Source organism: Serinicoccus sp. JS2-9, assembly GCF_059025165.1.
The window spans coordinates 54,751-110,005 of sequence record NZ_CM180091.1; the positions used below are offsets into that span (position 1 = coordinate 54,751).

Genomic DNA, 55,255 nt, shown 5'->3' on the forward strand with positions numbered 1-55,255 from the left:
CGCGCCAGCCGCCGACGAGGGCGCGCAGCCCAAGCCGCATGATCGTGGGGTTCATGACTGCACCAGGTAGGTGAACACCGACTCCAGGCTCTCGTCCGAGGGCGCGAGCTCGCGCACCGTGATCTGCGCCACGGCGGCCAACCGCGGCAGGGCTCGGGTGAAGTCACCCATGTCGGTGACCTCGACCGTCACCGCGTCGCCGGTGCCGACCCGACCGAGCGCCACGCTGCGCACGCTGGGCTGCCCCATCAGGGCCGCGGCGAGGGCACGGTCATCGGTGGAGCGGATGACGTAGTGGCTGGGCCGGTCGGTCATGAGCCGGCGGATCGCGCCGAAGTCACCGCTGGCGGCGTGCCGCCCGGCGACGACCACCTCGATCTGCCGGGCGATCTGCTCGACCTCCTCGAGGATGTGGCTGGAGAAGAGCACCGTGCGCCCCTGCTCCCCCATCCGGGTCAGCAGCTCCATGAGGTGCATGCGCTGCCGCGGATCGACGCCGTTGAAGGGCTCGTCGAGCAGGAGCACCCCCGGCTCGTGGACCAGGGCCGAGGCCAGCTTGGCCCGTTGCCGCATGCCCTTGCTGTAGGTGCTGATCGCCCGGTCCGCGGCGTCGCCGAGGTCGACCTCCTCCAACGCCCGGCTGGTGGCCGCGCGGGCGTCGCCGAGCTTGTGCAGCTCCGCGGAAGCCTGCACGAACTGCCGCCCGGTGAGATAGGCGAAGCTCACCTCGCGCTCGGGGACCAACCCCAGGTCGCTGTATGCCGCCACGTTGCGCCAGACCGGACGCTCACCCAGGAGCACCTCCCCGGACGAGGGCGCCAGGAATCCGGCCATCATGGCGATGAGCGTGGACTTGCCGGCGCCGTTGGGGCCGAGCAGTCCGGTCACCCCGGGGCCGATGGTCATGGTGACGTCGTTGACGGCTACGACGTTGCCGTACCAGCGCGACACGTCCCGCAGGTTGAGGTCGGTCATCACGCCCCCTTGCTGCGGTAGCGGTGGACGAGGAGGCCGAGGCCGCCGGCCATCATGGCCAGCGCCGTGGCCAGCAGGGCCCAGCCGGTGGCGTCCGACTCGGGGGCCCGCGTGACCTGCCCGTCGGTGTCACCCAGGACCGCGGTGACCGCATCGACGAGGGCGAAGGGCGAGAGCAACGACAGCCAGTGGGCCGCGGTGTCCAGGCCCTCGTAGAGCAGCGTCTCCTTGAGGGCCACGGTGATGCCCAGCCCGACGAGCAGCACCATGATCGTGCCGGCGATCGCGAGCCCGCGACGCAACGTCCACGACGCGACGAGGGCGGACACGGTGGCGACGAGGAGCGCGAGGACGACCGCACCCGCCAGCGCCACGCTCACCCGTGGCAGCTCCTCGCTGAAGGACGCGCCCGCCGAGAGCCCACCGATGAAGAGCAGGAGCAGCGGGGTGAGTACGAAGGCGAGGATCGCCAGCACCAGCGACGCCCACCGGATGAGCGCGAAGGCCGTGGCACCCAGCGGGCGGGCCAGATAGAGACTGATGACGCCCGAGCGGAGGTCGCGGCTGAAGAGCACCGGCGCCTGGGCCGCGACGAAGAGCACGACGAGGAAGGAGCTGCTGGAGTTGTAGGCGGCGTAGTTGAGCAGACTCGCGTCGAGCCCGATGAAACTCATGATCCCGACCTGGATGAGAGCGGGGACGAGCGTCATACCGAGCAGCACGAAGGGCAGGATCTTGGCCTTGCCGGACCGGCCGAAGCCGAAGACGGCGAGGAGCCCGGAGAGCAGCAGCGCCCGGGCGATCCCTGCGCGGCTGGTGCGCGGTCCGGAGTAGCGGCGGTAGCCGATGTCGTGGATGACACCGGTGCGCTCCGTGGGAGCCGTCACGCCGGCACCTCCTCGCGGAAGACGTCCTCAAGCCGGCCGGTCTGCGGTTGCAGCCGCACCAGGCCGAGGTCGAGCTCGGCGGCCGTGTCGCGCACCAGGTCGCGCAGATGGTCGTGCGCGGCGGCGTGGGCCGCGGCATCCGGCGTGCTCGTCGATCCGTCGCCACCCTCCGGTGCCTCGCGAGGTGGCACCGCCACCGGGTCGACCTCGATGAGCGTGCCGCGCGGGCGGCAGGTGAGACCGCGCGCGGCGAGCGCCTCGCCCATCCGCCGCTGCGCGTCGTCGTCGCCGAGCACCTCCACGAGGACGACGCCGGTGTCGGCGAGGAAGGCCTGGGTCGCCTCCGAGCGCAGCAGCTGCCCGGCGTCGAGCACGACCACGTGGTCGCTGATCCGCTCGAGCTCGCCGAGCAGGTGCGAGGTCACGAGCACGGGTATGCCGAAGTCGTGGCCGATCCGCTGCACGAGCGCGAGCATGTCGTCGCGGGCGGCGGGATCCAGGCCGTTGGTCGGCTCGTCCAGCATGACCAGCTGGGGGTCGTGGACCAGGGCCTGCGCGAGCTTGGCGCGCTGCTTCATCCCGGTGGAGTAGCCGCCCATGAGCCGGTAGCGCTCCTCGGCGAGGCCGACGTGACGCAGCACGTCGGCGGCGCGCTCCCGGGCCGCGGCTGCCGGGAGCCCGGAGACGCGGCCCATGTGGACGACGAAGTCGATGCAGCGCATGTCCGGGGGCAGGCACTCGTGCTCGGGCATGTAGCCCACGGCCTGGCGGATCGCCTCCCCCTCGCGGGCGATGTCGTGGCCGAGCACGGACGCCGTGCCGGAGGACGGCGCGAGCAGGCCGAGCAGGATCTTGATGAGGGTCGACTTGCCTGCGCCGTTGGCACCGACGAGTCCGGTGACCCCGTCACCGACGTCGACGGTGAGGTCGGCGAGCGCCGCGACCTGGCTGGAGCCGTAGCGCTTGGTGAGCGCATCGGTGTGGATGACTGTCACGGCTCCGACCCTAGAGAACGCGACCGACATCACCCCAGGGGGTTAGCCCCCGGACCCGTGTCGGGCGATCCCCCAGAGGCATCTCCGGGCTGCGGACCTGAAGCGTCCTCGCTTCGCGCGGCGGCGTCAGCCCGAGCCGCGGCGAGGACCGCCGGGTCGGAGCAGGCCCGCGCCCATGCGGCGATCCGGGCCCGGATCTCGCGGTCCAGCAGCCAGGACCCGAGCCGGTCCGCGACCGGCCGCAACCAGGCCGGGCGGGTGCTGAAGGTGTACTTCCACACGGCGCGGGTCCCCGCCACGCCGTCCTGCTCCTGCGGGGTGAACCGCCAGCCCGCGCCGAAGGTGTCGAAGAACCACGGCCCGGAGTCCATGGTCATCCCGGTCTGCCGTGGCGGCCGATAGCTGACGTAGCGGCTCACCATGGCCGGCCCGACACGGGCCCCTGGTGAAGGTCCGCACCCCGACGCCGGGCGCCGTGGCGCCGTCGAGGAAGTGCTGTCGCCGGATGAAGGGGTCCCACCCGCGCCGCACCTCACCGGTCGTCTGGGCCACGGCGAACGCGTCCTCCGGCCCCACCGGGACCCAGATCTCGGCGCTGACCTGCGGCATACGCGAAGTCTATCGGCGGTGGTCGGACCGGGCGTCTACGCTGAGCAGATGCCTGACGGGACGCGCTCGCTGCTCGCGCTGCCGAAGGCGCACCTGCACCTGCACTTCACCGGCTCGATGCGGGTGGACACGGTGCGCGAGCTGGCCGAGAAGCACGACCTGCGGCTCCCGCACGCCTTCACCACCCAGTGGCCGCCCGAGCTGTCCGGCAGGGACGAGCGCGGGTGGTTCCGGTTCCAGCGCCTGTATGACGCGGCGCGCGCCTGCGTGCGCGACGAGGAGGACATGCGTCGGATCGTGCGGGAGGCGGCTCTGGACGACGCCGCGGAAGGATCCCGATGGCTGGAGATCCAGGTCGACCCCACGTCATACGCACCCTTTCTCGGAGGGCTCACCCCGGCCCTGGAGATCGTGCTGGACGAGGCGCGGTCGGCGAGTGAGGAGACCGGCGCCCAGGTCGCCGTCGTCGTCGCCGCCTCCCGGATGAAGCACCCGCTGGACGCGCGGGCGCTGGCGCGCCTGGCCGCCAGGCACGCGGGCGAGGGCGCGGGCACGGTCGTGGGCTTCGGGCTGTCCAACGACGAGCGGCGAGGGTGGACCGGTGACTTCGAGCCGGCTTTCCGGATCGCCGCGAAGGCGGGCCTGGCCAGCGTGCCGCACGCGGGAGAGCTGCTCGGCGCCGACCACGTGCAGGTGGCGCTGGACCACCTGCTGCCGGACCGCCTCGGTCACGGGATCCGCGCGGTCGAGGATCCCGTGGTGCTCGACCGTGTCGTCGAGGAAGAGGTGACGCTCGAGGTCTGCCCGACCAGCAACGTCGCGCTCGGCGTCTACGACTCGCTGGCCGCGGTGCCGTTGCCCCGGCTGCTGGACGCCGGGGTCCGGGTGGCCCTGGGCGCCGACGACCCGTTGCTGTTCGGGAGCCGCCTGGCCGACCAGTACGTCTCGGCCCGGGTCGACCAGGGGCTGTCCGACGAGGCACTGGCCGCCCTGGCCCGCGGGTCGATCGAGGGATCGGTCGCCCCGCAGGCGACCAAGCGGGAGCTGCTCGCCGAGGTGGACGCCTGGCTGGCCGCTCCCCCCGCTCCCTGACCTGCTGCGGGCACGCGTGCGCGCGCAGGTGACCCAGGCGTGCGCCGGCGCCTCCCTCGCCCCTTCGATCTCGACCACCGGATCTCGTGCCATGGCAGCAGATCCCGTGGTCGAATTCCACGGTTGCCGTGACCGGCAGTTCATCAACCACGAGCGGCGCACGCCTGTGTCACCGGCGGGTGCACAGCCATACCTCTGCGTGGGGATCCTGCCCCTCGCGTCCCGGGACGGCCCATGCGTGGGTGATCTGCCTCTCGAGTCTGAGGGGTGAGCCCCAGGACGCCGGTGGTGATCTATCCGCGCCCGCCACGGGCCCAGCCGGGCGTGGATCTTCGACCGGCTCTCCCCGCTGGGTTTCACGCTCGCACTCCTCATGCTGTGGGTGTCGCTGAGCCCGAGCCTGCGACCGGTGGCTGAGGCTCGGCCGGGACGTCCTGCTCGTCGGCGTGAGCGTCCGGGCCTGGTGGTGGAGCGTGCGCCAGCAACGGGCCAACGCCGAGCTGGTCGGGCTGACCAGCGGTGGCAACGCGGGGATGGCGGTCGACGGCGTGCTGCGCGAGATGGAGCGCACGGACGCGTTGAACCGGCAGGTCGTGCACGTCATCACCTCGACCGGCACCGGATGCTGGAGTCAGTCGACGGGGCGGTGTGGTCCGGCACCCCGAGTTTCACACCGTTGTGGGAGGAGCTGACCTCGAGCCGGCAGCCGGGATCTCCGGAGCTGGCGCCGGTCATCGACAACGGGCGTCTCATCCGCTTCGTCACCCGGCCACGCGAGCTGACCGAGGACTTCTACGGCGGGCCCTACGCGCCGTGGAAGGAGCCCCGGGTCGTCTATGCCCAGCACGCCTCCGACCCGATCGTCTGGTGGGACGTCTCGTTGCTGTGGTCGGAGCCCGACTGGATGCGCGAGCGCGCCGGTCGGGACGTGCCACCCGCCCTGACCTGGCACCCGTGGGTGTCGTTCTGGCAGATCGGGACGGACATGCCGCTGTCGGTCTCGACTCCGGGCGGGCACGGCCACCACTACGTCGGCGAGATGGTGCCCTACTGGGCCGCGGTGCTGGATCTGGACCCCGGACCAGGCGAGGTGAGCGCCATACAGGAGGCGATCGCCGCCGCCGACCGACCGCGCTGAGGCTTTCGGAGCGAGCACCCGAGGCTCTCGGACCGAGCAGACCGGGCTCTCGGTCGGGGGTGCGGGTGAGTGGGGGCGTGGGTCAGAGGGTGAGGCCGACGAGGACGGGCTCGTTGACCAGCCGCACCCCGAAGGCCTCCTCGACCCCGTCGCGGACCTCGCGCGCGACCTCGACGACGTCGCTGGCCCGGGCCCGGCCGCGGTTGGTCAGCGCCAGGGTGTGCTTGGTCGAGAGCCCGGCGGGCCGGCCGTCGTGGGTGGCATACCCCTTGCTGAAGCCGGCCTGGTCGATCAGCCAGGCGGCCGAGGTCTTGACCTTGTCAGGCCGGTCGGTGGGGTACTCCGGCGGCGTCGGACAGTCCGGACCGAGCCTGGCCTGCGCCCGCTCCCGCAGCGCCTCGAGCTGCTCGGCCGTGAGGAAGGGGTTGGTGAAGAACGACCCGCACGACCAGGTGTCGTGGTCGCCGGTCTCCAGCACCATGCCCCGCCGGTGCCGCTGGTCGAGCACCGCCGCGCGCGCCTCGCCCAGGGGCACCCGCGCCCCCAGCTCGACGCCCAGACCGTCGGCGAGCGCGGCATACCCGATCGGCTGCGACAGCTCGGTCGGGCGCAGCGAGAAGGTCACCGTCAGCACGACGTACCGGGGCGTGACCGCCCCTGCCGCCGCCTCCGGGCCGAGCATCGACTCCTTGAGCAGCGAGTGGCGGTAGGAGAACTCGAGATCGGCGGCGAAGAGGGTGCGCACCCGGCTCTCGGCGCGGTCCCAGACCCGCACGGAGGCGATGGTCTGCGCGACCTCCTGGCCGTAGGCGCCGACGTTCTGCACCGGGGTCGCGCCGGTGGCGCCCGGGATGCCGGAGAGCGCCTCGATGCCGGACCAGCCCTGCGCGCAGGCGTGCGCGACGAGCTCGTCCCAGTTCTCCCCGGCCGCGACCGTCGCGCTCACGCCGCCGCAGGCGGACTCGTGCGACACCTCGATCCCGCTCGTGCGCACCAGCACGACGGTGCCGGGGAAGCCCTCGTCGGCGACGACGAGGTTGGAGCCGCCACCCACGACGAGGAGCGGCTCGGCTGCGGCATCGACCGCGCGCACCGCCTCGATGAGCTCGGCCTCGGTGGTCGCGGTGACCAGCTGTCGCGGCGCTCCCCCGACCCGCATGGTCGTGAGCTCGGCGAGCGGGGTCGCCTCCGACGACACGCCGGAGGAGGAGGTATGCGGTGCCGCTGCGCTCACGCGCCGGTCCCGGCGGTGGCGTCGGTGCCGGTGCGAACGACCGCCTGGCAGCGGCCGAGCACCTTGTCCCCGGCGCAGGTGGCGGTGAGCTCGAGGGTCTGCGTGCCGGCCTCCTCGTCGGTCTTCTTCACCACACCCTCGACGAGCACCTCGACGGTCTCCCCCTCGGGGACGACGACCATGCCGGTGAAGCGGGTCTGACAGGACAGGATCCGACCGGGATCGCCGCCGACGTGGTCGGTGACGGCCTCCAGCGCCGCACCCATCGTCCACATGCCGTGAGCGATGACGTCGGGCAGGCCGACCGAGCGCGCGACCTCGGCGTCCTGGTGGATGGGGTTCTGGTCGCCGGAGGCGTCGGCATACGCGACGAGCAGGGCCCGGTCGACGGTCACGGTGCGGGTCAGGTCGCTCATCAGGCCTCCCCCCGCACGACGATCGTCGAGGTCACGGTGGTGACGGGCGCCCCGCTGGCGTCGGTCAGCTCGACCCGGGTGCCGACCATGCCGTGCCCCCCGGCCTCGCGCATCGTGTCCACGTGGAGGGTGCCGGTCAGGGTGTCGCCCGCGACGATCGGCCGGTGGTGCACGAAGCCCTCCTGGCCGTGCACGACCCGGGAGAAGTCGATCCCGGCGTCCGGGTCCTGCACGAGCTGGGCCTCGCACTGCTGGGCCAGGCGCACGGCGAAGGTCGGGGGCGCGACGACGTCGGCATACCCCAGCTGCTGCGCTGCGGCGCGGTCGCGGTGCGCGGCGCCGGTCGCACCGACCGCGTCGGCGAAGACGGTGATCTGGTCGGCGGTCACCTCGAAGGGGCCGGCGGGTGGGTACTCCCGCCCGGCGAAGTCTGGGTTGACGGGCATGGTGAGCAGCCTAACCACTCGCCTCCCGCTACCGGCCCCCTCATGCCGGAGTGTGGTCGGGATAGCACGACCTCCATCGGCATACATCCCGATGAGGGTCGTGCTATCCCGTGGTCACTCCTGGGAGGGACTCCGGGTATGACGAAGGCCGCCACCCTGCGCGGGTGACGGCCTGGCGTCGGTGGCTGACGGCGGAGCGTCAGCGGGTCTCGCGGTGCGCGGTGTGCTTGCCGCAGCGCGGGCAGAACTTCGCCATGTCGAGCCGGTCGGGGTTGTTGCGCCGGTTCTTCTTGGTGATGTAGTTGCGCTCCTTGCACTCCGTGCACGCCATGGTGATCTTGGGGCGGACGTCGGTGGACTTAGCCACGGTGCAACCTGCTCTCGAAGGTGGTGAATCAGTTCTTGCGGTCTGTAGCGCGAGCTACGTGGTAGCGGAGGCGGGACTCGATCCCGCGACCTCACGATTATGAGTCGTGCGCTCTAACCAGCTGAGCTACTCCGCCTCGCGGCGGCCGGGTGACCGGCCGGCCAGAGCCCCCAAACGGAATCGAACCGTTGACCTTTTCCTTACCATGGAAACGCTCTACCGACTGAGCTATAGGGGCGGGCTGTGGGTCCTGCCGGGCTGTGGCCCCGCAGGCAGCGAGAAACAACTTTACACGAGGGCGCCGGGCGACACCAAAACGAGTCGCCCGGCGTCCGAGGTATGCCGTGACCCTCATCTCGCGCGGGTCAGGACAGGGCGCTGACCTGCATCGACAGGTGCACCTTCGCTCCCTCGCGGTCGGTGACGGACAGCTCTCCGCCCGCGGGCTGCATACCCCCGCGGAGCACGACCGTGGAGGGCAGCAGCACCGGCTTGCGGAAGTCCGCCGACACCGTCAAGGCACCGGGGAGGCGCGCGTCGACGGCGGCCAGCGCCCGGGCATGGGTCCACATGCCGTGCGCGATGGCGCGGGGGAAGCCGAGCGCCTTGGCGGTGGGTGCCGACAGGTGGATCGGGTTGACGTCGCCGGCGACCCGGGCGTAGCTGCGTCCCAGGTCGGCGGGCAGTCGCCACACGGAGAGCTGGCGCTGCGGCTCGCCCACGGCCGGCGGCTCGGTCGTCACCGGAGCTGGGTCGGCCGGCCCGGAGCCCTGCTGCGGCGCCGGCGTGGCACCGTCCGCACTCCCGCTGGCCCCGTCGTCACCGGTGGCACCGCGGACGAGGTAGGTGCTGCGGCCGGACCAGACCACCTCGTCGCCGACCCGCGCCTCACCGACGAGGTCGACGGTCCGGCCCTTGCGGTGGGGTGCGACGTTGTCGGCCCAGGACGAGAGCGTGAGAGTCTCCCGCACCCGGATGGGCCGGTGCTGGGTCATCTCGTTGGCCACGTGCACCATGCCCATCATCGGGAAGGGGAAGTCGCCGGAGGCCATCAACCTCACCTGCAGCGGGAAGGTGAGGACGTGCACCCAGGTCGTCGGGAGCGTGTCGGCCAGGACGCCGCCGGTGACCGCGCAGAAGTCCGCCAGCCGGCGGACGTCCTGCTCGACATCGGGGAGCACGATGCGGCGCTCGGGTAGCTGCCCGTGGGCGGTGCCGCGGCCGATCCCTGTGGCGAAGCCCTTGGCGAGCAGCGGACCGACCGCCGGAGCTTCGGTGAGCAGGTCGACCTCGAGGTCACCGGTCGTTTCTCCGACAGGGCGCGCGGCCAGTCCATCGTCCGCAGCAGTTCGCGCGGCCAGTCCAACGTCCACGGCAGATCGCGCGGCCAGTCCATCGTCCGCAGCAGATCGCGCGGCCAGTCCGTCATCCTGGTGGTCGGGGCTCTGGCTCACGTCAGGCCCCGATCTGGCTCTGGCCGCAGACCCGGAGCACGTCTCCGGTGACGGCGGCGGAGGCCGGGTCCGCGAAGTAGCCGATGGTCTCGGCGACGTCGACCGGCAGGCCGCCCTGCTGCAGGCTGTTGATCCGTCGCGCGACCTCACGGGTGGCCAGCGGCATCTTGCCGGTCATCTCGGTCTCGATGAAGCCCGGCGCCACGGCGTTGACCGTGATGCCGCGCCCGGCGAGCCGCTCGTCGGAGCCCATCGCCCGGACCAGCCCGATCACGCCCGCCTTCGACGCGGCGTAGTTGGCCTGACCGCGGTTGCCGGCGATCCCGGACGTCGAGGCGACTCCGATGATCCGACCGTCGTCGTCGATCCCGCCGGGCAGCTCCGGGTCGAGCAGCACCGCGTTGATCCGGATCTGCGCGGCCAGGTTGACCTCGAGCACGCTGCCCCACCGCTGCTCGTCGGTGTTGGCGAGCAGCTTGTCCCGGGTGATGCCGGCGTTGTGCACGATCGCGTGGATGCGGGCGGCGTCACCGAAGCGCTGGGCCACGTGCGCCGCGATCCGCTGGCCCGCGTCCTCGGCGGTGATGTCGAGCTGCAGCGCGGTGCCGCCGATCGAGTTGGCCACCTCGGCCAGGCCCTGGCCGCCAGCGGGCACGTCGACGGCGACGACGAGAGCGCCGTCGCGGGCGAAGGTCCGGGCGATCCCGGCCCCGATCCCGCGCCCCGCACCCGTCACCACGACGATGCGGCCCTCGAACGGCCGGTCGCTCGGGGCGTCGGAGGGGCGATCGCTGTGGCCCACGTGCAGCACCTGGCCGGAGACGTAGGCCGAGCGCCCCTGCAGCAGGAAGGACATCGTCGACGCGAGATCGTCGGCGGTGGTGGGCTCGGCGGTGAGCAGGTCGACGCGGACCAGGTTGGCCGTGGCGCCCTTGCGCAGCTCCTTGCCGACGCTGCGCACGATGCCCTCGAGCGCCTGCTGGGTCGCGACGGCCATCGGGGCACCGGCCGTCTCCGGCTCGACGCCGAGCACGATGACCCGACCGGAGGCCTCCAGGCCCTTCATCGCCGGGCGCAGCAGCCCGCGCACGGTCTCCAGATCCGCGATCGAGGTGGCGCCCGTGGCGTCGACGACGAGGGCACCGATCCGGGAGGCGTAGGGCTCGGGGACCTCCCGCGTCCGCCCGTCGTCGGTGGTCTCGGTCACCCGCGTCTGCGGGGTGTCGACCAGCGCCTGGGTGTGGGGCGTCCCGAGCGCCTCCAGGGTCGCAGCACCCAGCGAGCCGCCGCCCACGACCCCGAGCGCCACCGGGCCGGAGGGCAGGTCCCGGCCCCGTCGCAGGCGGGTCGGCTGCGGCACCCCGAGCTGCTTGGCCAGCGGGTTGGACGTGAGGATCTGCATCAGGTCAGCCATGTCAGCACCCTTCCAGGATCGCGACGACGCCCTGCCCGCCGGCGGCGCAGATGGAGATGAGGCCGCGCGAGCCCGGTCCCTTCTCATGCAGCATCTTGGCCAGCGAGGCGACGATGCGGCCGCCGGTGGCGGCGAACGGGTGGCCGGCGGCGAGCGAGGAGCCGTTGACGTTGAGCTTGCTGCGGTCCACCGACCCCAGCGGCGCGTCCAGACCGAGCCGGTCGCGGCAGAACTCCTCGGACTCCCAGGCTGCCATGGTGGACAGCACCGTGGAGGCGAAGGCCTCGTGGATCTCGATGAGGTCGAAGTCGTCGAGCGTGAGGCCCTGGCGCGCGAGCAGGCGCGGCACGGCATACGCCGGAGCCATGAGCAGCCCCTCCTCGCCGGAGACGTAGTCGACCGCGGCGGTCTCGGCGTCGACGAACCGTGCGAGCGCCGGGAGCCGGTGCTCGGTGGCCCAGTCCTCGCTGCCGAGCAGCACCAGCGCCGCCCCGTCCGACAACGGCGTCGAGTTGCCGGCCGTCATGGTGGCGCCCTCACCCTTGCCGAAGACCGGCGACAGCTTCGCGAGCTTCTCCACCGAGGTGTCCGGGCGCAGGCCCTCGTCGCGCGAGAGCCGCAGGAAGCCGGTGACGAGGTCGTCGAAGAAGCCGGACTCCCAGGCCTGGGCCATGTGGTGGTGGCTCGCGACGGCCAGCTCGTCCTGGGCCTCGCGGGTGATGCCCCACTCCTTGGCGGTGATCGCCATGTGGTCACCCATCGAGAGCCCCGTGCGCGGCTCGGCGTTGCGCGGGGTCTCCGGGGCGAGGTCGCGGGGGCGGACCCCGGCGAGCGCCTTGGCGCGGGCCATCGGCGTCTTGGCGTGGTTGGCCTTGAGCAGCGCCTTGCGCAGCCCCTCACCGACGGCGATCGGCGCATCGCTGGCGGAGTCCACACCCCCGGCGATGCCCGAGTCGATCTGACCGAGGCGGATCTTGTTGGCGACGAGCACGACGGCCTCGAGGCCGGTGCCGCAGGCCTGCTGCAGGTCGTAGGCGGGCGTCGTGGCCGACAGCGCCGAGCCCAGCACCGACTCCCGGGCCAGGTTGAAGTCGCGGGCGTGCTTGAGCACGGCGCCTGCGGCGACCTCTCCCACCGGCTGTCCTGCGAGCCCGAACCGGGCGACCAGCCCGTCGAGCGCGGAGGTGAGCATGGCCTGGTTGGAAGCGGCGGCATACGCGCCACCGGCCTTGCCGAAGGGGATCCGGTTGCCGCCGACGATGACGGCATCTCTGAGCTGGTCGGGCATGTGTGCTCCTCGGGCGTCGCGGGGTGCATGCGAGATGATTATCCGGTACCGACTGTAGCCGATACGTCGAGTACGCGATACTCTGAGTGCTATGAGGTCCGATCCAGGAGCACAGACGGTGCTGCGCAGCGGCGCCCGCGACGGTCGGGACGTGCGCTGGGAGGCGCACCGTGCCGAGCGGCGACAGCAGCTCGTCGAGGCCGCGCTCAAGGCGATCCGCAAGCACGGCGCCGGAGTCGGCATGGACGAGATCGCCGCCCAGGCCGGCACGAGCAAGACCGTGCTCTACCGACACCTGGGCGACAAGGCGGGCCTCTACGGCGCCGTCGTCACCGCCGTCGACGACACGATCCTGGCCGACCTGCGCGCGGCCCAGGAAGGCGGCGGTGACATCGTCACGCGGATCGCGGCGATGGTGCGGTCCTATCTGTCGCTGGTGGAGCGCGACCCCGACATCTACCGCTTCGTGATGACGCGCCCGCTGGAGACGACCGAGGGCGACGCCCAGGACCCGGTCCGGCAGATCACCAGCCAGGTGAGCGAGCAGCTCACCGACGCGCTGCACGCCCACCTCGTCTCGGTGGGCCGTGGCGACGACGCGGACCTGCTGGCCCCTGCCTGGGGCACCGGCATCGTCGGCCTCGTGCGCGCCGCCGCCGACCACTGGCTCACGACCGCGAGCGCGGCCGACCCGACCTCACCGCATACCGACCTGTCCGTCGACGACGTCACGCACGCCGTCATGGAGCTCATCCGACCCGCCATCCGAGGAGCCGCCCGATGACCACCTCCACCCAGACCCAGCCCACCCACACCCCCGAGCCGGACACCGGCATCAGCATGCCGGCGAGCGCCGGCGAGCCGGCCACCCGCCCGCACTCCGACGAGCAGCTCACCGAACTCGGGGAGGGCCTGCGCGCCGCGACCGGGGGCGCCTACGGTCCGGTCCGGGAGCTGGCCCGCGCGACCGTGCCCGCCGAGTTCATGGTGCGCGACCCGGCGCTCACGATGCCCGAGGCCCGGGCCTGGACCAACGAGGCGCTGCGCGGGCTCGTGCACTACGGCATGGCCGGCAGCGGCTTCCCCACCGCGGTCGGGGGCCTGGACGACGTCGGCCGGTCCTGCATCGACTTCGAGATGACCGCCCACGGCGACCTGTCGCTCACGGTGAAGTCGGGGGTGCACTTCGGGCTCTACGGGGGCGCGGTCACCGCGCTCGGCAACGAGTGGCACCACGAGACCTTCCTCGGACCGAACCTCGCGCTGGAGCAGATCGGCTGCTACGCCATGACCGAGTTCGGCCACGGGTCCGACGTCGCGTCACTGGAGACCACGCATACCTATGACGCGCAGACCGACGAGATCGTCGTGCACTCCCCCACGCCGTCCTCCACCAAGACCTACATCGGGGCTGCCGCGCAGGACGCGCACGTCGCCGCGGTCTACGGCCAGCTGATCGTCGACGGCGAATCGCACGGGGTGCACGTCGTCGTCGTGCCGATCCGCGACGAGGCGGGCGAGCCGCTGCCCGGCGTGACGCTCGGCGACAACGGCGCCAAGGGTGGTCTCGCGGGCGTCGACAACGGCACCATCACCTTCGACCAGGTGCGGGTGCCGCGCGCGCACCTGCTCAACCGCTACGGCGGCATCGACGACGAGGGGCGCTACGTCTCCGACATCGAGTCCGACAGCAAGCGCTTCTTCACCATGCTCGGCACGCTGGTGCGCGGCCGGATCTGCGTGGCGGCCGGGGCCGCGACCGCGTCCCGCAAGGCGCTGTCGATCGCGACGCGGTATGCCGTGCGCCGGCGCCAGTTCAGCGCGCCGGGGCACGACGGCGAGGTCGTGCTGCTCGACTACCTCGCGCACCAGCGCAAGCTCCTCCCGGCGATCGCCACGGCCTACGCGCACATGTTCGCCATCAACGAGGTCGTGGAGCGGCTGCAGGAGCTGCACGAGATGCCGGAGAAGGACCAGGTCGCCCAGCGCGAGCTGGAGACCCGGGCGGCCGGGCTCAAGGCGATCGTGACGCGCTTCGGCAACGACACGATCCAGATGTGCCGCGAGGCCTGCGGTGGCGCCGGCTATCTCGCCGAGAACGGCCTGACCGTGCTGCGCGGCGACGCCGACGTCTTCGCCACCTTCGAGGGCGACAACACGGTGCTGCTGCAGCTGGTCGCCAAGGGCCTGCTCTCGGGCTACAAGGAGATGTGGGGCGACCTGGACATGCGCGGCATGGTGCAGTTCGCCGCGCGGGCCTTCGGCGGGCAGTTCGTCGAGGCGACCGCGGCGCGTCCGCTGGTGGAGCGGCTGCGCTCTGCCGCGGCCCGCAAGGGCGAGGACGACACCCTGCTCGACCGGGGCTGGCACCTGGCGATGTTCGCCGACCGCGAGCGCCACGTGCTCGAGACGCTGGCCACCCGGCTGCGTCGGCACGCGGACGACAAGGACGCCTTCGAGGCCTTCAACTCGGCCCAGGACCACGTGCTGCTGGCGGCGAGGACGCACATGGACCGCGTCGTGCTGGAGGCCTTCGTCGCGGGGATCGACGCCTGCGAGGACGAGGCGGTGCGCGAGGTGCTGGAGCAGCTGTGCACGCTCTACGCGCTGAGCTCGATCGACGCCGACGCCGGCTGGTTTCAGGCGCACAACCGCATGTCCGCCGGCCGGGCCAAGGCGGTGGTCGCTCAGATCAACCAGCTCTGCACCGACCTGCGACCGCAGGCGATCGAGCTGGTCGAGGGCCTCGGCATACCGGAGCAGTGGCTCAACGCGCAGATGCTCGAGGACGACACCGCGGCCCGCTGGACCCCCGGCGCGACCGCCGCCACCGACTGACCTCCTCCCCCTATCCCGACCGAGAGCCGGCGAGGCTCTCGGTCAGGTGAGGGACAGTGCGGTGGAGACGCCGGTGTAGGCCGCCACCAGGACCAGCATGACCGCGAAGGCGCGCTGCAGGACCGAGGGATCGAGCCGTCGCCCGACGCGCCCGCCGACGACCGTGCCGACGATCGCGGCAGTCGTGAAGACGGCGATGAGGTCCCAGGGCAGGTCGAGCCCACCGCCGAGGCGACCCAGCACACCAGTCGCCGAGTTGACCGTGATGACGAGCAGCGAGGTGCCGACGGCCAGGCTCATCGGCAGCCCCAGCATGAGGATGAGCGCCGGCACGATCGCGAAGCCGCCGCCGACACCGAAGAAGCCGGTCATCACGCCCGACCCCGACGCCACCGCCAGCACGACGACGGCCCGGCGCAGGTCGATCGAGAACGGCCGCCACGTGAGCCATCCGCGTCCGACATCCTCGGGGTCGGCGCGGTGCTGGACCCTCGCCCGGTGCCACATGACCGAGGCCACGACGAGCAGCAGCGCCGTGAACAGCCACATCGTCAGACTCGGGTCGGCCAGCGCCGCGACCCTCGACCCGAGGAGCGCACCCCCGGCGCCGAGGATCCCGAAGGCGAGGCCGTCGGCCCAGCGCACCCGCCCGGCCCGGGACTGCCCGACGAGCGCCACGATGCTGGTGATCCCCACGATGACGAGGGAGGCGGTGGTCGCGACGGCGGGCGGCTGGTCGAGCAGGTAGACCAGCGCCGGCACGGTGATGATACCGCCGCCGGCCCCCAGGGCCCCCAGCACGACGCCCACGACCAGCCCGACGACGACCTCGACCACGACCTCCACGCCGACAGTCTGGACGTCAGGAGCACCGCAGGTCAAATACCCCCCAGGGTATGCATCCAACCCATGAGAGCGGCAGTGGTCGACGTCGGCACCGGGCCGACTCTCCTAGCGCACCCCGTGCGCCCAGAGGTCGCGCAGCAGGGCCACCTCGGCGAGGTGGTGGATCGTCTCGCGGTTGATGTGGAGCACGAGCGTGAGCATCGGTGACTCGGCCCAGGGCCCCTCCGCCGGACCCACCGGTCGACGCAACCCCTCGTCGTCGAGCTGACGCACCCCGCCGGTCCAGGCGGCATACGCCGCGTCGAGCTGGTCGAGCGCCTCGGCGGCGGTGTCGGCGTAGTCCCAGCCGAGGATGTCCGCCTCGGGCCCGTCGACATGACTGTGCGCCCGCGCGCCCAGGACCCCGACGATGACGTGCCCCAGCCGCCACGCGATCGAGGTCACCGGCGCCGGCTGCGGCTCGGGGTGGGCCCAGTCGAGCTGCCACTCCCCGCCCCCCGCCCGCGCTGTCACCGTCGCCGGGACGTCGGCATCTCGATGCCGCAGGTTCCACGTGCCCGGCGCCGGCTCCCAGAGGTACTCCTCGTCGCTCAGCCCTTCCAACCGCGGTCGCGCGTGGTGTCGCCAGTGGAAGTCGAGCTGGTCGAGCAGGTCGGCGGTGAGGTCGCTCATGGCCTCACCTCACCACATCCGGCGGACAGATCCCGTCCGGCATCCGTGGAAGAGTGTCGGCCATGACGGATCCGACGACCCGGGTGCTGCGCCTCCTCGGCCTGTTCCAGACCCGCGCGCTGTGGACCTCGGAGGAGCTCGCCGACCGGCTCGGTGTCACGACCCGCAGCATCCGCCGGGACATCGACCGGCTGCGCGACCTGGGCTACCCGGTGCGCGCCAGCAGCGGGGTGGGCGGTGGCTACCAGCTCGGGGCGGGCGGAGCACTCCCTCCGCTCCTGCTGGCCGAGGACGAGGCCGTGGCGGTCGCGGTCTGCCTGCGCCTCGCCGCCGGCGGCACCGTCGCCGGGGTCACCGACAGCGCCGTCCGCATCCTCGCCAAGCTCGACCAGGTGATGCCGGCCCGGGCCCGCGAGCAGGTCGCCGCGATCCACGACAGCACCGTCACCGTGGGCACCGCGCGCGCCGTCGTCGACCCTGAGGTGCTCATGGCAGCCTCCCGCGCCTGCCGGGACCGGCTCCGCGCCACCATCGGGTATGTCGATCGCTCCGGCCAGGAGAGCACGCGCCGGATCGAGCCGGCGAGTCTGGTGGCGGTGAGCCATCGGTGGTATCTGCTCGCCTACGACCTCGATCGCGAGGACTGGCGCAGCTTCCGGCTGGACCGGGTGCAGCGCCTCGAGGTGGGGACCCTGCGCGGTGCCGAGCGGGAGGTGCCCGACCCCGCGTCATACATCACCCGGTCGGTCACCCGCTCGCCCTACCGCTGGGTGACGACGGCGCGGGTCCGGATGGACCTCGAGCGGCTCACCGAGCACGTGTCGCCGCTGGCCGGGGAGGTGCGCGACCTCGGCGACGGCTGGTGCAAGCTGGTGACGGGCGGGGAGAGCCTGGACTACCTCGCGGCCGAGCTGGTCATGCTGGGCACCGACGTCGAGGTCCTCGACCCGCCCGAGCTGGTGGCCCACCTCGAGGTGCTCCGGGAGCGGCTGCGGGCCGGCTAAGGCCTCGCCTTCGCGGCCGCCGGTCCCTCGGCCCGCCTGGACCGACCCGCGAGCGCAGGATCAGGCGAGCAGTGCCGCGCCGACCGCACCCGCCACCACGACCGCACCGGCGACGGCATGCCCGCCGCGCATCTCCTTGAGCACGATGAGCAGCTCGCGCAGCGTGGCACCGCGCGCAGAGCCAGCAGGCACCGCCACCCCCACCACCTGCAGGTCCAGCCCGAGCCGGGCGGCGAGCAGGCTGGTGCGGGCCGCGTGATAGCCGCTGGTCACGACGGCATACGGCGGACGCACCCGGCGCTCGCCCAGCAGCCCGGTCGCGAGCAGCAGGTTCTCCTCCGTGGTCGTGGCGCGGTCCTCGACGAGCACCGGGGAATCGGGCTGCTGCTCGCGGACCCACCGCTTCATCGCCACCGCCTCCGCGGGGCGGTCCGCGTCACCCCGACCGCCGGTGAGCACCAGCGGCGCGGCGCCCAGAGCGACACCGGCCTCGGCGCCTGCGGCCGCGGCAGCACCGGTGGCCGACCCGTCGCGCAGCCGCTCGTGCACCGCCAGTCCGCCCCGCAACCGGGCCGCCAGCTCAGGTCCGACCTCGCCGTCCGGCACCGGAGCCCCGAGCACGATGACCGCACCCGTGCCGGCGCGCAGCGGTCGGAGCCGCAGCCAGCAGCGCCGCAGCACCAGGCCACACAGGACCACCCCCGGCCAGGCGGCGAGCAGCAGCAGCCCCGCGGCGAGGCCGACGAGGAGCGGCGTGGCGGCATACCGGAGCAGCAGCAGGGCACCCACCAGCACGGCGAGCAGCGTCGGACCGGCGATCAGCGCTCGGCGCGTGTCGTCGTCACGACGACCGCACCCGAGCCGCCGCAGCCCGTAGGTCAGCAGCAGCCCGGGCAGGACGGCACCGAGCGCCGCGAGGACGAGCCCCGCGGCCAGGAGGGAGCCGCTCAGGCGCGCGCCTCGGCGAGCACCTCGGCCAGGGTGTCGGTGATCTGCCGCAGCTCGCCCTCGGTGATGGTGAGCGGCGGGGCGAGCCGGATGGTCGAGCCGTGGGTGTCCTTGGCGAGCACACCCTTGGCGGCCAGCGTCTTGCAGGCGGCCTTGCCGGTCATGAGCTCGGGGTCGATGTCGATACCGGCCCACAGACCGCGCACGCGCACCGCCTCGGCACCGTTGCCGACGAGCTTGCCCAGCTCCTCGGCGAAGACGGTCTCCAGCTCCCGCGCGTGCGCCTGGTGCTCCCCGGTGGCGAGCAGGTCGACGACGGCCTTGCCGACGGCGGCCGCCAGCGGGTTGCCGCCGAAGGTCGAGCCGTGGGTGCCCGGGGTGATGACGCCCATGACGTCGGCGTTCGCGGCGACCGCGGAGACCGGCACGATGCCGCCGCCGAGGGCCTTGCCAAGGGTGTACATGTCGGCCTGGACGCCTTCGTACTCGCACGCCAGGGTGGTGCCGGTGCGGCCCAGGCCGGACTGGATCTCGTCGGCGATCATGAGGACGTTCTTGCTGGTGCAGAGCTCGCGCAGACCCGGGAGGAAGCCCTCCTTGGGGATCATGACGCCCTGCTCGCCCTGGATCGGCTCGACCAGGACCGCCACGGTGTTGTCACTGATCGCGTCCTCGATCGCGGCCAGGTCGCCGTAGGGCACGGAGACGAAGCCGGGGGTGTAGGGGCCGTACTCGTCGTGCGCCTCCGGGTCGTCGGAGAAGGAGATGATCGTCGTCGTGCGGCCGTGGAAGTTGCCGTCCATGACGATGATCTCCGCCTGACCGTCGGCGACACCCTTCTTCTGGTAGCCCCACTTGCGGGCGATCTTGAGCGCGGTCTCGACCGCCTCGGCGCCGGTGTTCATCGGCAGGATCATGTCCTTGCCGACCAGCTGTGCCAGGGCCTCGCAGAACGGCCCGAGCTGGTCGTTGTGGAAGGCGCGCGAGGTGAGCGTGGAGCGGTCCAGCTGGTCCTTGGCGGCCTGCACCAGCCCGGGATGGCGGTGCCCGAAGTTCAGCGCCGAGTAGCCGGAGAGAGCGTCGATGTAGGTGCGCCCCTCGACGTCGGTGACGTGGATGCCGTCGGCCTGCTCGACCACCACGGGCAGCGGGCTGTAGTTGTGGGCGGCGACCTTGTCCTCGAGGTCGATGAAGTCCTGGTTGGTGGACAGCTCAGTCATGCAGGTCATCCTAGGGTCGACGAAGGGCAGTGGGGTGATCCGTGGGCACGGCGACACCACACTGTGTAGCCATGCAGTGCTCAGCATACCTATGCAGAGCCAAGGCTCGTCGCTCCCGCTCAGGTGGTCTCGAGCGCGTCGCCCGCCTGTTCCGGGAGCAGGAGGTATGCCGCCGCCGCGCCGATGACGAAGGCGGCACCGAAGATCGTGAAGAGGGCGGCGTTGCCCCAGGCGCCGAGGATCACCGGCACGAGCAGTGGCGCCGCGATCGAGGCGATCCGGCCGAAGCCGGCCGCCGCGCCGGCGCCGGACGCCCGCACGCTGGTGGGGTAGATCTCCGGCGTCACGGCATACAGCGCACCCCAGGCCCCGAGGTTGAAGAAGCTCATCGCGCAGCCGGCGGCGATGATCTGCCACACCTCACCGGCCAGGCCGAAGCAGACGGCCGACGCGGCCGACCCGAGCAGGAAGGTCGCCAGCGTCGCGCGGCGTCCCCAGACCTCGACGAGGACGGCCGCGAGGGCATACCCGGGCAGCTGGGCGAGCGTGATGACCAGCGTGTAGCCGAAGGAGCGGACCAGGTCGAAGCCCTGGGCGTAGAGCAGGCTCGGCAGCCAGATGAAGGCGCCGTAGTAGGAGAAGTTGACGCAGAACCACACCAGCCAGATGCCGAGCGTGCGCGTGCGGTAGGCCGCCGACCACAGCGCCCCCGGCGTCTTCGGAGGCGCCTCCGGCAGCGCCCGGCTCTCCTCGTGCTCCACGCCGGCGGAGTCCTCGAACCCCCGGACGACCTCTTCGGCCTCCTCGACCCGCCCCCGTCGCTCGAGGAAGAGCGGCGACTCGGGCATCCCCCACCGGATGACCACGGCATACAGCGCCGGGATCAGACCGAGCGCGAACGCCCAGCGCCACCCGCTGTCGGAGATCGGCACGACGAAGAAGCCGATGAGCGCCGCCAGCAGCCACCCCACCGCCCAGAAGGACTCGAGGATCACCACCATCCGGCCGCGGATCCTCGTCGGCGACAGCTCGCTGACCAGCGTCGAGGCGACGGGCAGCTCGGCCCCCAGCCCGATCCCGACGAGGAAGCGCAGGACCAGCAGCGCGGCGAGACCGGTCGCGAGCGCCGAGGCCCCGGTGGCGACGCCGTAGACGAGCAGGGTCAGCGCGAAGACCGTGCGCCGGCCGTAGCGGTCCGCCAGCATCCCGCCGACGGTCGCGCCCAGCGCCATCCCGACGAAGCCGATCGACAGCAGCCACGACTGCTCGGTGCGGGTGAGGTCCCACTGGGTCGCGATCGCCAGCCCGACGAAGGAGATGAGCCCGACGTCCATCGCGTCCAGCGCCCAGCCGGTGCCGGAGCCGAGGAGGACCTTGGTGTGCGCCGGGGAGTAGGGCAGGCGGCCCATGCGCTCGGGTCGCGTGGGCAGGCTCTGGTCGGTCACGGGGCTCGCCATGAGCACCGATGGTATGCCGCTCGCGGCCCGGCCGGCGCGGTGACGGCAGGCGCGGCGCGGGTCAGTGCGGCAGCGCCGCGAGGAGAGCCAGGACGCGATCGACCGAGTCCGACGGGATGGCGTCGCTGCCGCCGAGCGCGGTGCGGACGTAGATGCCGTCGCTGACGCGCAGCACGAGGAGCGCGAGGTCGGGGTCGCCGAGGGCGGTGGACAACGCCTCGACGAAGTGCTCGTCCATGCGCAGCAGCGCAGCCCGGGCGGCGCCGTGCTCGGGCAGCTGCCCGAGCTTGAGCAGGGCGAGGTAGGTGCGGTCGACCGGCTGGTCGGCGGCGACCGACTCGCGCAGGAAGACCTCCATCGCGTCGGGGAGCGCCGCCAACCTCTGGCCCTCCTGCTCGCCGAAGCGGTCCAGCCGGTCGGCGAGCCCTTCGACGAGGGCGTCCTTGGAGCCGAAGTGGTAGAGCAGCCCGCCCTTGGACACCTCGGCCTGCCGCGCGGTGGCCGAGATCGTCGCGGCGCGCTCGCCGTGGTCGATCACGAGGGTCTCGAAGGCGTCCAGGATGCGTTCTCGGGTGTCGTCGCCGCGGGGCATCCCGCCATCCTAGACGTTGCTGCTAAACCGTCCAGACGGTACAGTTAGCGGCATGCCCACCCTCTCCCCCACCCGCGGCGCGGGCGCCGCATCCTCCCGCGCCACCCGCCGGGACTGGGCCGGCCTCGCCGTGCTCATGCTCCCGGTGCTGCTCATCTCGGTCGACACCACGGTGCTCAACTTCGCGCTGCCGGTCATCTCGCAGGCGCTCGCCCCCAGCGCGGCGCAGCAGCTGTGGTTGATCGACGCCTACCCGCTCGTCCTGGCGACGCTGCTCGTGGCGATGGGGACCCTGGGCGACCGGATCGGTCGGCGGCGACTGCTGCTCATCGGCGCCACCGGCTTCGCCGCGGTCTCCGTGGTCGCGGCGTTCGCGCCGACGGCGGAGGCTCTCGTGCTCGCGCGAGTCGCGCTCGGTGTCTTCGGCGCCACGCTCATGCCGGCCACGCTGTCGCTGCTGCGCTCGATGTTCGTCGACCGCGCCCAGCGGCGGCTGGCGATCGCCATCTGGGCGACCGGCTTCTCGATGGGCACGGCCCTCGGCCCGGTGGTGGGCGGCGTGCTGCTCGCGCACTTCCACTGGGGCTCGATCTTCCTGCTCGCGGTGCCGGTGCTGCTGCCGCTGCTGGTGCTGGCCCCGCTCGTCATCACCGAGTCCCGCGACCCCTCCCCGGGGCGCGTCGACCTGCTCGGCATCGCCCTGTCCATGCTCACCCTCGGGGGCACGGCGTGGGCGATCAAGCACGTCGCCGTCGAGGGCCTCGACGCGCTCGCCGTCGCCGTCGCGCTCGCCTCGGTGCTCGCCGGCTGGGGCTTCGTCCGGCGGATGCTCGCGCGCCCCAACCCCATGCTCGACGTCCGCCTCTTCGCCGTGCCGGTCTTCTCCGGCGCGCTGGCGGTCAACCTGCTCAGCGTGGTGGCGCTGACCGGCTTCCTCTTCTTCGTCACCCAGCACCTGCAGCTCGTGGAGGGTATGCCGCCGCTCTCCGCCGCGCTCGTGCTCGTCCCGGGCGTGGTCGCCATGGTGGCCTCGGGGCTGCTCGTGGTGCAGGTGGTCAAGCGGGTCCGCCCGGCCGTCGCGGTGACCGGGGGCCTGGCCTTCTCCGTCTGCGCCTATGCCCTGCTCGCGCTCCTCGGCGACCGGGTGAGCATCACCCACATCGCGGTGGCCTTCGTGCTGCTCGGGCTGGGCATCGGAGCTGCCGAGACCATCTCCAACGACCAGATCCTCACCGCGGTCCCGCCCGCCAAGGCCGGAGCCGCCTCCGCCGTGAGCGAGACGGCCTACGAGTTCGGCGCCGTGCTCGGCACGACCATGCTGGGTGGGCTGCTCACCGCGGTCTACCGCAGCTCGCTGGTCCTGCCCCCCGGCACCGGCAGCGAGGCCGCCGCCGCGGCCCGGGAGACGCTCGGCGGCGCGGCGGCTACCGCGGAGCAGACCGGCGACCCGGCCCTGCTGGCGGCGGCACGGGCGGCCTTCGACGCCGGGATGACGGTGACCAGCGGCGCCGGGGCGGCCCTGGTGCTGCTCGCCGCCGGCATCGCCTGGCTCACCCTGCGCCGCGCCGAGGCCTGAGCCCACGGCATAGGCCGAATTCGACCACGGGATCTCGCGCCATGGCAGGAGTTCCCGTGGTCGAATTCCACGGTCAGCGCACGACGACCGACTACCGGTAGTTGGTGAACTGCAGAGCCACGTCGAGGTCCTGCCCCTGCAGCAGCCGCTGGACGGCCTGCAGGTCGTCCCGCGACTTGGAGGTGACCCGCAGCTCGTCGCCCTGGATCTGGCTCTTCACCGACTTCGGGCCCTCCTCGCGGATGATCTTGGAGATCTTTTTGGCGTTGTCGCTGGAGATCCCGCTCTGCAGCACGGCGTCCAGGCGGTACTCCTTGCCCGAGGCCTTGGGCTCCCCCTCGTTGCTGTAGTCCAGGTGCTTGAGCGACACGCCGCGCTTGACCAGCTTGGTCTGGAGCACGTCGAGGACCGCCTTGCACCGCTCCTCGGAGTTGGCCGCCATGTGGATGACCTCCCCCGCGAGCTCGACGCGCGCCCCCACGTTGCGGAAGTCGTAGCGGTTTGAGATCTCCTTGGCCGCCTGGTTGACGGCGTTGGCGACCTCCTGGTGGTCGACCTTGCTGACGATGTCGAAGGACGAGTCGGCCATACGGCATACCTCCTGGTCTGGGCGGTGAGCGGCGGCTCGCGCGAGTTCGGAACCACCGGGGTAGGACTGTTAGCATGTCATCCGCGCAATCGCGCACGGCAGGTTGTCCGAGCGGCCAATGGAAGCGGACTGTAAATCCGTCGGCTTACGCCTACGCAGGTTCGAATCCTGCACCTGCCACCAGCCAGCAGGGGCATCGGGAGACCGGTGCCCCTGCTGCTTTTCTCGAGGTATGCCGACCGCTCACCTCGCCAGTTCGGCATGAGCAGTCGACGGTGCCTCAGGCGTGGGTCCAGACCCGTGCGCGAGGACGCGTGCGCTGCTCATGCGCGGTCAGAGGGCGGGATCTGCAACAGTTCTGGCGGCGACGACATAGGTCAGGGTGTCGGGCGCAGGACGTCCGGCACGATGCGATCCGCAGGAGGAGCGATGGCACAACGCCTGGCCGGGGAACCCGGAGCCGACGTGGCCCAGCAGCACCGCGACAGCCACTGGTTCGACTCCTTCTTCTCCCAGCACGCGACCTCGGTGCACCGCTACTTCGTCCGGCGGGCTGACCGCAGCGACGTCGAGGACCTCACCGCCGAGGTCTTCGCCACGGCCTGGCGCCGGCGGGAGAAGATCCCCTCCGGCTTCGAGCTGCCGTGGCTCTACAAGACGGCGGCCTACGTCCTCGCCAACCATCGCCGCAAGCCGACCCTCGTGCTCCTGGCCGACTACTCCGACCGGGACACCGAGGACCAGCCGGTGCGCAGCGTCGACCCCGCCGACCTGGTCATGGCCGACGACGAGGTCCGCCGGGCCATGGGCCGGCTGAGCGTCCGCGACCGCTCGATCCTCATGCTCCACGCCTGGGAGGGCCTCGACGGCGAGGGCCTGGCCCACGCGCTGGGCCTCACTCGGGGCGGCGCAGCCGCCGCGCTCTCCCGGGCTCGCTCCCGGCTCCGTGACGCCTGGGAGCACGACCACTAGGTCGAGCCCGGCGCACACCACCGACCTCTCATCCCGCACCGCCCGCACGAAGGAGACCGCCATGGTCGACCACCAGACCGACGCATCGCTCTACCGGCTCCAGGCCAGCGACCCGGCGACCGGGTCGCACCCCGACCTCGAGCGGGTGCGGCAGCTGGTGGCTCAGAAGGCACCCGCCAGCCAGGGCTCGGCAGGCGAGCGCGCCCGGCGCGTCGACGACGACCTGCTCCAGGGGCCACGGCTCCGGGCGCCGTGGATCGCCGCAGCCGCAATCGTGGCCGTCGGGATCGGCGCCGGCGGGTATGCCCTGGGCGTCTCCCGCGACGACGGCACCGTGCTCATGGCCAACCAGGACAGCCTGCTCGCGCCGGCCGCCGGCGGCTCCATCGGGGCCACCAGCTCGCTGGACCTGGGCTCCACCTCGGTCAGCGGTGGCGAGTCGGCGCCGCAGCCCTACGACCCCGGTCCGGTGCGACTCGTCGCTGCCGACGGTCTGTCCGACGAGCGGACCACCGGCCAGGTGCGCACGCTCATGTCCGACGAGGTCCCCGAGGACTACCTCGCCCGGTGGACCGAGGCGATGGGCCTCGACGGCACGCCGATCGATGCCGACAGCGACTACTTCGGGTTCGGAGACGGCGTGGGCAGCCTCGACCAGGAGAGCGGCGACTGGGCCCTGGTGAGCGGCCAGGACGGCGGGCTCTCGTTCATGTACACCTCGATCTTCCGCGTCGAAGGCTGTCGGGAGATGCACGCGCAGATCAGCCAGCGCGAGCTCGACGAGTGGCGCAAGGAGTGGGATCGGATGCTCGGCGAGGGCACGCCGCTGCCCACGGCGAGCGACTGCATACCTCCCGAGGGCACCCGCCCGACCGATGACGAGGCGATCGCGCAGGCCACCGCCTTCCTCGCCGACGCCGGCGTGCCGGTGGAGGACTACACGGTCCGCGTCCCCGACTACGGCGACGAGCGCACCTCGCTCTACGTCCCGGTCGAGGCCTGGCCGACGGGCTACGCCTACGGCCCGCTGCACGCCAGCGCCACCGTCGGGCCGGACGGCGTCGTCGTCGAGGCCTACGGCAGCATCGGTGAGATGACCTCGCTCGGCGACTACCCCGTCATCTCGCCCACCGAGGCGGTCGAGCGCTACGGCGAGCGGGAGTTCTCGATGGAGTACGGCATCAGCCTCCCAGAGGACTACACCGAGCTCGAGCAGGACCCCGACGCGACCATCACCTTCCTCGAGCCCGACATCGAGGAGGCGCCGGAGGTCACCGAGGGCATGCAGATCCCGCTGCTGCTCAAGGACAAGGAGGTGACCAGCGCCGAGCTCGTGCAGGGCATGCTGTGGACGCAGTCCGGCTCGATGGAGGTGCCGACCTGGAAGCTGCAGACCGATGACGGCATGACCTATCCGGTCCTGGCGCTGGCTGACGAGGCGATCCTCTACCAGTCCTGGGAGCAGCCGGAGTAGTCGGCAGGGCGCTCACCCCCCGCGTGGAACGATGGCGGGCGTGACCCCTCCTCCGGCGCACTCCCCCGTGTCCCCGATCGCCCTGCCCCGCACACCGGCCCTGGTGCTGCGGGGCAGGGCGTTCGACGCGTCCCGACCCGCGGTGATGGCCATCGTCAACCGCACCCGGGACTCCTTCTGGTCGGGCAACCGGCACGCGGCGCTCGAGGACGCGATGGACGCGCTGCACTGGGCCGTCGCCGAGGGCGCCGACATCGTCGACGTGGGCGGGGTGCGGGCCGGGCAGGAGGGCGAGCAGGTCGACGCCGCCGAGGAGATCAGCCGGGTCGTGCCCTTCCTTGAGGCGGCGCGCGCGGCCTACCCCGACCTCGTGCTCTCGCTCGACACCTGGCGCAGCGAGGTCGCCACGGCGGCCGAGGGGTCTGTCGACCTGGTCAACGACACCTGGGCCGGGCACGACCCCGAGCTGGTGGAGGTCGCCGCGCGGCTCGGGGCGGGCGTCGTGGTGTCGCACACCGGTGGCCTCCCACCGCGCACCGACCCGGTCGATGTGCGGTATGCCGATGCCCACGGCGACGACGAGCTCGCCGTCGTGCGGGACGTCGTGGCGGTGCTCGAGGAGGGTGCGCGTCGCGCCGTGACCGCCGGGGTGGCGCCCGAGCAGGTGCTGGTCGACCCGACCCTCGACTTCGGCAAGACGACGCGGCACTCGCTGGTGACGCTGCGGCATACCGCTGACGTGGCGGCGCTCGGCTTGCCGGTGCTCCAGGCGCTCTCACGCAAGGACTTCATCGGGGAGACCCTCGACCTGGAAGCCGACGACCGGCTCGAGGGGACGCTGGCGGCGACGGCCGTCGCGGCGTGGCTGGGCACGACGGTCTTCCGGGCTCATGACGTACGGGCCACGCGCCGGGTGGTCGACATGGTCGCCAGCATCCGGGGCGACCGGTCGCCCGCGCGGACGGTCAGAGGCGAGCCGCAGCCGGGCTGAGGCCGCGAGGGGGGGACAGCCAGGAGTCGTGGTCCCCACTAGACCTGTGCACTCCGCCCCCCAGACCTGTGCACCCTCCCGTGGCCTGTGCATACGGCATAACGTGTGCACAGGCCACGGGAGCGTGCACAGGTCGGAGGGGCCTCGGGTCGGAGGGGCCTCGGGTCGGAGGGGCCTCGGGTAAGAGGGGCCTCGGGTCAGAGCCGCTCGATGCCGGGCTGCTGGCCGTGGGCCATCTGCTCCAGCCGGGCGATGCGCTGGGCCATCGGCGGGTGCGTCGCGAACATCCGGGTCATGTCCTTGGCCCGGAAGGGATTGGCGATCATCATGTGGCTGGCGTTGACGACCTGCCGCTCCGGCGCCAGCGGGGCGCGGGCGGTGCCGGCCTCCAGCTTGCGCAGCGCCGAGGCGAGGGCGAGCGGGTCGCCGGTGAGCCGCGCGCCGTCCTCGTCCGCGTCATACTCCCGGGTCCGGCTGATGGCGAGCTGCACGACCGTGGCGGCGAAGGGGGCGAGCAGCGCCATCGCGAGCATCGCCAGGGGGTTGCCGCCGTTCTCCCGGCTGCCGCCGAAGAAGAGCGCCATCTGCGCGACCGAAGTGATGACGCCCGCGATGCCCGCCGCGACCGAGCTGGTGAGGATGTCGCGGTTGTAGACGTGCATGAGCTCGTGGCCGAGCACGCCCCGCAGCTCACGCTCGTCGAGCAGATGCAGGATCCCCTCGGTGCAGCAGACCGCGGCGTTGCTCGGGTTGCGTCCGGTGGCGAAGGCGTTGGGCGCCGCGGTCGGGCTGACGTAGAGCCGCGGCATCGGCTTGCCCGCCTCCTGCGCGAGCTCGGAGACGATGCGATACATCGCCGGCTGTTGCTCCGGCGTCACCGGCTGGGCACGCATGGCGCGGATGGCCAGCTTGTCGGAGTTCCAGTAGCTGTAGAACGTCGTGGCCAGCCCGAAGAACGCGAACAGCCAGATCCAGCGGCCGCCGCCGATGAGGGCGCCCATCCCGAGGAAGATCGCCCAGATCACGCCGAAGAGCAGCGTGGTCTTCAGCCCGTTGTAGTGCCTGTGCATGACTGGTCAACGACCGGCTGTCGGGCGGGTGTTCCCGACGACGAGCGACGATCGCGCGCGGGGCGACGTCGGTTCGCCCCGGTCAGACGATGCCGACGGGCGCCACGCTGCCGAGCACGAGCAGCAGGGTGAGCACGGCGACGAGCACCCAGAGGCGCACCGGCACCCGCTGCTCCCGGTCGGCGAGGCGGGTCGCGACATCGGTATGGCGTGGCGCAGGGCCAGCGTCCGCCGCGCCTCCGGCGTCCGCTCCGGCTCCGGCGTCCGCTCCGCCTCCTGCGTCCGCGCCTCTCGCGTCCGCGCCTGCGGCGCCGGCCGTCCTCGAGCCGGCCCGCTCGCGCGGCTCGAGGAGGACCGCGATCCAGCGCAGGTAGACCGCGATGCCGAGCGCGATGTTGACCGCGGCGACGACGGCGAGCCACCACGTCTGGTCACCCAGCACGGGCCGCAGAGCAACCATCTTGGCGACGACACCGGCGACAGCGGGGGGCAGCCCGGCGAGGGTGAGCAGCGCGAGGGCCAGGGGCAGGGCCAGAAGCGGCCGGGTGCGCAGCAGCCCGCGGTGGGTCGACAACGCCGTGCCGCCCGGTGCGCCCGCATCGTCGCCCGAGGCCAGGAGCGCGACCGCGAGCACGACGACGAAGGCGAGGAGGGTTCCGGTGACGTAGACCAGGAGGTAGGACCCGGCCGCCTGGGCCGCCCGGGAGGAGAGGGAGGCCAGGGGCAGCAGCACCCAGCCGGCCTGCGCGACGGTCGACCAGGCCAGCAGCCGCACGACGTCGCCCTGCACCAGCGCCACGAGGTTGCCGAGCGTCATCGAGGCGGCGGCGAGGACGGCGATCGCCACCAGGGTCGTGCCGTCGACCCCGCCGAGGGCCCGGATGACGACGACGAGCCCGCCGAGCGCCGCGACCTTGGACACCGTGGCCAGGTAGGCCGTCACCGGGAGCGGCGCGGCGGCATACGTGATCGGGGTCCACGCGTGGAAGGGCACCGCGGACACCTTGAAGGCGAGCCCGGCGACGAGGAAGACCGCAGCCAGCACGAGCAGAGGCGGATGGTCGACCGCCCGAGCGGCCCCGAGGAAGGGGCTGCCCGTCGCCGCCACCCACAGGGCCGCCCCCAGGGCGAGGAGCGCGAAGGAGACCAGGGAGGTGGTCAGCAGCGAGACCGCCCCGTCGACGGCGAGCGCCCGGCGGTCGGGCGACCACCGGGTGCGCACCAGCGCGACCAGGGCGACGGTCGGCAGGGTGGCCAGCTCGAGCGCGACGAGCAGCGAGCCGAGATCGCCGGCGGCGGGGACGGCCACGACACCGCTCGTGGCCGCGAGCGCCAGGGCGACGACCACGGGGGCGCGGCCCGTCCGGTCGCCGACGGAAGCCCCGGCCGGGCCCTCCGCCGAGCTCCAGTCACGCCAGGCGAGCACCAGGACCACCAGCGCCGCCAGCAGCCCGGTGAGCTGCAGCACGGAGGTGAGGTGGTCCGCGGCATACCCGCAGGCGCCTGTGGGCAGGCAGAAGCTGGTGCGGGCGTCGCCCGCGGCGAGCCCGAGGCCGGGCAGCGCGCCCGCCACGCCCCCGAGCAGGCCGAGGGCGGCCACGACGAGGTGCGGCTCCCGGCGGCCCGGCAGGGCGACGTCGAGGAGCAGCACCACGACGGCGGCGAGCACCGGCGCCAGCACCGGCAGAGTCGCGAGGAGGTCGAGCTCGAGCGTCATCGCGCGAGCACCGCCTCGACGAAGGGCGCGGTGATGGCCAGGAGCGCGGTCGGCACCAGTCCCAGCCCGAGGATGAGCACGCCCAGCAGCCGCAGTGCGGTGCGCTCGGTGAGCACGGCGTCGGGGATGCGCGGCTCGACCCGGTCACCGGACCACACCTCGCGCAGCACCCGGACGGCATAGGCGGCGGCCAGCGCGGCCCCGACGGCCGCGATGACGGTGAAGGCGCGGAACCACCCCTGCGGGCGGTCCGCCGCCGGGTCCCAGCCCGCGAGCAGCGCGCCGATCTCACCCCAGAAGCCGGCCAGGCCCGGCAGACCCATGGAGGCGGCCATACCGAGGACCAGCGCCAGCCCCAGGTGGGGCGTGACCTCGCGCAGCGCGGCGTGGGCGACGCCGAGGTCGGCGCTGCCCCACCGGTGCTTGAGGCCGCCGACGACGACGAAGAGCAGCGCGGAGATGAGGCCGTGGGCGACGTTGCCGAAGAGCGCGGCCTGCAGGCCGGCCACAGTCCCCGTCGTGAGGCCCAGCACGACGAAGCCCAGGTGAGCGACCGAGGACCAGGCGATGAGCCGCTTGAGATCGCGCTCGACCAGGCAGGCGAGCGAGGCCCAGACGATGCCGACGACGGCCAGGCCCGCGAGCAGAGGTGACCAGGTCGCGAAGCCGTCGGGGACCACGGGCACGACCAGACGCGCGATGCCGTAGGTCCCGAGCTTGAGCAGGACCGCCGCGAGCAGGACCGATCCGGCCGTCGGCGCGGTGGCGTGCACCCACGGCAGCCAGGTATGCAGCGGGAAGACCGGGATCTTCAGCGCGAGTCCGAGCAGGAGCAGCGCGGAGACCACGAGCTGGGTGCCGCTCCCCAGTCCCTCTCCACGCTGGGACGCCCACACCGCGAGGTCCGTCGTGCCGGTGGCGGTGGCGAGCGCCAGCAGGCCGAGCAGGACGAGCGAGGAGCCGACGACGGTGACGACGAGGAAGCGCAGCGCGGCGCCCTCGCGGTCGCTCGTCGGATCGCCGTAGCGTGCGACGAGCACCCACATCGGCACCAGCACCAGCTCGAAGCCGATGAAGAAGAGCAGGGCGTCGCCCGCGAGGAAGGCGAGCAGGGCACCGAGCAGCACCAGCAGCAGGCACGCATGGTAGGTCGCCAGCCCGGGCACGTCGGTGCCGCGGACGACGGGGATGGGCGAGGTCGGATCGCCGTCGTCGTCCGCGTCGGCCGGCGCCACCGCGCGCGGTTGACGCGGCGGGTGCAGGTGCAGGGCAGTGGCTCCGACACCGACCACGGCGGTGAGCAGCAGCAGCGGCACCGAGAGGCCGTCGGGGCGAAGGGCGAAGCCGACGCCCAGGCTGGGGATCCAGGGCAGGTCGAGGGTGGGTCGGTGCAGCGCCGCGCCAGCCACCCCGACGGCGCTCACCGCGCTCGCCCCCAGCGAGGTCAGGTGGATGGCCCGGTGGCCGGGCTGCTCGGGCCACCGGCCGACGGTGAGCAGCATGACGGCGGCGAGCAGCAGCGGGGCGAGCGCCAGGGCCAGCCAGCCGGTGCCGAGGTCGGGGACCAGGCCGACCAGGTCGGCCACGATCGCGCGCAGCGTGTCGTTCACGACGTCACCACCCCGATCGCCGCGAGGACGAGCACACCGGCGAGCACGAGGGCCAGGCTCGGGGTCGCCCGGCGCGGGCTGGTCGCGGCCCCGAGCCGCCCGAGCAGGGCGGGCCCGGCGCCGATGCCGCGCACCCAGGCGTCGAGCACCTGGGTGTCGAACCAGGTCACGGCCCGGGCGAGCAGCAGGACGGGCGCGGCGACGAGCACGCGGTAGGCGTGGTCGGCGTAGAGCCCGCGCTCGGCTGCCAGGCTCGCCGCGGACGGGATGCGGGCTGCGGCGTCCCGGGTGCGGACCCCTTGCGCCGCCAGCCGCACGAGCAGTGCGCTCACGAGCATGAGCAGGAGAGTCGCGGCGAGCAGCTGCAGGTTGAGGTGCACGTCGGAGCGCCACACCGGCAGCAGGAGCAGCAGCCCGCCCAGGACCGTCATGACCATGAGGAAGGAGGTGCCCATCCGGGCGGTCGAGCTGATCGCGGCCTCGGCGCGCTCCAGCCCCTCGGCTTCCTGCACCACCTGCGGCTCGTCGAAGAAGTCGTCGATCCGGTCCACCGGTCCGGGGTGATAGGTCTCCGCGTGGCCCTGCACCGCTGTCGGCCGGTTGAGCACGAGCCAGGCGCGCATGCAGTAGGCCGCGGTGAGCGGCGCGGACGCCCCGACGCAGGCCAGGACCAGCACCGAGGCCAACCCGCCGTCACCGGCCGAGGCCACCTCGGCCGTGCCGAGGATGAGCTCCTTGGAGAAGAACCCCACGAAGGGCGGCACCCCGGCCAGCGCGAGCAGGCCCCACCCGAAGCGGTGCCGCATCACCCGGTAGCGGCGGGCCCCCGAGGCGACCAGCGCCATGGCCGTGCCCCCGACGAGCACGCCCAGCCAGCCGGTCGTGAGGAAGAGCAGCGCCTTGAACCACGCGTGGGCGATGAGGTGCTGGGCGGCGGCGTCCGGGCCGGTGCCCTGGGTCGCGCCGGCCAGGACGGCCAGCATGAGCGCCACCTGGCTGACGGTGGACCAGGCGAGCAGGCGCTTGAGGTCGGCCTGGGCGAAGGCCAGCAGGGCCGCGCCGATGACGGTCGTGCACGCGAGCACCGCGAGCAGCAGACGGGCCGGGCCGGACAGCGCGAGCAGCGGGAAGACCTGGGTCAGCACCACCGTGCCCGCGGCCACCATGGTCGCCGCGTGGATGAGCGCGGACGCGGGCGTGGGGCCCTCCATGGCGTCGGGCAGCCAGTCCTGGAACGGGAACAGCGCGGACTTGCCGGCGACGCCCACTACGAGCAGGCTCATCGCGACGGTGAGGGTGGTCGAGCTGCCGGCCTGGACCCAGTGGGCGACGAGCGCCGACAGCTCGGTGGTGCCGGCGCCGGTGGCCAGGATGACCAGCCCGAGGACGAAGCCGATGTCGGCCGTGCGGGTGACCAGCAGCGCCTTGCCCGCGGCCCGGCGGGCGGCGCTGCGCGTCGACTGGTGGCCCACGAGCAGGTAGGAGCACCAGCCCATGACCTCCCACCCGATGAGCGTGAGCAGCACGTCACCGGAGTGCACGGTGAGGAGCATCGCCGCGGTGAAGAGCGACACGGTGGCCGCGAAGACGCGGTACCGCGGGTCGTACCAGAGGTACCAGCGGGCATACCCCTGCACGACGAGGGCGACCGCCGCGACGGTGACCGCGACGAGCGCCATGGGCCAGGTCGTGACCAGCAGCAGGGGGGCGTCGAGGTCTCCCAGCGGCAGCGCCCCGATGGTGCCGACGGTGCGGACGTCACCCTCGACCTGGGTGAGGGTGTAGAGCTGCCACGTGGTCGCCACCAACGCCGCCAGCGCGCCGCCGACGCCGATCCACGCACCGAGCCGGTTGGAGCGCCCGGTCAGCCCCAGGCCGGCCAGCGCCGCCAGCAGCAGCGCGAGCACCGCCCACTGCGACGGAGCGCCCCACAGGTCGGGCATCGGCAACGTCGGCAGCGGCACCTCAGGCAGCTGCAGGTCGCTCCAGGTGAGGTCGGGCAGGTCGGGCAGGAGGTCCATCACCCACCCACCTGCCTGGTATGCCGTTCGGCCGGCTCCCCGAGCGGCGCGTGCAGGTCGACGTGACCTCGGGCGCGGTAGAGCGCGAGCAGCACGGCGAGCGCGAGCACCACCTCGGCGGCCGCGATGGTGATGACGAAGAGGGTGAGGACCTGGGCGCCGGCGTCGCCCGCGGCGCCGGTCTGGCCGACCGTGACCAGGAGCAGGCCCGCCGCGCCGAGCACCAGCTCGACGCCGATGAGCATGAGGACGGCGTGCCGACGGGCGAGGATGCCGTAGGCGCCGAGTCCGGCGAGGAGCGCCACGAGCAGGTAGGGCAGGGCGGGGCGGATCACGCGTCGTCCCCCTCACCCTGCACGGCCTCGATCTCGGCGGGGGCGTCCGGGCGCTGACTGGGGTCGTCCTCGCCGCCGACGGGAGCCCGTGCCACCGCCACGGCGGCGACCAGGGCGGTGAGCAGCAGCGCCGACAGCAGCTCGAAGGGCCAGACGTAGGTGCCGAAGATCGCGGTGGCGACCCCGGCGTTGCCGGCGCCGTCGATCGGCACGCTCCCCCAGCCGAAGGCCGCGAGCAGCGCGCCACCGAGGACGACCGCCGTGCCCGCACCGACGAGCCCGGCGGCGATCCGCTGCGGGCCGGACGTCACCACCGGGGTGCCGCCGGACCGGGTCAGCAGGAGCGCGAAGAGCACGAGCACCACGACCGCGCCGACGTAGACGAGCAGCTGGACGAGCGCCACCAGCTCGGCTCCCAGGACCAGATAGCACCCGGCGAGCCCACCGAGGGTGACCACGAGCCACAGCGCGGCGTGCAGCACCTGCCGGGCGGTGACGGCGAGCAGGCCGGCGCCCGCGGTGAGCAGGCCGACGGCGAGGAAGAGGACGTCGAGCCCGCTCACCGCTCACCCCCCGAGGTCTCCTCGGGGGCGACGGGTGCACCGGGGTCGCCCTGCTGATCGTCCACTCCCTCGACTCCCTGCGCGGCGGCCGCTCCCTCCACGGCGACCGCTCCGGCACCGTCGGCGTCGAGCTGCGGACGGGCATATCCCTGCGGCAGTGCCGCGTCGGGGACGGTGGCCATGAAGGTGCCCAGGCGTCCCTTGTCGTGCAGCAGGTTGCGGATGTCGCCCTCGGCATAGGCGAAGTCCGGGGCCCAGAAGAGCGCGTCGAAGGGGCACACCTCGATGCAGATGCCGCAATACATGCACAGCGAGAAGTCGATGTCGAAGCGGTCGAGGACGTTGTGGCTGCGCTCGCGGCCCCCCTTGGTCTCCGCCGGCAGCGTCTCCTTGTGCGAGTCGATGGTGATGCACCAGTCCGGGCACTCGCGGGCGCACAGCATGCACGAGGTGCAGTTGTCCTCGAGCAGCGCGATGACGCCGCGGCTGCGCTCGGGCAGCTCGGGCTGAGTATGCGGGAACTGGGCCGTGTGCGCGGGTCGCGTCAGCGTGCGCGCGGTCGTCGCGAGCCCACGCAGCAGCCCCGTCACGCGCGTGCGCTTGTCGGCGCTCATGTGAGGACCACCACGCCGATGCCGGTGAGCGCGAGCTGACCCAGGGCGACCGGGAGCAGCACCAGCCAGGCGAACCGCTGCAGCTGGTCCTCACGCACCCGCGGCCACGCCACCCGGAGCCAGAGGAAGACGACCCCGACGCCGGTCGCCTTGAGGAGGGTCCACAGCGCGCCCACGACACCGATGTCGCCCCACGGCCCGCGCCACCCGCCGAGGAAGAGCACGGTGAACAGCAGCGCCATGACGACCATGCCGGCATACTCCGCGAGCAGGAAGAAGGCGAAGCGCAGCCCGGTGTACTCGGTCAGTGGGCCGAAGACGATCTCGGAGTCCGCGATCGGGGCGTCGAACGGTGTGCGCTGCAGCTCGGCCACGCTCGCCGCGAGGAAGACGAAGGCCGCCGGCGCCTGCCAGGCGAGCCACCACCAGGACCACTGCTCGACGATGCCGGTCAGCGAGAGCGTGCCCGCGGCCATCGCCACGCTCGCGGCGGCGAGCACGAGGGGCAGCTCGTAGGACACCAGCTGGGCCCCGGCGCGCAGTCCGCCGAGCAGGGAGTACTTGTTGCCCGAACCCCAGCCGGCCATGAGCGTCCCGATGACGCCGACGCTGGTGACGGCGAGCACGAGGAGCAGGCTCGCCGGGACGTCGACGGCGACCCAGGTGGCGCCGAGCGGGATCGCGGCGAGCGCCACGAGGTAGGGGATGAGGGCGACCGCCGGAGCCAGCCGGAAGACAGGGCGGTCCGCCGCGGCAGGGGTGACGTCTTCCTTCTGGGCGAACTTGATCCCGTCGGCCACGAGCTGGCCGATGCCGTGCGGCCCGGCCTCCATCGGCCCCAGCCGCCCCTGCATGTGCCCCATGAGCTTGTGCTCCAGCTGCCCCAGCGCCAGGGGCAGCGTGAGGAAGGCCGCCAGCACGACGACGGCCTTCAGCGCGACCTCGAGGGCCAACGGGAGTTCAGCGAGCATCGCCCGCCACCCTAACGAGTGAGCCCGACAGCCCGTGGGAGCCGCACCGCAACCCCGACCGGCCGCGCGGTTTGCCGTGACCGGCCGCGCGGTTTGCGGTGACCGGCCGCGCGGTTTGCTGTGACTGGCCGCGCGGTTTGCGGTGACCGGCCGCGCGGTTTGCGGTGACCGGCCGCGCGGTGTGCTGTGACCGGCCGCGCGGTATGCGCAGTGCACGACATCTCGCGCGGCCAGTCACGACATCTTGCGCGGCCGGTCACGACATATGGCGCGCCCAGACACGGCATACGGCGCGGCTAGTCACGGGAGAGATGACGTCATCATCGTTGACAGTGGCGTCAGGGTGACGTCATACTGACGTCATGGAACTCAGCCCCTATGTCACCGCGGTCGCCGAGGACCTCGACCGGGCCACCGCCCTCGCCGACGCACCTACCCGCGAGGTGGCCGCGCGGGTGGCGACCTCGCTCGAGCCGGCGATCCGGCTCGCCCTGGTCCAGGCCCTCTCGGACGCCGCCGCGGCGATCACCGCCGACCTCGACGACGCCGTCGTCGCGGTCCGCATGGAGGGCCGCGACCCGGTCCTCGACGTACGCCAGCTGCCACCGGCCGCCGGCGAGCCCTCCCCCGCCGCACCGCAGACGTCATCACCCGACCCCGACGAGGACGACGACGGCGGCACCGCGCGGGTCACCGTCCGCCTGCCCGAGGCGCTCAAGCGACGCGCCGAGAGCCACGCCGGTGCCGCCGACCAGTCGCTCAACACCTGGATCGTGCACACGCTCCGCCGGGCCGTCGACCGCTCCGTCGAGGACGCCGCAGCCGACCTCGGCGACACCATCCGCAGCCGCGTCAGCGCGACGACGCCCCGCCGGGTCACCGGCTGGGCCTGAGAGGAGCCACCATGCAGACCGCCCAGAGCACCAGCACCTACTCCTTCACCGACGACGGCACCATCTCGCTCGACCTCAAGAACCACAGCGGTGACGTGGCGATCATCCTCGACGCGCCGGAGGGCACGGCAGAGGTCACCCTCTCGGCATCCCGTCCCGTCGACTTCGCCCCGGTCACCGCGGTCTGCCGCCGCGGCCGGGTCGGCATCGACGTGCCCGCGCTCCTCGACCCGGCCGGGGGAAGCGGCTTCGCCTTCTCGCTCGGATCCTTCTCCTTCGGCGCCGGGCACGCGTCGATCCACATCGAGGTGCACCTCCCGCACGGCTCCGACGTCAGCGCGAGCACCAAGCGGGGCGACATCGTGCTGCAAGGCATAAGCGGCGCCACCACCGTCCGCTCCGGCTCCGGCGACCTCGCCGTCGAGGAGTGCACCCGGCTGCGCGCCTCCACCGGGTCCGGCGACATCCGGGTGGACCAGCTCGCGGGAGGTGCGGTCAGCAGCGGCTCCGGCGACATCGTCGTCGAGCGGTGCACCGGCGAGCACCCGCTCGAGCTCCGCACCGGAAGCGGTGACATCTCGCTCGTCGAGAACGCCAAGGACGCCACCATCGCCACCGGCAGCGGCGACGTCGTGGCGAGCCACCGGCACGGATCGTTCACCGCGCGCACGGGCACCGGCGACGTCGAGGTGGCCGTGCCCGCCGGCATACCCGTCTGGCTCGACCTGTCCAGCGGCATCGGCCAGATCCGCCGCGACATCGACAGCGTGGGCGCCCCGGAGCAGGGCCAGGAGCACCTCACCGTCAGCGTCCGCACGGGCACCGGCGACATCACCGTCCGCCACTGATCCCCGCCGCGGGCACCATAGGGGTATGCAGATCGCCCCGCTCCCGCGCTCCCGCGCCGATGAGGCCGTGCTCCTGTGGCAGGAGTGCGGCCTCACGCGTCCGTGGAACGACCCGCACGCCGACCTCCTGCGGGCCCTGGACGCCGAGTCGTCGACCGTCCTGGCAGCGGGCGAGCAGGAGGATCTGGTCGGGACGGTCATGGTGGGCCACGACGGGCACCGCGGCTGGGTCTATTACCTCGCCGTCGCCCCGAGCCACCGCGGCGCCGGCCTCGGCCGGGCGCTCATGGACGCCGCCGAGGAGTGGGTGAGTGGGCGCGGCATACCCAAGCTGCAGCTCATGGTCCGCACCTCCAACACCGCCGCGGCCGCGTTCTACGAGCGGCTCGGGTATGCCGTGCAGGAGACGACCGTGCTCGGCAAGTTCTTCGACGAGGAGCTCGGCGCGATGCAGCGCGGCGCCGACCGCACCGACAGCGGCGCCGCCCCGGGGAAGGCGTCGAGCTGAGCGCGTCTGGTCTCGTCTGACCCCGATCCCCGGCCCACCCTTGCGCCTGTGCACGCTCGCGTGAGCGGTGCACACGTTATGCCGTAGGCACCGGCTCAGGAACCGTGCACAGGTGGCCCCCGGGCTGACGGGTGGTCGGGCAACGCGGTCCTACTCGCGCGGACCCCAGGACGGGTCCGGGACGCCGGGGGGCAGCAGCCGCTTGCGGGGCCGCCGCCGGGCAGGCGCCCCCGTCTCAGGGCCATCGCCTCCTTCAGGGCCACCAGGCCCCTCCCCCGGCTCCTTCGCCCCCGGCCACGGCTTGGACGCGCGTGCAGCGAGCACGAAGTCCTTGCGCAGCGGGGTTCCGTCGAAGCCCTCGGGCAGCAGCAGCGGGCGCAGACCGAGACCGCTGCCGTCGTCGAAGCCCTCGAAGCCGAGGCCGAACATCTCGTGCGTCTCGCGCTCGTGCCACGCCGCGCCGGCGAAGAGGTCGGTCACCGAGGCGACCGACCCACCGACGGACACCCGCGTGCGCAGCAGCACCCGGCGCAACGCACCCGGCCCGTGGTGGCTCACGTCGATAAGGTGGGCGACCACCTCGATCCCCGGGCCGGGCCTCTCGGCACCACCGTCCGCCGGGCCCACCCCGGCGCCCCTCCCCTCGGCGTCGCTCTCGTCGACGGCGCTGAGCCAGTCGAAGAAGGCATACCCCTCGTCCCGGGCGGCGCGCACCGCCTCGTGCCACTCCCCCGGGGGCACCCGACGGTCGTCGACGGCAGGACCGCGCCCTCCTGCGACCTCGGCGGCTGTCATGCCGGCCACTCTAGGCGGCCCCTCAGCCCCGTCCCGGCGGCGCCACCAGACCACGGGTGACCTCGCCGGCGCTCACGACCTGGCTGCGATCGGCATACCGCGAGCCGTGGCGCGCCCGCGCCCGACCCGGCTTCTCCGCGGCGATCTGGTCCTGCAGCGTGACGATCCCGTGCAGCAGCGCCTCCGGGCGGGGCGGGCAGCCCGGCACGTAGACGTCGACCGGGATGAGCTGGTCGACGCCCTTGGTGACGCAGTAGCTGTCCCAGTAGGGGCCGCCGGAGTTGGAGCAGGCGCCGAAGGAGATGACGTACTTCGGCTCCGGCATCTGGTCGTAGAGCCGCCGGATCGCGGGCGCCATCTTGTCGGTCACGGTGCCGGAGACGACCATGAGGTCGCTCTGCCGCGGCCCGGGCGCGAAGGGGATGACGCCCAGCCGGATGAAGTCGTGCCGCGCCATCGAGGCGCTGATGAACTCGATGGCGCAGCAGGCGAGTCCGAAGTTGAAGACCCAGAGGGAGTACTTCCGGCCCCAGTTGAGCACGACCTGGACCGCGCGGGGAGCCTTCTCCACCGGCGCACCGAGGCGCGGGGTCGGCAGGCTGGTGGTATGCCGCCCGCTCGCCTGGTCGCTCATGTCACCACCACCGCAGCAGGCCGCGCCGCCACACGTGCAGCAGGGCGACGACGAGGACCCCGATGAAGATCGCCATCTCGACCAGGCTGGCCGCGCCGAGGTCGGAGCGGATCACCAGCGCCCACGGGAAGAGATAGACCGCGTCGACGGCGAAGACGACGTAGAGCAGGGCATACACGAGGTAGCGCACGCTGCCCTGCTCCCAGCCGGAGCCGACCGGGTCCACACCCGACTCGTAGGTCGTGACCTTCGCCGGTGTCGGATCGCTGGGCGCGAGCAGTCGGCGGGCGCCGAAGGCGACCGCGACCAGGGCCACCCCCAGGAGGCTGACCAGCGCGACGACGAGGTAGTCGGACATCGAGGTCAGCCTAGTCGTCGGGGTCCATCAGGAGCTGGAGGCCAGCCTCGGTGATGGTGGACGCGCGCATCTCGTCGATCTCGTCGGCGCGCCGGACCTGGACGACCAGGACCCGGCCGGTGTCGGGGCTCGAGTCGGAGTCGGCCGCCGACTCGACATAGAAGGAGAACGCCAGGACGCCGGGTGCCGACCCGCCCTTGAAAGCCTGGTAGGACACACCCGCCACGGGGCCGATACCGGGGTTGGCGGACAGGATGTCGCGCACCGGCGACCCTGGCTCGGTCCTGGCTTGCTGCTGCAGCCGCGCGTGCAGCCCGCAGATCTCGGCGCCGGTGAGGAACCAGTCGACGCCCACCTCCCACCGCGGCTCGGTCACCGTGGCGGGATCCAGGTCGAGCTCCTCCGGGAGGTCGGCGAGGATCGCCTCCCGCGTTTCGGGGACCGCGGCCTCGGCCCACCGGTTGCGCACCTCCGTGTCGACCTGCCAGCCGAGCTGGAAGAACTGCCGGGTCGTGGCGACCGGCATGATCCGGGTGGCGTCCACCCCCGCCTCGGTCGCTGCCGCGCGCAGGGTCGGCTGACCGACGGCGGTGACGAGGAGGTCGGTGGCGGTGTTGTCGCTGATCGAGATCATGAGCCCGGCCGCCTCCCGCACGGTGACGGTCGAGCCGGGCTCGCGGTCCTGCAGCACGCCGGACGGCAGGCTCGTGTGCTCGGCGGTCAGGGTCAGCTCGTCGTCCCAGGCCAGGTCACCGGCCGCCACGGCGTCGGCCACGGCGCTGAGCACCAGCAGCTTGACGACGGATCCGCTGGGGACCGGCTCTCCACCGGGCTCGACCCCGGCCGTGGTGTGCACGAGCTCGCAGCCGCCCTCGGAGACGCGCCCGACGACCACCTGCGTCTGCCCGCCGAGCTCGTCGTAGACGGTGTCGAGCTGCGGCCACCCGGCGACGTCCGGGGGCTCGCCGGAGGTGTCCGGCTGGAAGAGCAGGGTCTGCACGCGACCCTCCTCGTCCAGGCCGATGGTGAGGACCACGGGCTGCTGGCTCGAGGCCAGCGACAAGGACGCGATCCGGCCCACCCCCTGGCTCTGGTCGGCGCCGGTGACGGTATAGGGGCCGCGCTCCCGCAGCTGGGTGAGGACGCGGGCGAACTCCACCTGCGTCACCTGATCCAGGAAGGAGGGCGCCAACCGCTTCGCGATGTCCGTGGCCGTCGGGCCCTCGGCGCCGGGCTCGAGCAGTCCCAGCACCCACTCGACCTGGGCGCGCAGGTCGTCGTCGGTGAGCTGCTCGGCGAGGTCGACGGCCTCGGAGGGCTCGGGGGCGGGTGCCGTCGCGGCCTCGTCGTCCGCGGGAGCGGTCGTGGTCGAGGCGTCGTCCGGGGTGGCGGTCTCGACGACGAGGGGTGGGCTCGTGGTGGTGGCCACGTCGTCGTCGTACTCCCGCGTGCACCCGGCGAGCAGCACGGAAGTCACGAGCACCCCGACGAACGGCCGCCGCACGTCACACCTCCTTGGTCCACCACTATCACAGCACGAGCGACCAGGCGGGAGGCGACGGCTCACCGCCCGAGGAGCAGCCCCGGACCGGGACCGGCGGCTCAGGCGCGGCGGAGGGCGTCGGCCGCCTGCACGGCATACCCTCCGCCGAAAAGCAGCACGTGCACCAGCAGCGGCACGGTCTGGAAGGCGGCGACCCGGTCCTCCCAGCCGTCGGCGAGCGGGAAGTCCTCGACGTAGGCCGCGTAGACGCGCCCGCTGAACCCCCCGAAGAGCTGCATCATCGCCAGGTCGACCTCGCGATGGGCGTAGTGCGCGCACGGATCGATGAGCCAGCTGCGACCGTGGTCGTCGACGAGCCGGTTGCCCGCCCAGAGATCCCCGTGGACGAGGGTGGGCGGCTCGAGGGGGCCGAGGGCGTCGGGACGCGCCAGGAGGGCTTCGGCGTCGGCGAGCGCCGAGGCGTCGAGCTGGCCGCGGTGCACGGCCAGGCGGGTGAGCGGCACCACCCGGCGCTCCAGCCAGGACTCGGCGAGCGTGTCGCACGCGGTGAGGTCGACCGGGCAGTCGCCGAGATAGGCCGTGGGCTCACCGTCGAGGGAGCCGTAACGCCGCCCCGTGGTTCGGTGCAGTGCAGCGAGCTCGCGGCCGAAGGCCTCCTCCGAGGCGGCGGTCCGGGTACCCCCGGTGGGGACGCGGTCGATCGTGATGCCTGCGTCGTTGACCGCGCGGACCTGCGGCACCCTGGCCCCGGCAGCAGCCAGGGTCCACAGCCCCAGCGCCTCCCGGTCGAAGAACAGCGGCGGGGCGCCCGCGCGGGTCTTGGTGAAGGGCTCGGCCTGCGACATCGCCATCGCCCCAGCCTCTCAGGCCCGACCGTCGAATTCGACCACCCGAGGTGTCGCCATGACACGAGTTGCCGTGGTCGAATTCGGGGAGCCCCAGAGGATTTCGACCACCCGGAGTGTCGCCATGGCAGGACAAGGTGTGGTCGAAATCGCCGGTCGGGCCTGAGAGGCTGGCCCCATGCACCTCATGACGGTCTGCCTGGGCAACATCTGCCGCTCCCCCGCCGCGGAGGCGATCCTGATCCGCGCACTCGAGGAAGCCGGGCGAAGCGACGTCACGGTCAGCTCGGCCGGCACCGCCGACTACCACGTCGGCGAGCGCCCGCACCCGCAGTCGGTGGCCGAGGGCGAGAGCCGGGGGTATGCCTTCACCAGCCGGGGTGCGCAGTTCGAGGCCGGCGACTTCGACCGCGCGGATGTCGTCCTGGCGATGGACTCCTCCAACGAGGACGACCTGCTGGCCCTGGCCCGCACCCCGCAGGACGAGGCCAAGGTCGTCCGCCTCGGCGCCTTCGCGAGCGACGCCGACGAGGGCGTGCGGGACGTCCCCGATCCGTGGGGTATGCCGCGCGAGGCCTACGTCGCGATGTACGACCAGCTCGAGGACGCGGTGGCCGGGCTGGTCGCCGCTATCCAGGACGGCCGGGTGGACGAGATCGTCGCCGCCCGGCGCACGGTGCGCTAGCGGGCCCCGAGCCCGGCCCCCGTGAGACCGCGGTCGGGCTAGCACGACCTTCATCGCCATAATTCCCGATGCAGGTCGTGCTAGGCCGACCACACTCCGAGGGCGGGCTGCAGTCGTGGGGTGCGGCCCGGGGCAGCCTGGGCGTGCGATGCTGGATCGATGCACGAGCAGGCACGCGCGACGCTGCAGGCCAAGGAGGCCGACATCGTCGAACAGATGGAGACCCTTACCCGGCCGCAGCAGGACCAGGGGAGCATCTCCTTCGGCAAGCGGGTGGGGGACGGCACCGCCATGGCCGTCGACCGACTCACCGCGGTCTCGGCGCACGACACCCTCTCGAGCCTGCTGGACGAGGTCCGGGCGGCGCTGGCCGCGATCGACGACGGCAGCTACGGCCGCTGCCGGGTGTGCGGCGACGTCATCCCGGAGGGCCGGCTCGAGGCCCGGCCGTGGGCCACGACGTGTGTCCGCCACGGCTGAGCACCGGGTCACTCCTCCCTGACGACGGCCATGAGCTGACTCAGCTCGGCCTCGGCATCCACCTGCGCGTGCTGGTCCTCCAGCCGGCTGACCTCGGCCGTGAGCATCCCCACCTCGTCGGCGTCCGTCGCCACGGCATCCCAGAGCACGACAGCATGCACGCGGATCCCCGGCGACGACGCGGTGAGCGACTGCCCCATGCCGGCCAGCGTAGTCCGTCAAACACCACCTTTAGGGGAGAGTAACCTTGTCTATTGACATGTCTGCTACTCCACTCCACCAGCTCCAGCGCGTCGTCATCCGTTTCGCGGGGGACTCCGGCGACGGTATGCAGCTCACCGGCGACCGCTTCACCTCCGACACGGCGGCGCTCGGCAACGACCTGTCGACGCTGCCCAACTTCCCGGCCGAGATCCGCGCGCCTCAAGGGACCCTGCCGGGCGTCAGCTCGTTCCAGGTGCACTTCGCCGACCACGACATCGCCACGCCCGGTGACGCGCCCGACGTCTTGGTCGCGATGAACCCGGCCGCGCTCAAGGCGAACCTGCCCGACCTCCCGCGTGGCGCGACCATCATCGTCAACGCCGACGAGTTCACCAAGCGCAACCTGGCCAAGGTCGGGTATGCCGTGAGCCCGCTCGAGGACGACTCGCTCGCCGACGCGGGATATCACGTGCACGCGTTGCCGCTGACCTCGATGACGGTCGAGGCGCTCGCGGACATCGAGGGGCTGACGCGCAAGGAGAAGGAGCGCGCCAAGAACATGCTGGCGCTGGGGCTGCTGTCCTGGCTCTACTCCCGCGACACCGAGTCGACCGAGGCCTTCCTCCGGGCGAAGTTCTCCGCCGCCCCGGAGATCCTCGAGGCCAACCTCACCGCGCTGCGCACCGGCCACGCCTACGGCGAGACCACCGAGGACTTCGCCGTGCGCTACCAGGTGGCGCCGGCCCCGATGACGCCCGGCACCTACCGCACCATCACCGGCAACCAGGCGCTGGCCCTGGGGTTGGTGGCCTCGGCGCAACGCACCCGGTTGCCGCTGGTGCTGGGCTCCTACCCCATCACGCCGGCCTCCGACGTGCTCCACCAGCTCTCCGCGCTCAAGGCGCACGGGGTCACCACGCTGCAGGCCGAGGACGAGATCGCCGCGGTCGGTATGGCGCTCGGCGCCAGCTTCGGCGGCGCCCTCGGCGTGACGACGACCTCGGGCCCCGGCCTGGCCCTGAAGTCGGAGACGATCGGGCTGGCCGTGGCCACCGAGCTGCCGCTGCTCGTCATCGACATCCAGCGCGGCGGGCCGTCCACCGGCCTGCCCACCAAGACCGAGCAGGCCGACCTGCTGCAGGCCCTGCACGGCCGCAACGGCGAGTCGCCGGTCGCCGTGGTCGCCGCCCAGTCACCGACCGACTGCTTCGACGCGGCCCTGGAGGCGGTCCGGATCGCGACGACCTACCGCACCCCGGTCATCCTGCTGTCCGACGGCTACCTGGGCAACGGCTCCGAGCCGTGGCAGATCCCGACGGCGGCAGACCTCCCGGACCTCACGGTCACGCACGCCACCGAGCCCAACGCCACCGACGAGAAGGGCCAGCCGGTCTTCCACCCCTACCTGCGCGACGAGACCACCCTGGCGCGGCCGTGGGCCGTGCCCGGGACGCCGGGCCTGGAGCACCGGATCGGCGGCATCGAGAAGGCCGACGTCACCGGCAACATCTCCTACGACCCCGCCAACCACGACCGGATGGTCCGGTTGCGCCAGCTCAAGATCGAGGCGATCGCGGACTCCATACCCCCGCTGGAGGTGGACGACCCCAGCGGTGAGGCGCGCGTGCTCATCCTGGGCTGGGGCTCGACCTACGGGCCGATCGCTTCGGCGACCCGGCTGGTGCGTGCGACTGGCGCCAAGGTCGCCCGGGCGCACCTGCGCCACCTCAACCCGTTCCCCGCCGATCTGGGCGAGGTCCTGCGTCGCTACGACCGCGTCGTCCTGCCCGAGATGAACCTCGGCCAGCTGGCGCTGCTGCTCCGCGGCCGCTACCTCGTCGACGTCCGCAGCCACACCGCGGTCCGCGGCCTGCCCTTCTCGGCGGGCGAGCTGGCGCAGGTGATCCACGAGAACCTCTTGGAGGTCCAGTCCGAGGAGGTGAACGCATGACCACCACCGACCTCGGCCTCCCGAGCCGGCTCGGCACCGATGGCGTGCCCACCCTCGCCGAGGGCGAGAAGCAGACGAAGAAGGACTTCACCTCCGACCAGGAGGTGCGCTGGTGCCCGGGCTGCGGCGACTACGCCGTGCTCGCGGCGGTGCAGGGCTTCCTGCCCGACCTGGGCCTGCGCCGGGAGAACATCGTCTTCGTCTCCGGCATCGGCTGCTCGAGCCGGTTCCCCTACTACCTCGACACCTACGGGATGCACTCCATCCACGGGCGTGCCCCGGCGATCGCGACCGGCCTCGCCACCGCCCGTGAGGACCTGTCGGTGTGGGTGGTGACGGGTGACGGCGACGCGCTGTCGATCGGCGGCAACCACCTCATCCACGCGATGCGGCGCAACGTCAACCTCACGATCCTGCTGTTCAACAACAAGATCTACGGCCTGACCAAGGGGCAGTACTCCCCCACCTCCGACGTCGGGGCGGTGACCAAGTCCACCCCGGCGGGGTCGGTCGACCACCCCTTCAACCCGGTGTCGCTGGCGCTCGGCTCCGAGGCGACGTTCGTCGCGCGGACCATGGACTCCGACCGGGCGCACCTCACCGAGGTGCTCAAGGCCGCCGCGGCCCACCGCGGGACCTCGCTGGTCGAGATCTACCAGAACTGCCCCATCTTCAACGACGGTGCCTTCCAGCTGCTCAAGGACCGCGACGAGGCGACCGGGCGGGTGGCGCACCTGCGCGCCGGTGAGCCGGTGCGCATCGGGGCCGAGGGCAGCGACGAGGCCAAGGTCGTCGCCCGCGACACCGCGGGCCGGCTGCACGTCATACCGGAGCGGGACGTGCCGGCCGACCAGACGGTGGTCGTCCACGACCCGGCCGACCCCGACCCGACCCCGGCCTTCGCGCTCTCCCGCCTCGACGACCCCAGCATGCAGACCGTGCCCATGGGCATCTTCCGGCAGGTGGAGCGGCCGACCTACGACGACAGCGTCCGCGAGCAGGTGGCCGCGGCGTCCGCTGACGCACCCGCCGCGGGCGCCGAGGCAGCGGCGCGGCTGGACGTCCTGCTGCGGGGTCGCGACACCTGGACCGTCGACGGCACCCGGCCGGGCGAGGTGGAGCAGACGCTCGAGGGCGAGACCACCGAGGGGCCCATCCCCGCAGCCGGCGAGGCGTTGGTCGAGGAGGGTGACGAGGCCTTCGAGGAGTGATGCGTAGACTCCGCTGAGTGACGGAGGAGGAGGCGGCGCGGCGGCGTCAGCAGGGCACCGCCTACGGCTTCCTCGCCTACCTCCTCTGGGGGATCTTCCCGCTCTACTTCGCCACCCTCCGGCCCGCCGGGCCGTGGGAGATCGTGGCGCACCGGATCGTGTGGACCCTGGTGCTGTGCGGGCTGATCCTGCTCATCCGCCGCGACCTGCGGTGGATGCTGGAACTGGCGCGCACGCCGCGCCGGCTGGTCGGCGTCGGTGTCGCCGGTGGGCTCATCGCGACCAACTGGGGGATCTACACGTATGCCGTGCTGTCCGGCCACGTCACGGAGGCCGCGCTCGGCTACTTCCTCAACCCGCTGGTGACGGTCGCCCTCGGGGTGGTGATCCTGCGCGAGCGGCTGCGCCCCCTGCAGTGGGCCGCGGTGGTCATCGGCGCCGTGGCGGCGGTCTACCTCACGATCGACTACGGCTCGCCGCCGTGGATCAGCTTCGCGCTGGCCTGCTCGTTCGCGCTCTACAGCCTGCTCAAGAACCGGCTCGGAGTCTCGCTCTCCGCGCTGCGCTCGCTCATGGGCGAGAGCCTGGCGATCCTGCCGGTCGCCGTCCTCATCCTGTGGTGGCTGGCGCGCACCGACGCGACCACGTGGGGCGGGCACGGCGCACTGCATACCGCACTGCTCGTCTCGACCGGGGTGGCGACCGCGGTGCCGCTGCTGCTCTTCGCCGCCGCCGCGAGCCGGGTGCCCCTGTCGACGGTCGGGCTGCTGCAGTTCCTCACCCCCTTCCTCCAGCTGCTCTGCGGCGTGCTGCTGCTCGGGGAGACGGTGCCCGCCTCCCGGTGGGTCGGCTTCGGCCTGGTCTGGGTGGCGCTCGTCGTGCTCTCGGCCGACCTGGTCACCCAGGTGCGCCGCAGCCGCCGCTCCCGTCGCGGTCCCCCGAACCGGGACGACCGCGATCACCGCAATAACCAGGATCACCGCGACGACCGGGATCACCGCGGCGATCGCGGCGACCGGGATCACCGCGGCGACCGCCACGACCCCGAGCACGACCGCCCCGACCTGGCCGACCCCGCCCCCTGCTGACTGGCCGCGCGGTATGCCGTGACTGGCCTCGCCATATGTCGTGACTGGCCGCGCGAGATGGCGTGACTGGCCGCGCCATATGTCGTGACTGGCCGCGCGAGATGGCGTGCCCTGCGCCTACCGTGCGGTCGGTCACAGCAAACCGTGCGGCCAGTCACAGCAAACTGCGCGGCCAGTCACGACATACCGTGCGGCCAGTCGGGCTGAGAGCAACCATGCGCGACGCTCGGTGGGCAGATGCACATCGTGCAAGTTTGCACGGTGTGCACATTTCGGTATGCTCGTGGTCGTGCCACCGCGAAACTCTCCCTCACCTGCGGTCGAGCAGGCCGCGTCCGCCGAGACCACCCCTCCGGGTCGGCGGGAGCTCAACAAGGCTCGGACCCGCGACGCCATCGTGGGCGCCCTGCGTGAGCTGGTCGCCGAGGTGCCGGCCGAGGACATCACCGTCGAGCAGCTCGCCGAGCGTGCCGGCATCTCCCGGCGCACCTTCTTCAACTACTTCGGGAGCATCAGCGCCGTCCTCAGCGACGTCTTCGCCGAGCACGCCGCAGGCATGGTCGCCGAGCTCGACCCGGAGCAGCTCGTCACCGACCCGGTCGCCGCGCTGCGCCGGCTGGTGCGGTCCGGCGGGATCCCGGCCGACTTCATCGGGTGGCTCGACGACCTCAACTGCCACCAGTCGGCGGAAGCCGGCCACGTCCTCCTCGAGCGGACCGTCTGGGCCGACATGGCGGCCTGGTTGCGCGAGCAGCTGTATACCCTCCGCCCGGACGCCGACCCGCTCTTCGTCGCGACCCTGGCCTCCTCCGTCATGAGCTGCTTCCAGGCGGCCGAGGAGGCCTGGGTCGAGGATCCCGCGCGCCCCGAACCAGGCAGCGCCGCCGACACCAGCGCCTTCCACGACCACCTGGACCGCGCCCTGGGCCTGCTGGCCTCGGGGTGGCGCTCCGAACCCCGCTGACCTTCTCCCCGAGAGGACCCTTCGTGGCTACCCTTCTGCACCGACTCGGGCGCTGGTGCGCCCGGCACCGGCTCGGCGTCATCGCCATCTGGGCCGCCGTGCTCGCCCTGACCGTGACCGGCATGGCCACCCTGGCCAAGCCGCTCTCCAACGAGTTCTCCATCCCCGGCAGCCGGTTCGAGGCCGTCCTGGAGACGCTCCAGGAGGAGATCCCGGAAGCGGCGGGCACCACCGGGACCGTCGTCATCCGCAGCGACGAGCCGTTCACCGCCGCCCAGGAGGAGGCGGTGGCGGATGCCGTCGAGAAGTGGGAGACGCTGGACGGCGTCACCTCCACCGACCCCTTCGAGGCGCAGGCGCAGCTGGACTCCGCCGAGGATCAGATCAGCGACGGCGAGTCCGAGCTGGCCGACGGGCGAACCCAGCTGGAGGACGGTCGCGCCCAGCTCGAGCAGGGCCGTGAGGACCTGGAGCAGGCACGAGCCGAGCTCGAGGACGGTCGCGCCCAGCTCGAGGACGGCCAGGCCGAGCTCGACGCCCAGCGCAGCCAGCTCGAGGCAGGGCAGGCCGAGCTCGACGCCCAGCTGGAGCAGCTCGAGGCCGGCGTCGCCGCCGGTCAGGTGCCGCCGCAGGCGGAGGAGCAGGCGCGCGCCGAGATCGCGGCCGGCCAGGCCGAGCTCGACGCGGGTCGCGAGCAGCTCGACGCCGCCCAGGCGGAGATCGACGCGAACCGTGAGCAGTTGGAGGCGGGCGAGAGCGAGATCTCCGAGGGCGAGACCCAGCTCGAGGAGAGCGCCGCCGAGCTCGAGGAGGGCGAGGCCGAGCTGGCGCAGGGTGAGGAGGACCTCGCGGCCGCCCGCCGCGCCGCCGAGCTCACCGACGGCTTCCGGGTGGTCAACGAGGCCGGCACGGTCGCGCTGACCCAGGTCTCGGTGGCCGACACCGAAGGCTTCATCCCGCCGGAGATCACCGAGGCGATCCAGGAGACGGGCAACGGCCTCGAGACCGACGAGCTCGGCCTCACCGTGGACTTCTCCAAGGAGATCACCGACGACCTGTCCAGCCTCCTGGGCCCGGGCGAGATCATCGGCCTGGTCATCGCCGCGGTCGTGCTCATCGTCATGCTCGGCAGCCTCGTCGCCGCCGGCCTGCCGATCCTCATGGCGCTGGTCGGCGTCGGCGTCGGTCTGACCGGGGCCCTCGCCCTCTCGCAGTGGGTCGACCTGCAGTCGATCACCCCGGTCCTGGCCCTCATGTTGGGCCTCGCGGTCGGGATCGACTACTCCCTCTTCCTCATCAACCGGCACCGGCAGCAGCTGCGCCACGGTATGCCGCTGCGGGAGTCGATCGCGCTCGCGGTCGGCACCTCCGGCAACGCCGTGACCTTCGCCGGCCTCACCGTGATCATCGCGCTCGTCGCGCTCACCCTGACCGGCACCCCCTTCCTCGGGATCATGGGTCTGGTGGCGGCGGCCACCGTGGCGATCGCGGTGCTCGTGGCGATCACCCTCACCCCGGCCATGCTCTCCCTCATCGGTGAGCGGGTGCTCCCCGCCAAGGACCGTTCCACCGCCGGCAAGCACGAGGCCCACCAGCGGTCGCCCGAGGAGGAGTCGGCCCGTGCGGCCGACACCTCCCGGGGCTGGGGTGCCCTGGTCCAGCGGCGGCCCTGGCTCGCCATCGTCGCGGTGCTGGCCATCGTCGCGGGACTCGGCTGGCCCACCGCCCAGCTGCGGCTGGGGCTGCCGGACGGCAGCAGCGAGCCGGCCGGCTCCACGGCCTACACGACCTACGACACGGTCCGCGACGAGTTCGGCGCCGGCGCCAACGGGCCGATCCTCGTGGTGGCCGAGCTCGACGAGCCGGTCGCCGAGGGAGACACCCCGCTGCTCACCATGCAGTCCGACCTGGCCGAAGACCTCGGCGCTGTCGAGGGTGTCGTGCAGGTCCTGCCGACTGGTGTCAACGACGACCGGGACGTGCTCGCCTTCCGCGTGCAGCCCGAGGGGGGGCCGGCCGAGCCCTCCACCGAGGCGCTGGTCGACCGGCTCGGAGCAGTGACCGGCGAGATCGGTGACGCCCACGACGCCACGCTCGGCCTCACCGGGCAGACGGTGGCCAACATCGACATCTCCGAGCAGCTGGCCGACGCCCTGCCCATCTACCTCGTGGTCGTCGTGGGGCTCTCCATCATCCTGCTGCTGCTCGTCTTCCGGTCCATCCTCGTGCCGCTGCTGGCCACAGGAGGCTTCCTGCTCAGCGTGGCCGCCGCGTTCGGCGTCGTGGTCGGCGTCTACCAGCTCGGCTTCGCCTCAGGCTTCTTCGGGGTCAACGAGGCCGGCCCGATCCTGTCCTTCCTCCCCATCCTGCTCATCGGGATCCTCTTCGGGCTGGCCATGGACTACCAGGTCTTCCTCGTGTCGTCGATGCGCGAGGAGCACGTGCACGGCAAGGATGCCCGCACCGCCGTGGTCACCGGCTTCAACGCCAGTGCACGCGTCGTCACGGCGGCCGCGATCATCATGGTCTCGGTCTTCGCGGGCTTCGTCTGGGCGCACCTGACGATGGTCCGGCCGATCGGCCTGGGGCTCGCGGCCGGTGTGCTGGTCGACGCCTTCCTCGTGCGCATGACACTCACGCCGGCAGTGCTCTCCCTCCTGGGTGAGAAGGCGTGGTGGCTCCCGCGCTGGCTGGACCGGCTGCTCCCCGACGTCGACGTGGAGGGCGCCCAGCTCGAGCGCAGCCTCGGGTACGACGAGACGGGCGAGCGTGCCGACACCGACGGCGGCACCGCCGCCCAGACCGGTCCCGACACCACGTCGGGCACGCAGGACGGCGACGCCGGCGCAGGCGACGAGAACCGGCCCAGGGCTCAGGAGGCCGGGTCCTCCCCGCGCCGCTGACCTGCGGCCTGCAGCACCGTCCGGGCGCCGGCCCGCGCCACCTGCTCACCCTCGGTGATCTGGAGCGCGAGCCGGCGCCCGTCGCGTCGGTAGACCACGAGCCCCGGGCCCCCGGGCCCCGCGATGTAGGCCGTACGGTCCGGCAGGATGCGCAGCCCGATCCCGCCCCACCGCATCGGGTCCAGGTCCTGCACGTCGGCGCCGGCGATCTCCTCGACGGGCACCGTGGTGACGGGCAGCGGCACCGTCCGACCGCGGACCAGCAACCGGTCGGCGTCGACCTGCACGACCACGGAGGACCAGGCCAGGGCGAGTGCCCCCGAGCCCAGGCCGGTGACGGCCAGCAGGAGGACCAGGGTCCAGCTCTCCCCCACCCAGGCGATCGCGAGGCAGGCCACGACGAAGAGCCCGATCAACCCCCACCCCACGACGCGCAGCGTGGTCGAGGACACCACCGTCTCCCAGAGGGCCACCGGGCGCACCGCCGCGCCCCGGATCGGCTGCACCCGCGAGCGCTCCGGCACCAGGTCATCCAGGTCCTCGCGGGTGGGGCGACGGCGTCCGTGCAGGAGATAGCCGACCGCACCCGCCGCGAGCCCCCCGACGATCGCGAGCAGCGCCCACCACTCGCGCACCTGGTCCGGGCCGTCCACCCCCACCCGCCAGACGGTCACGGCATACACGAGCACCGCGCACCACCCGACGGCGGCGGCCACGGTCAGGATCCACCGCCCCCAGGCCGGCGGGACCATGCGCTGGAGCACGGAGGTCAGGGCGGCGAGCACCGCGCAGACCGCGGTCGTGGTCAGGATCGCCGACGTGAAGCCGGGGCCGCTGCTCCAGCCGTCCGGCGTGCGCCCCGTCCAGTGCGTCGGCACCCGCTCGGGCGCCGGGAGCGCGGCCACGAGCAGCAGCAGGAGCGCCAGAGGGAGGATCGCCCACACTCCGGCCAGGGCACGTCTCACGTCTCGTTCCTCTCGTCACTCGGGAGGACCAGGGTATGCCGTGAGTCCCGGACCCCCGTCCGTCACCTGATCGACGTCGCACCTTCACTTCGCGGTCGACCGCCGAAGCGGGGGCGCGGCATAGGTTCGGGAAGGTACGGGGGTCGAGATGGCGAGACCTCCGCTCCTGCTCGCCCGACTCGGAGGATCCCATGAGCACGCCCACCGCCCGCCGCAGCCTGCTGCCGCTGCTCACCGCTGCGGCCCACGTGACCAACCGCAGCGCACAGACCTGCGAGTACCGCTGCGGGAACCAGTGCGCCCAGCCGGTGCCCAACACCAGCGACAACACCTACTTCGGCGACATCGCCACCTCGGTGCTCTCCCGCCGCCGGTTCCTGCAGGCCGGCGCCGCGGGCACCTTCGCCGCCGTCGCGGTCGCCTACGCCGACGCGACCCCGGCCGCGGCCGACACCCGGGGCCTGGACGAGTTCGGGATGATCCCCGCGACCCCGGCCGACGTCGACGACGTGATCGTCCCCGACGGCTATGACTGGGCGCCGATCATCAGCTGGGGCGACCCGCTGTGGAGCGACACCGCGGAGTTCGACTTCGACGCCCAGACGCCGGAGAAGCAGCGGCGCCAGGCCGGCTACAACTGCGACTATCTTCACCTCACCCGGGGCAACGGCCGCAACACCAGCACCAGCTACGGCCTGCTCGTCTTCAACAACGAGTACACCAACGACAACCTCATGTTCCGCGACTACACGTCGGCGGGCGACCTCACCGTGGAGCAGCTCGAGATCATCATGGCGGCGCACGGCATGACCATCGTCGAGGTCGAGCGCCGAGGTCCGAAGACGCCCTACTCCTACCTCACGGACGGCGCCCGCAACCGGCGCATCCACACGCATACCCCCTTCACGGTGGACGGTCCGGCCGCCGGCTCCCCGATGCTGCGGACGGCCGCCGACCCCGCCGGGCGGACCGTCCTGGGCACGCTCAACAACTGCGCCGGAGGAGACACCCCCTGGGGGACGATCCTGTCGGGCGAGGAGAACTTCAACCAGTACTTCACGAGGCCGTCGCCGACGAACTTCGCGACGTAGAGGTCGCCCTCGGACAGCAGCCGCATGTTGTGCGCCTTGTCGCGCCTGGAGTAGCGGTCCTTCGACACGAACTTGTACATGTAGTCGAAGCGCTCGTCGTCGCCCATGTAGGCGACGGCGCGACCATCCTCGGCGAGCCGGATCGTGGCACCCTCGTGCTTGAACCGGCCGAGTGCGGTGTGCTTGACGGGCGTGGAGTCCGGGTCGTCCGGGTCGACCTCGACGATCCAGCCGAAGCGGTTCACCTCGTTCGGGTGGTCGGCGACCAGGAACCGCTCGTCCGCCCGCTCCCAGCCGCGGCCGCCGCTGGTGATGCCGTAGCGGGCCAGGGCGCCATCGCTGTCGTCGGCGCCGGTGGCGTTATGCCGCGCTCACCAACAACACGCGGCGCGCCCCCACACAGATCGACGAGGCCAACCCGCGCGCCAACAACAAGTTCGGCCACATCATCGAGCTGACCGAGGCCGGCGACGACGCCGCCGCGCTGACCTTCACCTGGAAGATCGTCCTCGTCGCCGGCACGCCGGACGACCCGAGCACCTACTTCTACGGCTTCGACACAAGCCTGGTCAGCCCGATCTCGTGCCCGGACAACGTCACCTTCGACTCGGCCGGCAACCTGTGGATCTCCACCGACGGGCAGCCGGGCACGATCGCGGCGTGCGACGGCCTCTTCCTCATGCCGCTGGAGGGCGAGCAGCGCGGGCGGGTGCGGCAGTTCCTGTCGGTGCCGGTCGGGGCAGAGACCTGCGGCCCGGTCGTGCACTGGGACGAGCGCTCGGTCCTGGTCTGCGTGCAGCACCCGGGCGAGGTCGACGGCGCCTCGCCGACCAACGTGGTCAGCCAGTTCCCGTACCTGGGCGACGGCCAGCCCCGCCCCGGCGTGATCCAGGCCTACCTCACCGACCCGGGCGCTGCCAAGCGAGGCCGTCG

The 55,255-nt window shown here is 72.5% G+C and carries 55 protein-coding genes, 3 tRNA genes and 2 pseudogenes (2 of these 60 running past the window's edge); 23 read left to right on the plus strand and 37 right to left on the minus strand.

Annotated elements, in window-relative coordinates; translation table 11 throughout:
• The 5 genes and pseudogenes from AC5PYY_RS00305 to AC5PYY_RS00325 all read right to left on the minus strand — a co-directional run.
• A protein-coding gene (locus AC5PYY_RS00305) for a hypothetical protein (RefSeq protein WP_493897859.1) crosses the window boundary here: on the minus strand, positions 1-55 show its 5' portion. Its footprint begins 656 nt before the window's first position; the window shows 55 of its 711 coding nt (coding positions 1-55); it begins with the start codon at positions 53-55; its stop codon lies beyond the left edge, outside the window.
• Complete coding sequence (locus tag AC5PYY_RS00310) at positions 52-975, minus strand: ABC transporter ATP-binding protein (RefSeq protein WP_493897860.1); 924 nt, start codon at positions 973-975, stop codon at positions 52-54. The genes AC5PYY_RS00305 and AC5PYY_RS00310 overlap by 4 nt, the downstream gene beginning before the upstream one ends.
• On the minus strand, positions 975-1,862 hold the full coding sequence (locus AC5PYY_RS00315; protein WP_493897861.1) for a hypothetical protein: 888 nt from the start codon (positions 1,860-1,862) through the stop codon (positions 975-977). The genes AC5PYY_RS00310 and AC5PYY_RS00315 overlap by 1 nt, the downstream gene beginning before the upstream one ends.
• On the minus strand, positions 1,859-2,857 hold the full coding sequence (locus AC5PYY_RS00320; RefSeq protein WP_493897862.1) for an ABC transporter ATP-binding protein: 999 nt from the start codon (positions 2,855-2,857) through the stop codon (positions 1,859-1,861). Before AC5PYY_RS00320 ends, AC5PYY_RS00315 begins: the two co-directional genes overlap by 4 nt.
• A gap of 29 nt (positions 2,858-2,886) precedes the next feature.
• Positions 2,887-3,466, minus strand: a pseudogene (locus AC5PYY_RS00325) (SRPBCC family protein).
• Positions 3,467-3,514: 48 nt separating this feature from the next.
• Between AC5PYY_RS00325 and AC5PYY_RS00330 the strand changes: the two are divergent.
• The 3 genes from AC5PYY_RS00330 to AC5PYY_RS00340 all read left to right on the plus strand — a co-directional run bounded on the left by AC5PYY_RS00330 (position 3,515) and on the right by AC5PYY_RS00340 (position 5,696).
• Positions 3,515-4,558, plus strand: a complete 1,044-nt coding sequence (locus AC5PYY_RS00330; protein ID WP_493897863.1) for an adenosine deaminase — start codon at positions 3,515-3,517, stop codon at positions 4,556-4,558.
• A 473-nt stretch (positions 4,559-5,031) separates the two neighbouring features.
• Entirely contained in the window at positions 5,032-5,250 is a 219-nt protein-coding gene (locus tag AC5PYY_RS00335) for an alpha/beta-hydrolase family protein (protein ID WP_493899297.1), read from the plus strand.
• Positions 5,181-5,696: an alpha/beta-hydrolase family protein gene (locus AC5PYY_RS00340; protein ID WP_493897864.1), complete on the plus strand. Its 516-nt coding sequence runs from the start codon at positions 5,181-5,183 to the stop codon at positions 5,694-5,696. Before AC5PYY_RS00335 ends, AC5PYY_RS00340 begins: the two co-directional genes overlap by 70 nt.
• An 82-nt stretch (positions 5,697-5,778) precedes the next feature.
• Here AC5PYY_RS00340 and AC5PYY_RS00345 read toward each other — a convergent pair whose 3' ends face one another.
• The 9 genes from AC5PYY_RS00345 to AC5PYY_RS00385 all read right to left on the minus strand — a co-directional run bounded on the left by AC5PYY_RS00345 (position 5,779) and on the right by AC5PYY_RS00385 (position 12,315).
• Positions 5,779-6,855, minus strand: a complete 1,077-nt coding sequence (locus AC5PYY_RS00345; protein ID WP_493899298.1) for a UDP-N-acetylmuramate dehydrogenase — start codon at positions 6,853-6,855, stop codon at positions 5,779-5,781.
• Positions 6,856-6,926: 71 nt separating this feature from the next.
• Entirely contained in the window at positions 6,927-7,346 is a 420-nt protein-coding gene (locus AC5PYY_RS00350) for a MaoC/PaaZ C-terminal domain-containing protein (RefSeq protein WP_493897865.1), read from the minus strand.
• Positions 7,346-7,792, minus strand: coding sequence for an FAS1-like dehydratase domain-containing protein (locus tag AC5PYY_RS00355; protein ID WP_493897866.1), 447 nt, complete (start codon positions 7,790-7,792; stop codon positions 7,346-7,348). Before AC5PYY_RS00355 ends, AC5PYY_RS00350 begins: the two co-directional genes overlap by 1 nt.
• 199 nt (positions 7,793-7,991) lie before the next feature.
• Positions 7,992-8,159, minus strand: a complete 168-nt coding sequence (gene rpmG / locus AC5PYY_RS00360; protein WP_010148718.1) for a 50S ribosomal protein L33 — start codon at positions 8,157-8,159, stop codon at positions 7,992-7,994.
• Positions 8,160-8,218: 59 nt separating this feature from the next.
• Positions 8,219-8,295, minus strand: a tRNA-Met gene (locus AC5PYY_RS00365).
• 29 nt (positions 8,296-8,324) lie between these two features.
• Positions 8,325-8,397: transfer RNA gene (locus AC5PYY_RS00370), tRNA-Thr, on the minus strand.
• Between the two features lie 127 nt (positions 8,398-8,524).
• Positions 8,525-9,613 carry a MaoC/PaaZ C-terminal domain-containing protein gene (locus AC5PYY_RS00375; RefSeq protein WP_493897867.1) on the minus strand — a complete coding sequence of 363 codons (1,089 nt, stop codon included), beginning with the start codon at positions 9,611-9,613 and terminating at the stop codon, positions 8,525-8,527.
• Between the two features lies 1 nt (position 9,614).
• A complete protein-coding gene (locus AC5PYY_RS00380) occupies positions 9,615-11,027 on the minus strand; it encodes a 3-oxoacyl-ACP reductase (protein WP_493897868.1) in 1,413 nt (470 codons plus the stop codon).
• A gap of 1 nt (position 11,028) precedes the next feature.
• On the minus strand, positions 11,029-12,315 hold the full coding sequence (locus AC5PYY_RS00385) for an acetyl-CoA C-acetyltransferase (RefSeq protein WP_493897869.1): 1,287 nt from the start codon (positions 12,313-12,315) through the stop codon (positions 11,029-11,031).
• A gap of 91 nt (positions 12,316-12,406) precedes the next feature.
• Between AC5PYY_RS00385 and AC5PYY_RS00390 the strand changes: the two genes are divergently transcribed.
• Positions 12,407-13,099 (plus strand): TetR/AcrR family transcriptional regulator, encoded by a 693-nt coding sequence (locus AC5PYY_RS00390; protein ID WP_493897870.1) that lies wholly within the window; start codon positions 12,407-12,409, stop codon positions 13,097-13,099.
• On the plus strand, positions 13,096-15,153 hold the full coding sequence (locus AC5PYY_RS00395) for an acyl-CoA dehydrogenase family protein (protein WP_493897871.1): 2,058 nt from the start codon (positions 13,096-13,098) through the stop codon (positions 15,151-15,153). The genes AC5PYY_RS00390 and AC5PYY_RS00395 overlap by 4 nt, the downstream gene beginning before the upstream one ends.
• A 42-nt stretch (positions 15,154-15,195) precedes the next feature.
• Here the strand turns inward: AC5PYY_RS00395 and AC5PYY_RS00400 are convergent, their stop codons facing one another.
• The gene (locus tag AC5PYY_RS00400; protein ID WP_493897872.1) at positions 15,196-15,999 is read right to left on the minus strand and encodes a sulfite exporter TauE/SafE family protein; all 804 of its coding nucleotides are present in this window, start codon (positions 15,997-15,999) and stop codon (positions 15,196-15,198) included.
• 105 nt (positions 16,000-16,104) lie between these two features.
• Positions 16,105-16,671 carry a DinB family protein gene (locus AC5PYY_RS00405; RefSeq protein ID WP_493897873.1) on the minus strand — a complete coding sequence of 189 codons (567 nt, stop codon included), beginning with the start codon at positions 16,669-16,671 and terminating at the stop codon, positions 16,105-16,107.
• A 62-nt stretch (positions 16,672-16,733) separates the two neighbouring features.
• On the opposite strand from AC5PYY_RS00405, the gene AC5PYY_RS00410 reads away from it, so the two are divergent.
• Complete coding sequence (locus AC5PYY_RS00410; protein ID WP_493897874.1) at positions 16,734-17,675, plus strand: helix-turn-helix transcriptional regulator; 942 nt, start codon at positions 16,734-16,736, stop codon at positions 17,673-17,675.
• Between the two features lie 60 nt (positions 17,676-17,735).
• On the opposite strand, the gene AC5PYY_RS00415 is transcribed toward AC5PYY_RS00410, so the two are convergent.
• The 4 genes from AC5PYY_RS00415 to AC5PYY_RS00430 all read right to left on the minus strand — a co-directional run bounded on the left by AC5PYY_RS00415 (position 17,736) and on the right by AC5PYY_RS00430 (position 21,892).
• Complete coding sequence (locus AC5PYY_RS00415) at positions 17,736-18,470, minus strand: YdcF family protein (protein ID WP_493897875.1); 735 nt, start codon at positions 18,468-18,470, stop codon at positions 17,736-17,738.
• Positions 18,471-18,622: 152 nt separating this feature from the next.
• Complete coding sequence (rocD, locus tag AC5PYY_RS00420; RefSeq protein WP_493897876.1) at positions 18,623-19,843, minus strand: ornithine--oxo-acid transaminase; 1,221 nt, start codon at positions 19,841-19,843, stop codon at positions 18,623-18,625.
• A 119-nt stretch (positions 19,844-19,962) separates the two neighbouring features.
• Positions 19,963-21,300: an MFS transporter gene (locus tag AC5PYY_RS00425; RefSeq protein WP_493897877.1), complete on the minus strand. Its 1,338-nt coding sequence runs from the start codon at positions 21,298-21,300 to the stop codon at positions 19,963-19,965.
• Positions 21,301-21,361: 61 nt separating this feature from the next.
• On the minus strand, positions 21,362-21,892 hold the full coding sequence (locus AC5PYY_RS00430; RefSeq protein ID WP_493897878.1) for a TetR/AcrR family transcriptional regulator: 531 nt from the start codon (positions 21,890-21,892) through the stop codon (positions 21,362-21,364).
• A gap of 52 nt (positions 21,893-21,944) precedes the next feature.
• On the opposite strand from AC5PYY_RS00430, the gene AC5PYY_RS00435 reads away from it, so the two are divergent.
• Entirely contained in the window at positions 21,945-23,468 is a 1,524-nt protein-coding gene (locus AC5PYY_RS00435; protein WP_493897879.1) for an MFS transporter, read from the plus strand.
• A 91-nt stretch (positions 23,469-23,559) separates the two neighbouring features.
• On the opposite strand, the gene AC5PYY_RS00440 is transcribed toward AC5PYY_RS00435, so the two are convergent.
• Positions 23,560-24,057: a YajQ family cyclic di-GMP-binding protein gene (locus AC5PYY_RS00440; protein WP_493897880.1), complete on the minus strand. Its 498-nt coding sequence runs from the start codon at positions 24,055-24,057 to the stop codon at positions 23,560-23,562.
• A gap of 97 nt (positions 24,058-24,154) precedes the next feature.
• Here AC5PYY_RS00440 and AC5PYY_RS00445 point away from each other — a divergent pair.
• From AC5PYY_RS00445 to folP, 4 genes are all read left to right on the plus strand, one after another.
• Positions 24,155-24,240 (plus strand) — tRNA-Tyr (locus tag AC5PYY_RS00445).
• A gap of 246 nt (positions 24,241-24,486) precedes the next feature.
• On the plus strand, positions 24,487-25,029 hold the full coding sequence (locus tag AC5PYY_RS00450) for an RNA polymerase sigma factor (protein ID WP_493897881.1): 543 nt from the start codon (positions 24,487-24,489) through the stop codon (positions 25,027-25,029).
• Positions 25,030-25,090: 61 nt separating this feature from the next.
• Positions 25,091-26,503: a hypothetical protein gene (locus AC5PYY_RS00455; protein ID WP_493897882.1), complete on the plus strand. Its 1,413-nt coding sequence runs from the start codon at positions 25,091-25,093 to the stop codon at positions 26,501-26,503.
• A 31-nt stretch (positions 26,504-26,534) separates the two neighbouring features.
• On the plus strand, positions 26,535-27,494 hold the full coding sequence (gene folP / locus AC5PYY_RS00460) for a dihydropteroate synthase (protein ID WP_493897883.1): 960 nt from the start codon (positions 26,535-26,537) through the stop codon (positions 27,492-27,494).
• Positions 27,495-27,691: 197 nt separating this feature from the next.
• On the opposite strand, the gene htpX is transcribed toward folP, so the two are convergent.
• The 8 genes from htpX to AC5PYY_RS00500 form a co-directional block, all read right to left on the minus strand.
• On the minus strand, positions 27,692-28,564 hold the full coding sequence (gene htpX, locus AC5PYY_RS00465; protein ID WP_493897884.1) for a zinc metalloprotease HtpX: 873 nt from the start codon (positions 28,562-28,564) through the stop codon (positions 27,692-27,694).
• An 82-nt stretch (positions 28,565-28,646) separates the two neighbouring features.
• Positions 28,647-30,281, minus strand: coding sequence for a proton-conducting transporter transmembrane domain-containing protein (locus tag AC5PYY_RS00470; protein WP_493897885.1), 1,635 nt, complete (start codon positions 30,279-30,281; stop codon positions 28,647-28,649).
• The gene (locus AC5PYY_RS00475; protein WP_493897886.1) at positions 30,278-31,891 is read right to left on the minus strand and encodes a complex I subunit 4 family protein; all 1,614 of its coding nucleotides are present in this window, start codon (positions 31,889-31,891) and stop codon (positions 30,278-30,280) included. The genes AC5PYY_RS00470 and AC5PYY_RS00475 overlap by 4 nt, the downstream gene beginning before the upstream one ends.
• Positions 31,888-33,912 (minus strand): NADH-quinone oxidoreductase subunit 5 family protein, encoded by a 2,025-nt coding sequence (locus AC5PYY_RS00480; RefSeq protein ID WP_493897887.1) that lies wholly within the window; start codon positions 33,910-33,912, stop codon positions 31,888-31,890. The genes AC5PYY_RS00475 and AC5PYY_RS00480 overlap by 4 nt, the downstream gene beginning before the upstream one ends.
• Positions 33,912-34,247 carry an NADH-quinone oxidoreductase subunit NuoK gene (gene nuoK, locus AC5PYY_RS00485; protein WP_493897888.1) on the minus strand — a complete coding sequence of 112 codons (336 nt, stop codon included), beginning with the start codon at positions 34,245-34,247 and terminating at the stop codon, positions 33,912-33,914. The genes AC5PYY_RS00480 and nuoK overlap by 1 nt, the downstream gene beginning before the upstream one ends.
• A complete protein-coding gene (locus AC5PYY_RS00490; protein WP_493897889.1) occupies positions 34,244-34,810 on the minus strand; it encodes an NADH-quinone oxidoreductase subunit J family protein in 567 nt (188 codons plus the stop codon). Before AC5PYY_RS00490 ends, nuoK begins: the two co-directional genes overlap by 4 nt.
• Positions 34,807-35,424, minus strand: coding sequence for a 4Fe-4S binding protein (locus AC5PYY_RS00495; protein ID WP_493897890.1), 618 nt, complete (start codon positions 35,422-35,424; stop codon positions 34,807-34,809). Before AC5PYY_RS00495 ends, AC5PYY_RS00490 begins: the two co-directional genes overlap by 4 nt.
• Positions 35,421-36,395, minus strand: coding sequence for a complex I subunit 1/NuoH family protein (locus AC5PYY_RS00500; RefSeq protein ID WP_493897891.1), 975 nt, complete (start codon positions 36,393-36,395; stop codon positions 35,421-35,423). The genes AC5PYY_RS00495 and AC5PYY_RS00500 overlap by 4 nt, the downstream gene beginning before the upstream one ends.
• A gap of 362 nt (positions 36,396-36,757) precedes the next feature.
• Between AC5PYY_RS00500 and AC5PYY_RS00505 the strand changes: the two genes are divergently transcribed.
• From AC5PYY_RS00505 to AC5PYY_RS00515, 3 genes are read left to right on the plus strand one after another with little or no spacing between them, the layout of a single operon-like run.
• The gene (locus AC5PYY_RS00505; RefSeq protein WP_493897892.1) at positions 36,758-37,288 is read left to right on the plus strand and encodes a toxin-antitoxin system HicB family antitoxin; all 531 of its coding nucleotides are present in this window, start codon (positions 36,758-36,760) and stop codon (positions 37,286-37,288) included.
• A gap of 11 nt (positions 37,289-37,299) precedes the next feature.
• Positions 37,300-38,136 carry a DUF4097 family beta strand repeat-containing protein gene (locus AC5PYY_RS00510; protein WP_493897893.1) on the plus strand — a complete coding sequence of 279 codons (837 nt, stop codon included), beginning with the start codon at positions 37,300-37,302 and terminating at the stop codon, positions 38,134-38,136.
• A gap of 25 nt (positions 38,137-38,161) precedes the next feature.
• Positions 38,162-38,644: a GNAT family acetyltransferase gene (locus tag AC5PYY_RS00515; RefSeq protein ID WP_493897894.1), complete on the plus strand. Its 483-nt coding sequence runs from the start codon at positions 38,162-38,164 to the stop codon at positions 38,642-38,644.
• A gap of 150 nt (positions 38,645-38,794) precedes the next feature.
• Here AC5PYY_RS00515 and AC5PYY_RS00520 read toward each other — a convergent pair whose 3' ends face one another.
• The 5 genes from AC5PYY_RS00520 to AC5PYY_RS00540 all read right to left on the minus strand — a co-directional run bounded on the left by AC5PYY_RS00520 (position 38,795) and on the right by AC5PYY_RS00540 (position 42,786).
• Entirely contained in the window at positions 38,795-39,439 is a 645-nt protein-coding gene (locus tag AC5PYY_RS00520) for an NADH-quinone oxidoreductase subunit C (protein ID WP_493897895.1), read from the minus strand.
• 22 nt (positions 39,440-39,461) lie between these two features.
• Positions 39,462-40,073: an NADH-quinone oxidoreductase subunit B gene (locus AC5PYY_RS00525; protein ID WP_493897896.1), complete on the minus strand. Its 612-nt coding sequence runs from the start codon at positions 40,071-40,073 to the stop codon at positions 39,462-39,464.
• A 1-nt stretch (position 40,074) separates the two neighbouring features.
• Entirely contained in the window at positions 40,075-40,431 is a 357-nt protein-coding gene (locus AC5PYY_RS00530) for an NADH-quinone oxidoreductase subunit A (protein ID WP_010146337.1), read from the minus strand.
• Positions 40,432-40,441: 10 nt separating this feature from the next.
• Positions 40,442-41,935, minus strand: a complete 1,494-nt coding sequence (locus AC5PYY_RS00535) for a serine hydrolase (RefSeq protein WP_493897897.1) — start codon at positions 41,933-41,935, stop codon at positions 40,442-40,444.
• 98 nt (positions 41,936-42,033) lie between these two features.
• On the minus strand, positions 42,034-42,786 hold the full coding sequence (locus tag AC5PYY_RS00540; protein WP_493897898.1) for a fructosamine kinase family protein: 753 nt from the start codon (positions 42,784-42,786) through the stop codon (positions 42,034-42,036).
• Between the two features lie 172 nt (positions 42,787-42,958).
• On the opposite strand from AC5PYY_RS00540, the gene AC5PYY_RS00545 reads away from it, so the two are divergent.
• Both AC5PYY_RS00545 and AC5PYY_RS00550 read left to right on the plus strand, forming a co-directional pair.
• Positions 42,959-43,465, plus strand: a complete 507-nt coding sequence (locus AC5PYY_RS00545) for a low molecular weight protein-tyrosine-phosphatase (RefSeq protein WP_493897899.1) — start codon at positions 42,959-42,961, stop codon at positions 43,463-43,465.
• Between the two features lie 159 nt (positions 43,466-43,624).
• Positions 43,625-43,945, plus strand: coding sequence for a TraR/DksA family transcriptional regulator (locus tag AC5PYY_RS00550; protein WP_493897900.1), 321 nt, complete (start codon positions 43,625-43,627; stop codon positions 43,943-43,945).
• Positions 43,946-43,953: 8 nt separating this feature from the next.
• Here AC5PYY_RS00550 and AC5PYY_RS00555 read toward each other — a convergent pair whose 3' ends face one another.
• Positions 43,954-44,145 carry a hypothetical protein gene (locus AC5PYY_RS00555; RefSeq protein WP_493897901.1) on the minus strand — a complete coding sequence of 64 codons (192 nt, stop codon included), beginning with the start codon at positions 44,143-44,145 and terminating at the stop codon, positions 43,954-43,956.
• A gap of 59 nt (positions 44,146-44,204) precedes the next feature.
• Between AC5PYY_RS00555 and AC5PYY_RS00560 the strand changes: the two genes are divergently transcribed.
• From AC5PYY_RS00560 to AC5PYY_RS00580, 5 genes are all read left to right on the plus strand, one after another.
• Positions 44,205-46,100: a 2-oxoacid:acceptor oxidoreductase subunit alpha gene (locus tag AC5PYY_RS00560; protein WP_493897902.1), complete on the plus strand. Its 1,896-nt coding sequence runs from the start codon at positions 44,205-44,207 to the stop codon at positions 46,098-46,100.
• The gene (locus AC5PYY_RS00565; protein ID WP_493897903.1) at positions 46,097-47,311 is read left to right on the plus strand and encodes a 2-oxoacid:ferredoxin oxidoreductase subunit beta; all 1,215 of its coding nucleotides are present in this window, start codon (positions 46,097-46,099) and stop codon (positions 47,309-47,311) included. Before AC5PYY_RS00560 ends, AC5PYY_RS00565 begins: the two co-directional genes overlap by 4 nt.
• A 17-nt stretch (positions 47,312-47,328) precedes the next feature.
• The gene (gene rarD / locus AC5PYY_RS00570; RefSeq protein WP_493897904.1) at positions 47,329-48,399 is read left to right on the plus strand and encodes an EamA family transporter RarD; all 1,071 of its coding nucleotides are present in this window, start codon (positions 47,329-47,331) and stop codon (positions 48,397-48,399) included.
• 289 nt (positions 48,400-48,688) lie between these two features.
• A complete protein-coding gene (locus AC5PYY_RS00575) occupies positions 48,689-49,363 on the plus strand; it encodes a TetR/AcrR family transcriptional regulator (protein ID WP_493897905.1) in 675 nt (224 codons plus the stop codon).
• Between the two features lie 23 nt (positions 49,364-49,386).
• Positions 49,387-52,266, plus strand: a complete 2,880-nt coding sequence (locus tag AC5PYY_RS00580) for an MMPL family transporter (RefSeq protein WP_493897906.1) — start codon at positions 49,387-49,389, stop codon at positions 52,264-52,266.
• Here AC5PYY_RS00580 and AC5PYY_RS00585 read toward each other — a convergent pair.
• Positions 52,236-53,231 carry a hypothetical protein gene (locus AC5PYY_RS00585; RefSeq protein WP_493897907.1) on the minus strand — a complete coding sequence of 332 codons (996 nt, stop codon included), beginning with the start codon at positions 53,229-53,231 and terminating at the stop codon, positions 52,236-52,238. The genes AC5PYY_RS00580 and AC5PYY_RS00585 overlap by 31 nt on opposite strands.
• 476 nt (positions 53,232-53,707) lie before the next feature.
• Between AC5PYY_RS00585 and AC5PYY_RS00590 the strand changes: the two genes are divergently transcribed.
• Positions 53,708-54,322, plus strand: coding sequence for a PhoX family protein (locus AC5PYY_RS00590; RefSeq protein ID WP_493899299.1), 615 nt, complete (start codon positions 53,708-53,710; stop codon positions 54,320-54,322).
• Here the strand turns inward: AC5PYY_RS00590 and AC5PYY_RS00595 are convergent.
• Positions 54,298-54,651, minus strand: a pseudogene (locus AC5PYY_RS00595) (PhoX family protein); the annotation flags it as partial. The gene AC5PYY_RS00590 and the pseudogene AC5PYY_RS00595 overlap by 25 nt on opposite strands.
• Positions 54,652-54,725: 74 nt before the next feature.
• Between AC5PYY_RS00595 and AC5PYY_RS00600 the strand changes: the two are divergent.
• On the plus strand, positions 54,726-55,255 hold the 5' portion of the coding sequence (locus AC5PYY_RS00600; RefSeq protein WP_493899300.1) for a PhoX family protein. The gene runs 16 nt beyond the window's last position; the window shows 530 of its 546 coding nt (coding positions 1-530); it begins with the start codon at positions 54,726-54,728; its stop codon lies off the right edge, out of view.

Bases quoted from the DNA above. Each gene is read 5' to 3' on its own strand.
- AC5PYY_RS00310 (WP_493897860.1), bottom strand. From the start codon at position 975: ATGACCGACCTCAACCTGCGGGACGTGTCGCGCTGGTACGGCAACGTC.
- AC5PYY_RS00330 (WP_493897863.1), top strand. From the start codon at position 3,515: ATGCCTGACGGGACGCGCTCGCTGCTCGCGCTGCCGAAGGCGCACCTG.
- AC5PYY_RS00340 (WP_493897864.1), top strand. From the start codon at position 5,181: ATGCTGGAGTCAGTCGACGGGGCGGTGTGGTCCGGCACCCCGAGTTTC.
- AC5PYY_RS00345 (WP_493899298.1), bottom strand. From the start codon at position 6,855: ATGCGGGTCGGGGGAGCGCCGCGACAGCTGGTCACCGCGACCACCGAG.
- AC5PYY_RS00350 (WP_493897865.1), bottom strand. From the start codon at position 7,346: ATGAGCGACCTGACCCGCACCGTGACCGTCGACCGGGCCCTGCTCGTC.
- AC5PYY_RS00355 (WP_493897866.1), bottom strand. From the start codon at position 7,792: ATGCCCGTCAACCCAGACTTCGCCGGGCGGGAGTACCCACCCGCCGGC.
- AC5PYY_RS00380 (WP_493897868.1), bottom strand. From the start codon at position 11,027: ATGGCTGACCTGATGCAGATCCTCACGTCCAACCCGCTGGCCAAGCAG.
- AC5PYY_RS00385 (WP_493897869.1), bottom strand. From the start codon at position 12,315: ATGCCCGACCAGCTCAGAGATGCCGTCATCGTCGGCGGCAACCGGATC.
- AC5PYY_RS00390 (WP_493897870.1), top strand. From the start codon at position 12,407: ATGAGGTCCGATCCAGGAGCACAGACGGTGCTGCGCAGCGGCGCCCGC.
- AC5PYY_RS00395 (WP_493897871.1), top strand. From the start codon at position 13,096: ATGACCACCTCCACCCAGACCCAGCCCACCCACACCCCCGAGCCGGAC.
- AC5PYY_RS00405 (WP_493897873.1), bottom strand. From the start codon at position 16,671: ATGAGCGACCTCACCGCCGACCTGCTCGACCAGCTCGACTTCCACTGG.
- AC5PYY_RS00410 (WP_493897874.1), top strand. From the start codon at position 16,734: ATGACGGATCCGACGACCCGGGTGCTGCGCCTCCTCGGCCTGTTCCAG.
- rocD (WP_493897876.1), bottom strand. From the start codon at position 19,843: ATGACTGAGCTGTCCACCAACCAGGACTTCATCGACCTCGAGGACAAG.
- AC5PYY_RS00425 (WP_493897877.1), bottom strand. From the start codon at position 21,300: ATGGCGAGCCCCGTGACCGACCAGAGCCTGCCCACGCGACCCGAGCGC.
- AC5PYY_RS00430 (WP_493897878.1), bottom strand. From the start codon at position 21,892: ATGCCCCGCGGCGACGACACCCGAGAACGCATCCTGGACGCCTTCGAG.
- AC5PYY_RS00435 (WP_493897879.1), top strand. From the start codon at position 21,945: ATGCCCACCCTCTCCCCCACCCGCGGCGCGGGCGCCGCATCCTCCCGC.
- AC5PYY_RS00440 (WP_493897880.1), bottom strand. From the start codon at position 24,057: ATGGCCGACTCGTCCTTCGACATCGTCAGCAAGGTCGACCACCAGGAG.
- AC5PYY_RS00450 (WP_493897881.1), top strand. From the start codon at position 24,487: ATGGCACAACGCCTGGCCGGGGAACCCGGAGCCGACGTGGCCCAGCAG.
- AC5PYY_RS00455 (WP_493897882.1), top strand. From the start codon at position 25,091: ATGGTCGACCACCAGACCGACGCATCGCTCTACCGGCTCCAGGCCAGC.
- folP (WP_493897883.1), top strand. From the start codon at position 26,535: ATGGCGGGCGTGACCCCTCCTCCGGCGCACTCCCCCGTGTCCCCGATC.
- htpX (WP_493897884.1), bottom strand. From the start codon at position 28,564: ATGCACAGGCACTACAACGGGCTGAAGACCACGCTGCTCTTCGGCGTG.
- AC5PYY_RS00470 (WP_493897885.1), bottom strand. From the start codon at position 30,281: ATGACGCTCGAGCTCGACCTCCTCGCGACTCTGCCGGTGCTGGCGCCG.
- AC5PYY_RS00480 (WP_493897887.1), bottom strand. From the start codon at position 33,912: ATGGACCTCCTGCCCGACCTGCCCGACCTCACCTGGAGCGACCTGCAG.
- AC5PYY_RS00495 (WP_493897890.1), bottom strand. From the start codon at position 35,424: ATGAGCGCCGACAAGCGCACGCGCGTGACGGGGCTGCTGCGTGGGCTC.
- AC5PYY_RS00500 (WP_493897891.1), bottom strand. From the start codon at position 36,395: ATGCTCGCTGAACTCCCGTTGGCCCTCGAGGTCGCGCTGAAGGCCGTC.
- AC5PYY_RS00505 (WP_493897892.1), top strand. From the start codon at position 36,758: ATGGAACTCAGCCCCTATGTCACCGCGGTCGCCGAGGACCTCGACCGG.
- AC5PYY_RS00510 (WP_493897893.1), top strand. From the start codon at position 37,300: ATGCAGACCGCCCAGAGCACCAGCACCTACTCCTTCACCGACGACGGC.
- AC5PYY_RS00515 (WP_493897894.1), top strand. From the start codon at position 38,162: ATGCAGATCGCCCCGCTCCCGCGCTCCCGCGCCGATGAGGCCGTGCTC.
- AC5PYY_RS00520 (WP_493897895.1), bottom strand. From the start codon at position 39,439: ATGACAGCCGCCGAGGTCGCAGGAGGGCGCGGTCCTGCCGTCGACGAC.
- AC5PYY_RS00525 (WP_493897896.1), bottom strand. From the start codon at position 40,073: ATGAGCGACCAGGCGAGCGGGCGGCATACCACCAGCCTGCCGACCCCG.
- AC5PYY_RS00530 (WP_010146337.1), bottom strand. From the start codon at position 40,431: ATGTCCGACTACCTCGTCGTCGCGCTGGTCAGCCTCCTGGGGGTGGCC.
- AC5PYY_RS00540 (WP_493897898.1), bottom strand. From the start codon at position 42,786: ATGGCGATGTCGCAGGCCGAGCCCTTCACCAAGACCCGCGCGGGCGCC.
- AC5PYY_RS00545 (WP_493897899.1), top strand. From the start codon at position 42,959: ATGCACCTCATGACGGTCTGCCTGGGCAACATCTGCCGCTCCCCCGCC.
- AC5PYY_RS00550 (WP_493897900.1), top strand. From the start codon at position 43,625: ATGCACGAGCAGGCACGCGCGACGCTGCAGGCCAAGGAGGCCGACATC.
- AC5PYY_RS00555 (WP_493897901.1), bottom strand. From the start codon at position 44,145: ATGGGGCAGTCGCTCACCGCGTCGTCGCCGGGGATCCGCGTGCATGCT.
- AC5PYY_RS00560 (WP_493897902.1), top strand. From the start codon at position 44,205: ATGTCTGCTACTCCACTCCACCAGCTCCAGCGCGTCGTCATCCGTTTC.
- AC5PYY_RS00565 (WP_493897903.1), top strand. From the start codon at position 46,097: ATGACCACCACCGACCTCGGCCTCCCGAGCCGGCTCGGCACCGATGGC.
- AC5PYY_RS00590 (WP_493899299.1), top strand. From the start codon at position 53,708: ATGATCCCCGCGACCCCGGCCGACGTCGACGACGTGATCGTCCCCGAC.